Origin of the sequence: Natranaerobius trueperi, assembly GCF_002216005.1 — a bacterium.
Lineage (GTDB): Bacteria > Bacillota > Natranaerobiia > Natranaerobiales > Natranaerobiaceae > Natranaerobius_A > Natranaerobius_A trueperi.
Genome location: NZ_NIQC01000012.1, coordinates 1 through 57,671, shown reverse-complemented (window position 1 = coordinate 57,671; position 57,671 = coordinate 1). Strand labels below are relative to the sequence as shown.

Sequence of the window (57,671 nt, the reverse complement as noted above, 5' to 3'; positions counted from 1 at the left end):
TAGAACTAATCAGAACTAAAGCAAATATGATTATAAATACGAGTACAATGACTCCAAAACAGTTAAAAGAAAAGATTAGTAGACGATATACACCAAAGGATAAATACCAAGAAAACCTATCTATAAGTATCATGAGTTTCGGTTTTAAACATGGGTTACCACTTGACCCTGATTTAGTTTTCGATGTTAGATTTTTACCTAATCCTTACTATTTAGATGATTTGCGTCCACTGTCTGGAAATGATAAACGAATAGATGAGTATGTCAGAGGTTTTCAGGTCACACAAGATTTTATGGATAAGTTATTAGATATGTTAAAGTTTTTATTACCCAACTATTTAAAAGAAGGTAGGACTCAACTTATTATAGCAATTGGATGTACAGGCGGAAAACATAGGTCGGTAGTTTTAGCAAATTGGTTAAAAGAACAACTTATCCAAGTGGGATATCTAATTAATATTCAACATAGAGATATAGATAAAACGTAGGAGGGCCTCATAAGTGAATTTTTTTAAGTGGTTATCCCCTGGCTTAAAAGTTAAAAGATGGGTATTACTTGTGATATTAGGTATTTTGAGTACATTGTTTGGTACAATTATAATCCTAGGTCCATATCGACTTGCTGTAATTGGAACTCAAAGTTTTGAAGCATTAGGTGAGGTTTTAGGTTCTTATTCAAGATATAATGGAATATTTTTTCTAGTATTGGGTGTTTTGACTTTTTGGTATGGGTCTAAAAAAATCATAAAATCTGTAGTCTCTGCCATTTTACCTGATGAAGAAGATAGATTAGTTCAAATACTAGATAAACGTCGTCAACAAAAAGTGGGTCCTAAAATTGTTGCATTAGGTGGTGGAACTGGATTACCAAACTTACTACGAGGGTTGAAACCTTATACACAAAATATCACAGCTGTGGTTACAGTTTCAGATGATGGTGGAAGCTCTGGTAAATTAAGAGGAGAGCTTGGAATGCTACCACCAGGAGATGTGAGAAATTGTCTATTAGCTCTCGCAGATACAGAACCTTTAATGGAAGAAATTTTTAATTATAGATTTGAAAAAAGCGGTGACTTGAAGGGGCACAATGTAGGTAACTTAATAATAGCAGCCCTGAATGATAAAAAAGGGTTTAAAGAAGCACTATCATCAATTAGCAGAGTGTTAGCAGTAAAAGGTCAGGTACTGCCTGTAGTAGATAAATCATTAACATTGAAAGCGATATGTACAGATGGTTCTGAACTAGTTGGTGAAACTAATATTTCAAGTAGTAAAAAAGAAATTGATAGGATATTTATAGCAGAGAAAAATGTTACTCCTCTTCCCGAAGTTTTACAAGCTATAAAGGAAGCTGATGCTATTGTTTTTGGACCAGGGAGTCTTTATACTAGTATTTTACCTACATTAATTGTACCAAGTATACCAGAGGCCATATATAACTCATCAGCTGTAAAAATGTATGTTTCTAATATAATGACCCAGCCTGGAGAAACTGATGATTATACTGCTTCTGAACATGTAGAAGCTATATTTCATCATACAGGTAATAATATTATAGATACTGTTCTAGTAAATGATAATAAAATTATTGAAAAACATTATGAGTTATTAGATAAATACAGACAGGAAGATCAAGTTCCAGTAATACCGGATTATAAAAGTTTACGAAAACTTTCCGTAAAAACTATCCAAGAAGATTTTAGCAGCCGTGATTCTGTAATTAGGCATGACTCATCAATATTAGGTAAGGTGATTATTAAAGAAGTGATTAAAGAAAAATTGGCTAAGGATAATAAAATAACTTCTTGGCCAGCTATTAAAATCAATAATTTTAAAAGGAAGAATAACCATGAGTGATTTTATTAGATGATAGTTATTAGTCAATTTCCTTTAAGGGTGATATGGATATCGAAAAGTAAAATGATTTTTTACAAAATACAATGATAATGTTTCATTTGTAAAATTAACCATTACATGTAATAAATCAATAATAGAGATAACTAGAGAAATCATTTCGTATGCAGATGGTTGTATTATGACGAAATAGAGGTACAAACTGCCCTGAAGATGTTGGAAAAATTGAAGGTGAAGGAACTTATAAACATGGTGAAAAAGTTAACTTACAAGCAGAGCCTAATGAAGGCTTTGAGTTTATTTCTTGGAAAAAATATGGAGAAGAAGTAAAAGAGAAATCTTTTGAATTTGAAGAAGATAAGACTACATCGCTAAATTCAATCAGATTTTGGTACCTGATAAAAACTTAAAAGAGGCAATAATTGGTGAATTGGAATTGATTATATTACTAAAGAGGATCTAAGAGTAAGACGTTTATCTGTTGGTAATGAAAATATTTCTGATTTAGAAGGACTACAGTACGCCGACAATTCGGAAAGACTTGATTTACGAGGAAACAATATCTCGAGTTATTCACTTCTAAAGGATAACAAAAATTTAAATTTAAGTATCGTTACTGAACAACTTTGAGAAGATTTATCAATTTTTCAAGACATTAATAAACTGACAGTTTATACTGAAGATCGTGATTATACTAAGGATACGGAAAATCTTAACTCACTTAAAGAATTAGAAAATACAGAATTACAAATAAATATTTCTGATTCAGCTCAAGATCTGCGTTCGCTAGCTAAGTCAATTGGTAATTTCAGCTTTATTATACGTATTAAGAGAAAATCATATAATATGTCTGTAGGAGGACTGACAAGATGAATAACAAATGATTTATTTCTTTGTTAACTTTTATTTCAAGAAGGTAGAGATTGAAGTGATTCCGAACTGAAAGAAAAAGTAGGTTTGGAGACTAATATGCTGTCATCTTCTGATTTATGTGCCTTAAAGATAATGGCAGCGCTCTAATTTTTGATAAAGAGAACTGCTATTTTTTTAATGTGAAAAAATTGTGATTTGTTTGATGTGAATTTGCTTGTGATTCTTAAATTTCAATTCGAAAATCAAACGCCTTGGGTAATTTCCCGGACTTTTTTTAATTTATTCAATCTATGGTATAATAGTATTCGAATAGTAAAATGTTGTTGTTAGTGGGGGATGGATGGATGTCTTTTGCAAAGTCATGCAAAAATGAATTAGCTAGGTTAGAGATTAAAAAGCATTGTTGTGAACGTTCAGAATTAGCCGCATTTGTTCATATGAATGGATCACTCACTCTTACTGATGACGTAACTTTACAATTAAGTACTGAAAATCCTGCTATTGCCCGTCGTATTTATAGTCTTTTTAAAGATAAATTTCATAAGGATATGCAAATATTAATGAGAAAAGGAATTAGACTGCAGAAAACTAACAGTTATGCTTTAAAATTAACAGGTAAAGATAAAGTTATTCATATACTATCTAGTTTAGGTATAACTGAAGGCGGATTTCAAATAACTAAAGGAATAAATAAGGATATGATCAAAACCCGTTGTTGTAAGAGAGCTTATTTAAGAGGTGCTTTTCTAGCTAAAGGTTCAGTAGTAAACCCAGATTCAAGTTATCATCTAGAAATTACAGCAGACTATGAAGAATATTTGGATGACCTAGTAAATGTAATGGAAAAATTTGAGATTCAGCCTGGTAAAATTACAAGAAAGAAAGAATATGTTGTATATTTGAAAGATAGTGAGCAAATTTGTGAATTCATAAATGTTATTGGTGCTCATAAGACACTTTTAGATTACGAAAATGTAAGGGTAATGAAAGGTATGAGAAATAAAATTAACAGGCTTGTAAATTGTGAAACAGCTAATTTACAAAAAACAGTTGTAGCATCTTTACGACATATTAATAATATTAAGACTATAGATGAAAAACTAGGGCTATCTAATTTACCAAGCAACTTACAAGAGATAGCTTTTAAACGTGTTGAATACCCTGAAGCTAATTTGAAAGAGTTAGGTGAATTATTAGAGCCCCCCGTTGGTAAATCAGGTGTAAATCATAGGTTACGAAAAATAGAAAAGCTTGCGGAAAGGTTAGACCAAAAACAGCCTCATTAAATATATATTTAAGAAAAGTGGAGACTAGGGGGAGTGTGTAACTATGAAGTTGGGGTTTGATCTTAACCTAGAACAAAAGCAACAGCTTATTATTACTCCAGAGCTGAAAAAAGCTATAGAATTATTACAATTGTCGGGAATGGAATTAAATAACCATATTGAGCAAGAACTAGCTGAAAACCCCATGTTAGAAGTTGCTACTAGTGAAGAAGAACCAAAAGAAAATGAAACAAGTGAAACGTTTGATATTGATTGGCAGAAGTATTTTGAAGACTCAAGCGATATAGGAAAACATGTAGGCACCGGGATGAGTGAAAATAAAGAAAGTTTCGAAAATTACACACCTTCATCAACAAACTTATTTGAGCATTTATTTTTTCAATTATCTCTTATAACTACAGAAGAGTATCGTGAAATAGCTGAATATTTGATTGGAAATTTAGATCCGAATGGGTATTTAAGAGGTTCATTAGAAGAAATGTCACAATTAATTGATGTTAAATATTCTGAGTTAGAAAAAGCTTTGAAATTAGTTCAGAGCTTAGACCCTCCAGGTATAGGAGCTAGAAGTTTAAAGGAATGTCTTTTGTTACAACTTGAAAGAAAAGACGACTACCCTAAGTTATCTTATAAATTAATTGAAAATTACTTAATTGAAATAGGGGAAAATCGTTTGAGTAAAATAGCTGAGAAAACAGGTGAATCAGTAGTAGAAGTTCAAAAAGCTGTAGATTATATTAAAACATTAACACCAAAACCAGCAAGTACTTTTTCAATAGATAGTTCTTCTGAATATATTTCACCAGATATAGTAATAAAACGGGTAGAAGATGATTATGTAGTAATTATTAATGACTCAATGAACCCTAAACTAAAAATTAATTCTATGTATAAGAGTATTCTATCTAAAGCAAATAAGAATGAAGCAGCAGATTCAGCGACGAAATTCTTGAACTCAAAGTTAGACTCAGCTTTGTGGTTAATAAAGAGCATAGAGCAACGTCGACTTACGTTACACAATATTGTTAATAAACTAATAGAATTTCAGAAACCTTTTTTAGATAATGGAGTATCCTATTTAAGACCTTTGACACTAAAACAGATTGCGGAACAGATTGGTGTTCATGAATCCACTGTTAGTAGAGCAACTGCAAATAAATATGTGCAAACACCACAAGGGGTTTTCCCATTAAGATACTTTTTTTCAAGTAAAGTAGAGAATACAAAAACAGATTCTAGCTCTTCTACTAGTATTAAGCATAAAATTAAAAACTTAATTGAAAACGAAGACAAAAAGCAACCTTTAAGTGATCAAAAAATTTCAGAGATATTAAAAGAATCCGCAATAAATATTTCGCGTCGTACAGTTGCAAAATATAGAAAAGAGCTCAATATTCCATCATCTTCTAAAAGAAAGAGGTACCATTAAGTAATGTTTGGTACCTCTTTCTTCCTAGGTAAGGGAAAAAACTATTGAAGTTTTTTAAATGTTATTATATGATGATAGGTGAGACTTATCAGATATATTTTTTTACATTAAGATGGACAAAATCACCCCTCCGGGACAAAAAGTAGCCATTTTTATGGCAATTTACTTACACACTATATTTTACACCTAGAATTTAAAATTGTAAATGTACGGACTTCACCATAAAAGGAGCTGTTAAAATGATAAAAGAATGGGATCTCCTACAAAAATTAACACCAGAGTTATCAGAGCTAGCAGAAAAGAGATACAAAATATTGGCTAGTATTTCATTCTATCAACCAATTGGGCGCAGATCCTTATCTGAAGTTTTACAGATTAAAGAGCGAGAACTACGAAATGAAATAAGAGTGCTAAAAGAAAAGCAATTAATACGAGTTGAAAGTTATGGTATGATGCTAACTGATTCAGGTTCTTTAGTATTACATGAAGGACGTGAATTAGTTAAAAATATTTCTGGATTAGTTGATTTAGAAAGAGAGCTTAAAGGATTATTAAAATTAGAACGTGTTATTGTTGTTCCAGGTGATTCGTGTGAAGATGAAACAGTAAAACAAGAAATGGGGGCTGTAGCTGCTAAGACTTTATCATCTTTGGTAAACCCAGGTGATATAATTTCTGTTGCTGGTGGTTCTACCTTAGCTCGTATGGCTAATATGGCTCCTAAGAAAACAAAAGACCAAAACAACATGATAGTACCTGCTAGAGGTGGTCTTGGTGAAAGGGTAGAGATTCAAGCCAATACAGTAGCTGCAGAACTAGCTAATAATTTTAATTGTAGTTATAGAATGTTGCACGTTCCTGATGAAGTAAGTAAAGAATCTTTAAATACTCTATTACTTGAACCAAAAGTAAATGAGATCCTTGATTTGATTAAAAATGCAAATATTTTAATCCATGGAATTGGTAGAGCTGAAGAAATGGCGAAAAGACGAGGGTTGTCACAAGAAAGGGTTTCAAGCTTACTAGACAAAGGTTCAGTAGGGGAAGCTTTTGGTTTTTACTTAGATAAAAAAGGAGGGGTTGTCGAGCGTGTTAATACAGTAGGCTTAACTTTAGAAGACTTAAATGATATTAATAAGGTTATAGCGGTATCTGGAGGAAGTGATAAATCTGAAGCCATTTTAGCGATGCTAGAAACCGGTCATGATGATTTTCTTATAACCGATGAGGGTGCTGCAAGAAAAATTTATAATTTATTAACAGATAAATAATATGATGGGAGGCAGATAATATGGTTACTAAAATTGGAATTAATGGTTTTGGGAGGATTGCAAGAGCTGTTTTACGTATTGCTTACTATAGGGAGGATATAGAGGTAGTTGCAATAAATAGTGTTAGAGATCCTGAATTACTAGCTCACTTATTAAAATATGACTCTTTATATGGGCCTTTTGAAGAAGAGATAACAGCTGAGTCTAATCATTTAATTGTTGGGAATAATAAAATAGGTATTATAGGAGATAGAGATCCAGAAAAATTAGACTGGAGTAGTTACAACGTAGAGGTTGTTGTAGAGGCGACTGGAAAGTTTAGAACAAGAGACGAAGCAGCTAAGCATTTAGGTGGTAGTGTAGAAAATGTAATTATAACAGCTCCAGGTAAGAATGTTGATAATACAATAGTTATGGGAGTAAATCACGATAGTTTTGATCCAAAAAATGACTTTGTCATTTCAAATGCTTCTTGTACTACAAATTGTCTTGCACCAGTTGTAAAAGTATTAGACGAAGAATTTGGTATTGAAAACGCATTGATGACTACAGTACATTCTTATACAATGGATCAAATGATTTTAGATGGAACACATAAAGACCCACGTCGAGCTAGAGCTGCTAATATGTCAATTATTCCTACTTCTACAGGTGCAGCTAGAGCTGTAGCTGAAGTATTACCACATCTGAAAGGTAAAATAGATGGAATGAGTTTTAGAGTTCCGACACCTACAGTGTCTACCGTTGATTTAGTAGCAACACTAAAAAAAGACATTTCAATAGAAGAGGTGAATAGTGCTTTCTCAAACGCTAAAGATAAAAGCTTAAAAGGTATACTTGATTATAATGAAATCCCTCTCGTATCCGCAGACTACAAGGGTAGTACCTATTCAGCTGTCGTGGATGGCAAGAGTACTATGAAAGTAGGAGAAAGTATGGTTAAAGTTATTGCTTGGTATGACAATGAATGGGCTTATTCAGTACGTGTGGTAGATCTGTGTAGTCATATTAGAAACGGAAATACTGGATCATAGGTAGAATTAGGGGGGATTAGAATGAAAAAAACAGTCAAAGATGTAGATGTTAAGGGAAAAAGAGTTTTTGTAAGAGTAGATTATAATGTTCCTTTAAATGACGGAGAAATCACAGACGATACAAGAATTCAAAAATCTTTAGAAACTGTTGAATACCTTATAAATCAAGGTGCACGAATAATACTTGGTTCTCATTTAGGTAGACCAAAGGGAGAAATAAAAGAAGAATTTAGCATGGTACCTGTTAGAGATAGATTACAAGAACTGTTAGAAACACCAGTTAAAATGGCAGAAAATAATGATCCTCGTAAAGTAGATAACCAGGCTATGTCTCTTGAAGATGGTGAAATACTTTTACTTGAAAATTTACGATTTTATTCCGAAGAAGAAGCAAATGATAGTGAATTTGCTTTAGCTCTAGCTAATCTAGCTGAAGTCTATGTAAATGATGCTTTCGGGGCAGCTCACAGAGCTCATGCTTCTACTCATGGAATAACGAAACATATTAAAGGTGATTGTGTAGCTGGTCTATTGATGGATAAAGAACTGAAATTTTTAGGAGATACTGTAAGAACCCCCGAACGACCTTTTGTAGCGGTAATAGGCGGTGCTAAGATAAGTGATAAAATCGGCGTTATAGATCGCTTAATGGAAACTTCTGACAAGGTACTTATTGGTGGTGGAATGGCAAACACATTTTTACTTGCTAAAGGTTATAGAATGGGTAAATCTTTAGTAGAAGAAGAGGCCTTAGAACAAGCGAAAGAGTTACTAGAAAAGGCAAAAAATCGAGGAGTAGAACTGTTACTTCCAAATGATGTTATAGTAGCTGAAAAATTAGAAGAAAAAGCACCTAATCGAACTGTTTACATTGATAATATTTCTGATCAAGAAATGGTTCTAGACATAGGAAATGATACTATTGAAAAATATTCTAACCATATACATGATGCGAAAACAGTTGTTATGAACGGACCCATGGGAGTGTTTGAAACAAAACCTTTTGATAAAGGTACTGTTTCTGTAGCCAAGGCTCTAGCAGAGAGTTTTGGGAAAACAATAGTCGGTGGAGGAGATTCTGTTTCTGCTATAAATAGAGCTGGTGTAGAAGATGATATAAGTCATATTTCGACAGGTGGAGGAGCATCCCTAAAGTTTTTAGAAGGCAAAACTCTTCCAGGGGTTGAAGCATTACATGAAAAATAATGACTAAGGGGTGATTTTTTGGCACGAACGATAATTGCCGGAAATTGGAAGATGAATCATGGCCCGAAAGAAACACAACAGTTTTTATCTAACTTAAGTGATAAATATTTTGATAAACCAAATGTTGAAGCAGTAGTTTGTCCGCCATTTATTTCTTTACCTATATTTCAAGAAAAAGTACCTAAATGGTTATCTTCAGGTGCGCAAAATATGTACTTTGAAGAAAGTGGAGCCTTTACAGGAGAAATATCACCTAAAATGTTAGCTGATCTAGGTGTTAAATATGTTATAATTGGTCACTCTGAACGTCGAGGTTTATTTAACGAAAAAGATGATGATGTAAACAAAAAAGTACGCATTGCCCTAAAGTACGGGTTGATACCAATTATTTGTGTAGGTGAGACTGAAAACGAAAGAGATAACAACAAAACTTTTGAAGTAGTAGAAAGACAAGTAAAAAAAGCTATCTGTGATACTGTAAAAGAAACGCTAAAATGCCTGGTGTTTGCTTATGAACCTGTATGGGCTATTGGTACCGGAAAAGCTTCCTCAGGAAAAGATGCTGAAGAAGTATGTGAAAAAATTAGAGGAGTATTATCATCTATGGGTGACTTAAATCAAGCAAATGAAATTCCCATTTTATATGGTGGTAGTGTTAAACCAGAAAATTTAGAAGAATATTTAAGTCAACCAAACATTAATGGAGCCTTAGTAGGTGGAAAAAGTTTAGATGCAAATAGTTTCAGTGAACTCCTTGATTTAGCAGGAGGGTATCTGAATGACTAAAGCAAAAAGACCAGTTGCATTAATAGTATTAGATGGACTAGGGTTAAGTGGAGAAAAAGATGGAAATGCGTTCTATCAAGCCGAAACACCTTATTTAGATAGTTTGTTTTATGAATATGGTGGAACCACCTTACGAGCTGATGGTCTACATGTAGGTTTACCAGAAGGACAGATGGGTAACAGTGAAGTAGGACATCTTAACCTAGGTGCTGGTAGGGTGGTCTATCAAGAACTTACAAGGATAAATAAAGGTGTAAAAGAAGACATGTTAGAGAAAAATAAGGTTTTATTAGACCTATATCATGATGTGAAATTAAAAGGTTCCTCCCTTCACCTTTGGGGACTTTTATCAGATGGTGGTGTTCATAGTCATATTAATCATGTTAAAGCTTTATTACGATTAGCCAAAAAAGTTGGTCTTACAAAAGTTTACTTGCATGCAGTCACTGATGGTAGAGATGTACCTCCAAAGGTAGCAAAACGATATATAGATGAAATAGAAGATGAAATGAAAAGGATTGGATTGGGTAAAATAGCAACTGTAATGGGTCGTTATTATGCCATGGATCGTGACAAACGCTATGATAGAACAGAAAAGGCATATAACTGTATGGTTAAAGGAATGGGTTATGAAGCAGAAACTGCAAGGGAAGCTGTTCAAAAAGCTTATGAAAGAGAAGAAACAGATGAATTTATAACTCCAACTAGAATTTTATCGGAAAATCATGAATCAAAGGTTTCCTGTGATGATGGAATGTTTTGTTTTAACTTTAGACCTGATAGAGCTCGACAATTAACTTGGTCTTTTGTTAACTCTGATTTTGATGAATTTGATAGAGAATCGGTTAGGGTTAACTACGTTTGTATGACACAATACGATGCAGAACTAGATCTACCAATTGCATATCCACCTGAAAAACTAGAAAATACATTAGGTGAATATCTAGCTTCTAGTGGTAAAAAACAATTACGTATTGCTGAAACGGAAAAGTATGCACATGTTACTTTCTTTTTTAATGGTGGTGTAGAGGAAAAAAATAAAGATGAAATAAGAAAATTAATACCTTCACCTAAAGTTAGCACTTATGATGAAAAACCAGAAATGAGTGCTAAAGAGGTTACAGATAGTGTATTAGAAGAACTACATAATACTCAGTATGATTTCGTTTTACTCAACTATGCAAACCCTGATATGGTGGGACATACAGGGGATTTAGATGCAACAATTAAAGCAATCAGCACTATTGATGAGTGTTTAAATAGATTGATACCTGAAATTATAGAGAATAATGGTATTGTAATTCTAACATCTGATCATGGTAATGCTGAAAAAATGCTAGATTCGAAAGAAAACTCACCTCATACAGCTCATACAAGTCATGTTGTACCTTTTTTAATTGTTGAGAAAGGTGTACGGTATCCGTTAAAGTCAGGTGGAAAGTTAGCAGATGTTGCTCCAACAGTTCTTGATTTAATGGGGGTTAATGTTCCTCAAGAAATGACAGGCAAAAGTTTAATTGGATAAACACAAAAAGGAGTGATTTTAGTGAGCATAATTGAAGATATTTTCGCAAGAGAGGTTCTAGATTCTAGAGGAAATCCAACAGTTGAAGTTGAGATTTTCACAGAATCTGGTGCCTTTGGGTATGCAAGGGTTCCTTCAGGTGCATCCACAGGAGTTTATGAGGCCTTAGAACTAAGAGATAAAAAAGAAAGATTTAATGGTAAAGGTGTTATGACTGCTTGTCGTAAAGTGAATGAAGAAATTGCACCTCATCTACTAGGTATGGATTGTACAAATCAATTGGCTATTGATAGAGTATTATTAGAGATTGATGGAACTGATAATAAAGAAAACCTTGGTGCTAATGCTATATTAGGTGTTTCAATGGCAACAGCTAGAGCATCTGCTGATCTATTAGGTCTTCCATTATATCAGGTTCTTGGTGGTGTAGGAGGAAAAACATTACCAGTTCCTCAAATGAATATTTTAAACGGCGGAGAACATGCTGACAATAATGTTGATATACAAGAATTTATGATTATGCCTGTTGGAGCTAAAAATTACCAACAGGGATTAAGGATGGGAGTAGAAATTTTTCATTCTTTAAAGAAGGTATTGAATGAAAATGAACTATCTACTTCAGTTGGCGATGAAGGTGGTTTTGCTCCAGATTTGGGTTCAAATAAAGAGGCACTTGAATATATCATTAAAGCAATAGAAAAAGCTGGCTACAAACCAGTGGATGAAGTTGCTTTAGCACTTGATGTTGCTGCTTCTGAAATTTTTGAAGATGGCAAATATCATCTTAAGGGTGAAAATAGAACTTTAACTGTAGAAGAAATGATTGATTTTTATCAAGATCTAGTAGAGAATTATCCTATTGTTTCGATTGAAGATGGTCTTTCTGAAGATGACTGGGAAGGATGGAAAGAGCTCACTGATAAGTTAGGAGATAAAATTCAATTAGTAGGAGACGATCTGTTTGTTACTAATACTGATAGGCTAAAAAGGGGTACTGAAGAAGGTATCGGTAATAGTATTCTAATTAAGTTAAATCAGATTGGAACTGTTTCTGAAACTTTAGATGCTATAGAACTAGCTAAACAAAACGGCTTTACTAGTGTTATATCACATCGATCTGGTGAAACGGATGATACATTTATTGCAGATTTAGCTGTTGCTACAAATGCGGGACAAATAAAAACAGGTGCCCCTTCTAGAATGGATCGAGTAGCTAAATATAATCAATTAATAAGAATTGACGAAGAACTATATGGTATTTCTAGGTACCTAGGAAAAGACAGCTTTTTTAATTTAAAGTAAATAATTATAAGTTATTCTCTAGTATGATTAGCCAGGAGAATAACTTGTCTTCTTTTTGATGTTGCTTTTTATATTCCCGTTGTGATAAAATAACACGGGATAAGGGGGTGGAAGAGAGATGGATGCGGTATTAACTGGAGTTCATGTAATAATTACATTAGTACTAATTGCAACTGTATTATTACAGTCAGGTAAAAGTGCTGGACTTTCCGGAGCTATTTCTGGTGGAGCAGAAACGGTCTTTGGAAAAAAGAAAGGTATTGATGCTCTCTTAAGTAAGGTGACCACAATGGCCGCCGTTTTGTTTATACTTAACTCTATTCTTTTGGCAGCACTTTAATTAAGCATAATATTTAAAACCAGGGAGTTTTTCTGGTAAAATCTCTTTATGCCTCAACCTTCTGGTTGAGGTAGTTTCATGGACAAAATTATAATAGAGAAGGGGGATAATTAATGAGCGTAATAGTAGCACCAATTGCAGGAATTATTGGCTTACTGTTTGCATTTTACTTAATTGGCCAAGTGACCAAGCGTGATGAAGGTACAGACAGAATGAAAGAGCTTGCAGGTGCAATTCAAGAAGGTGCAAGTGCATTTTTACGTAGGGAATATCGTAGTTTAGCTGTTTTTGTTATCGTATTATTCTTTGTCATTGGTTTTTTAATTGATTTTCCTACAGCGATTTCGTTTTTAGTTGGAGCACTTTTTTCTGGAACAGCTGGATTTATCGGTATGAGTGTAGCCACTAAAGCTAATGTAAGAACAGCGAATGACGCAAGAATAGGAATTAGTCAAGCATTACGTACTGCATTTTCCGGTGGAGCAGTTATGGGAATGTCAGTTGTAGGTTTAGGTATTTTGGGAATTGGGGTTTTATACATAATTTATGAAGACCCTGAAATTGTTAATGGATTCGCATTAGGAGCTAGTTCTATTGCTCTATTTGCTCGTGTTGGTGGCGGTATTTACACCAAAGCTGCAGATGTTGGAGCTGACTTGGTTGGTAAAGTAGAAGCTGGAATTCCTGAAGACGACCCTAGAAACCCAGCAGCAATAGCAGACAATGTTGGTGACAATGTTGGTGACGTTGCAGGAATGGGAGCAGACTTATTTGAATCTTTTGTTGGATCAATCATTGCGGCAATGACTATAGGGTTAACACAATACGGAACTGAAGGTGTTGTATTACCAATAGCTATTGGTTCAGTAGGAGTTATAGCATCAATTATTGGTTTCTTCTTTGTAAGAGTTGGTGAAGATGGAGATAAGTTAGCTTCCGCTTTAGAAAAAGGGACAATAGTTAGTGCTTTAGTAGTAGTTATTGCATCTTATATATTAACGAATTCATTACTTGGTGAGCTTGGACCATTTTTTGCTGTATTAGCAGGATTGGTAGCTGGAATTTTAATTGGTAGAATTACTGAATATTATACTTCTGAGCATCATAATCCAGTTAAGAGTATTGCTAATGCATCTGAAACAGGAGCGGCAACAAATATCATCAGTGGTATCGGTGTAGGAATGAGAAGTACTTTCTTACCGATTATTGTTATCACTGTTGCCATTTTCATTGCTCATGAAGTTGCAGGACTTTATGGAATTGCAATCGCTGCAGTTGGTATGCTAGCTACTGCTGGTATGACTATTGCAGTTGATGCTTACGGACCTGTAGCAGATAATGCAGGTGGTATTGCTGAAATGGCTGATTTAGAATCAGAAGTACGTGATATAACAGATGAATTAGATGCAGTTGGAAACACTACAGCTGCTATTGGAAAAGGGTTTGCAATTGGATCAGCAGCCCTTACAGCATTAGCTTTATTTAGTGCTTATACAGAAGCTGCAGACATTCAGGACGGAATTGACTTATCAACAGCGCCTGTTATAATTGGTGTATTAATCGGTGGAATGTTACCTTTCTTATTCTCAGCATTAACAATGGATGCTGTTGGTCAAGCAGCAAACCAAATGATTGAAGAAGTAAGACGTCAAATTAAAGAAAAACCAGGTATAATGGACGAGAGTGAAAAACCTGATTACGCGAGATGTGTTGATATTAGTACCGGAGCTGCGCTTAAACAAATGATTATTCCAGGGTTACTAGCAGTTGTAGCACCTCTTGCGATCGGTTTATTTTTAGGAAAAGATGCTTTAGGTGGGCTATTAGCAGGTGCCTTAGCTTCAGGTGTTATGATGGCTATCTTTATGTCTAATGCCGGAGGTGCTTGGGATAACGCTAAGAAATATATTGAAGCTGGTAATCATGGTGGCAAAGGTACAGAAACCCATGCTGCTTCAGTAGTTGGAGACACTGTAGGAGATCCTTTTAAGGATACCTCTGGTCCAAGTATTAACATTTTAATTAAGCTTATGACTGTTGTGTCCTTAGTTTTTGCTCCATTATTCCTTTAAACACATATAATCAGTGTACCGGGTCAACCCTATAACTGGGTGGCCCGGTTTTTTAATACTACTTTTATTAGGAAAATATTACTACTTGACCTAATTTATGATAAAATTAAAGGAAAAGTTTGGGGGTGTCTCCGATTAAAATTAATAAACGAACTGAAGAGGCCTTCTACCTGCCTGGAGGAGATAACATAGGTTGTTTATTAGTACATGGGTTTACTGGTACACCAGGGGAGCTAGAACCTTTGGGTAAATTTTTAAATAACAATGGTTATTCTGTTTATGCTCCGCTTTTAAGTGGTCATGGAACAACACCTGAAGACTTAGCAGTTACTACTAAAGACCAGATATTAAATTCTGCAAGAAAAGGTCTGAAACAATTAAGACATTGTAATAAGGTTATTGTTATGGGACTTTCAATGGGTGGCCTTATTTCAGGAATAATAGCTAAAGAAAATAAAAGTAGAGTAAAAGGACTTGTATTAATGGGTACACCAATTTATTTAAGTAACCGAATGGCTTACTTTGCTAAATTTTTAAAGTATGTGAAACCATATGTAGAGAAGGTGGATTCAAAATCTTATTCAATAACTCCAACTGGCTATGATAAGACTCCAGTTTCAGGTGTTGTTGAGTTACTAAAATTACGTCATGAATTTTTAGTTTCTATTAATAAGATTGAAGTACCTACTCTTGTGGTACAAGGAATGAAAGATGGTACAGTTAAAAAAGAGAGTGGACAATATATATTCGAAAATTTAAAAGTGGAAGATAAAAAACTACTTGAACTAGAAAAATCTAAACATATTGTAACACTTGATGTAGAGCGTGATTTGATGTTTGAGAAAATCAGTACTTTTTTGAAAGGGTCAAATTTAGATTAAAAAGTTAACAATTTGGGAAAATTAAAAAAATACCCTTTTTAAGCTAATATAACAAAATTATGAGGTGGTTGAATGAATTTTCGTGAAAAAATAATTTCATATATGGAGAAAGATGCTTATAAACCGATGAACTTTGAAGAATTAAAGGATGTTTTTAAGGTTAAAAAACCACAACAGGTTAAGCGATTTAAAAAAATAATTAAAAAGATGACTAAAGATGGTCAAATAGTAAAAACTAGATATGGATACTATGGTCTACCTGAGCGAATGAATTTACAGATAGGTACTATACAAGGACATCCAAAAGGATTTGCCTTTTTCTTACCTGATAAACCGGGTAATCCAGATGTTTTCTTGAGTCCTAAAAATTTAAATGGTGCATTACATGGTGATCAAGTTATGATCCGGGTTCATAAAGAAGAAAAACTTAACCAAAAGCCTGAAGGGGAAGTAGTAAGAATAATTTCCCGGGGAATATCAGAAATGGTGGGTTCTTATGATAAAAATAAAAACTTTGGCTTTGTCATCCCAGATGAAGATAAGTTTTTTTCTGATATTTTTATCAATGATAATGAAGATAAAGGAGCTAGAAATGGTGATAAGGTAGTTGTTGAAATTACTCGTTGGCCTAATACACCGGGGAAAAGTCCAGAAGGTAAGATTTCAAAAGTTTTAGGTAATCCTGATGATCCTGGTGTTGATATAGAATCTATCATTAATAAATATCACTTAAATGAAGGGTATCCACAAGAAGTGATAGATCAAGTAAATGAAATGTCTGAAGAAATAACTTCAAAAGATTATGAAGGACGAGAACTACTTCAAAGTATTTTGACAGTGACCATAGATGGTGGTGACGCTAAAGACTTAGATGATGCTGTTTCACTCGAAAAGCTAGATAATGGAAATGTAGAAGTTGGAGTACACATAGCAGATGTTAGTCATTATGTCAGAGAGGGAACTCCTGTAGATAAAGAGGCTAGAGAACGGGGCACAAGTGTTTACTTAGTTGATAGGGTGATACCTATGTTACCTACTAGACTTTCTAACAACTTGTGTAGTCTTAATTCTCATGTAGAACGACTTACTATGAGTGCTATTATAGAAATTACAGGAGATGGAGAAGTAGTTGATTATAGATTTACTCCTAGTGTTATTCAAAGTGATCATAGCTTGACATACCAAGAAGTAAATCAGATTTACGTGGGTGACACAGAGCTCAAAGAAAAATATGCAGATGTAGCTTGGATGTTATTTGAGATGAAAGAGTTATCTGAAAAACTAAGAGAAAGAAGGTTTACTGCAGGAGCGATAGATTTTGATTTTGATGAACCACAGGTTGAGTTAGATGATGAAGGAAAACCTGTCGACATTAAAAAACGTGGTAGAGGATCAGCTGAAAAGTTGATTGAAGAATTTATGTTGTTGGCTAATAGAGTTGTAGCTAAGCATTTCTGTAATGAAAACACTCCATTTATATACCGTGTTCATGAACAACCTGATGATGAAAAAGTAAGTACTTTCCGTGAATTTGCATCAAAATTTGGATATACTTTACCAGAAATCAAGGAAGAAGAAGAAATACATCCTAAGAAATTTCAAAACCTATTAGAAGAAGCTAAAGGCAATAAAGAAGAACGTGCAATCAGTACAATGATGTTAAGGTCTATGAAACAAGCTAGATATGCAGCTGAAAGTTTAGGACATTTTGGGTTAGCTTTTCAATATTATACGCATTTCACTTCACCTATTAGACGATATCCAGATCTTATAGTTCATCGTATGATGCGAGAAAAACTTACGAAAAAAGAGTTAAAGGAATCACGAGAGAAAAAATTAAGTAAAAAAATGGATGAAATAGCTTATCATACTTCATTAAAAGAACAAAACGCAACAGAGGCTGAACGGGAATCAGTAGATTACAAGATGGCTGAGTATATGGAACGTTACATAGGTGAAGAATTCAATGGAATAATTAGTTCCGTAATGTCATTTGGATTATTTGTAGAACTAGATAATCTTGTAGAAGGATTAATTCATGTAAGTTCATTAGTAGATGATTATTACCTTTTTGATGAAGAAAAATTTGCTTTAATAGGAGAACGTACACGTAAGACTTTTCGAATAGGTGATGAGGTGAAAGTAAAAGTAATTAAAGCATCAAAAAGAGAGCAAGAAATTGACTTTGAATTAGTTGAATAATCACAATTATTACGAAGTGAGGGTAATCAATTGGAACTAGGAGATCTTTGGCAGTTATTAGTCCGAAGTATAACAACTGTTTTCTTCCTGTGGGTATTTATGGTTCTGATTGGTAGAAGATTAATGGGAGAATTATCTGTTTTTGATTTTGTTATTGCTATTACCATAGGAAACATAGCTGGTGCTGACTTACCGGATCTTTCTATACCACATATCCCTACATTAATTTCTATAATTTTGTTAGGGGGGATATTAAGGTTAACTAATATTGGAATAATGCATTCCCCCTGGCTTAACAGAATGGTCACTTTCTCTCCGACTGTAGTAATACAAGAAGGGGTTATACTGAAAGATAACTTAAAAAAGTTAATGTTAAGAGTTGATGATGTTTTACCAATGCTTAGAAAACAAGGTATATTTAATTTAAATGAAATTGATTCTGCAGTTTTAGAACCAACTGGGAACTTAAGTGTTAAAAAAAAGTGTCAATTTGATACTACTACTAAAAAGGATCTTAATATTTCTACGGTATCTACAAAAATTAATAGTGGATTTCCTTTAGTTATAGTACTAGATGGAACTGTAGAAGACAAAAGTTTGAAGCTAATAGGAAAAAGCGAAAACTGGTTAAAAACAGAATTAGAAGTATATGGTGTAACTGATATCTCAAAAGTGTTTTTAGCAGTACTAAATAGTGATGGTTCTTGGTATATTACTCAAAATACATCTACCGATGAGTTACCAAACATTAATGTGAAAATTTAATTTTAGTGTGTTTACTAACTAAAAGTAAAATGTTATATTGTATAGGTATTTTGAAACATGCTGCGAGAAGGGAGGGGAGAACAATGAAAAAGATACTACTTATCACTGTACTAGGAGCTATGCTAGTTATGGTAGGATGTGGTGCAGAAGCCGATGGTGAAAAGGTTGGAGAATTTGCTGATGGATCCTATGATGCTACTGCTAGTGGACATGAGGGCGACATTACATTAGAAGTGCTAATCGAAGATGGTGAGATTGCTGATATCGAAATATTAGAAGAACAAGAAACTGAAGGAATCGCAGATCCTGCATTTGAAAGTATTCTTGAAGAAGTTATTGAAAATCAGGGGACTGAAGATGTAGATACCATTTCCGGTGCGACAGCTACAAGTGAAGCCCTCCTTGAGGCTATTGAAACTGCTTTAGATGAAGCATAGTTATTATAAGACATCGAAAAATTATTTTTCGATGTCTTTTTTAATAACAATAAAAAAATTAGGGAATACTAACTGATGTCATATTATGAGGGGGCGATTTAATGTCATCAGTAATGTGTCTATTACTAGTTTTAATAATGTGTTTAAGTAGTTGTGGCTATGATGCGCTAGATGAGGGATATAAAGATGGTACATACGAAACATCAGCAGAAGGATATGGAGGAAATATTTATGTGGAAGTAACCATTATAGACGGTGAAATAACTGATATAGAAATTATCGATCACGAAGAAAGTGAGGGGATATCTGATCCAGCTTTTGAACGTATTCCAAAAGAAGTAATTGAAGAACAAGGGGTAGAAGGTGTAGATGTTGTAGGTGGGGCAACTAAAACTAGTGAAGCTTTGATTGAAGCAATAGAAGAAGCACTTAATGAAGCCAGTTAAATTAAATATTATCCTTGATAATATTATAAATCTATGGTATATTATTTATTGTAATTACGAGGGGCATTAGCTCAGTTGGGAGAGCGCTTGACTGGCAGTCAAGAGGTCATCGGTTCAAGTCCGATATGCTCCACCATTAAAATATTGATTTGGCGGGGTCTTAGACCCCGCCATTTTTATGGAACCACACTAAAAACCAAAGTTCTTCCTAAGTTCTTCTAAAAGCTTTAGTTGCTCCATTAGACGAAAAAACTTGTCTTAGATCACTTATTTCTTTGATATCATGAATGAACTAGATATATGTCTATAAAGTCAGTTTTAAGTCTTTCTAAACTATCTTCAAAAGAACGCATAGTACCGTCATATGTTCTTTCTTTAGATTTTGTAGCTAATGTAACCTCAGTTCTTCTTTCTTTCATTACTTCACCAATATTTTCTTCACTTCCACCATTTCCATATGAAGGAGCTGTATCAATATAGTTAACTCCTAAATTAATTGCATTATTGATAATATATTGCATGTTTTGGGTTGTTTACATTTTGTACATTTCCTTCTCCGCCAAGACTAAAAAGACTAATATCTAATCCAGTCTTAACTAATGTTCTTTTAGGCATATTAGTCATAAAGTTCACACCTCCAGTTTAACTCTAATACGATTGAAATTATAGAAAAACCTGCCATGTAGGCAGGTTTAATAGTTAATTTGATACGACATTATTATAGTTTGTAGCCTCTGCTACTAATTCGTTAATAACGTCTTTGACTGTTGTTATTTTCTCAGCTCTGTAAGCATTAGTACCACAGAAAATAAGGCCATTATCTACATCTCCAATACAAGAGTTGACTAGAGCATCTGAAATACAGTAAGAACTACTAGAAGGATCACACGGCCGAAGACAATTGTAACATTTATTTATGGGTATGTCCTCTTCTTTTAGTTTATTAATAAACTGATTATTAATTGCTCGTCCGGGCATTCCGACAGGACTTTTTACTAGTTGTATATCTTCTTTAGCTGAATTAACATATGTTTTTTTAAACTCTTCAGATGCATCACATTCTTTAGTAGTTACAAACCTAGTAGCCATCTGTACACCTGAAGCACCAAGTTCTAAATATTTTTTAATATCTTTACCATTATAAATCCCTCCTGCAGCAACAACTGGTATTTTTTTATTATACTTTTCTTCAAAGGGTGCTAAATTTTCAATAGTCTCTGGTACAAGATTTTCTAAGCTTGGAGGATTTTTAAGGTCTTCGACTGTAAATCCTAAATGTCCTCCGGCTTCAGGTCCTTCTATTATTACCATATCTGGCACTCTATTATAGCGTCTGTCCCAAATTTTTGAAATAAGTTGAGCTCCTTTACCAGAGGAAACTATAGGAGCAATCTTGGTGTCTGAACCTTTTACAAGATCTGGTAAGTTTTTCGGAAAGCCAGCTCCTGAAACAATTAGGTCTACTTTTTCTTCTACTGAAGCTCTTACCATGTCTGCATAGTTATTTATTGCAGTAAGTAAATTGACTCCAATTACCCCCTCAGGGCTAAGGGACTTAGCCTTCCTTATATGCTTTTTTAAAGCTCTAATATTGGCTTCTTTTGGGTTTTCTTCAAAGTCAGGCTCGGAATAACCAATTTGTACTCCTGCAATCATACCAACAGCACCTGCATTTGCAACTGTTGAGGCTAAATTAGAAAGTGAAATACCTACTCCCATTGCTCCTTGTACTATAGGGAGTTTTGCTTCTAAATCTGCGATTTTTAATTTTGATAATGACATACATAACACCTATCCTTTATAATACTGATTTAGTCTATATTATATATGATTTTGAAAAAGAAGTACATATATTCGTAATTATAATAAGAGTTAAAGTTTATAAATTACACATTAACAAATCAAGGAAAATAGTTTACTATCTAGAAATTATAATATACAAAGTATGTACAATTATACATTAACCCTATTATTAATCAAATTTTCTAGAATATTAATAATTTGGTCGTATTACAAGCGAAGTTCAATCAGAGAGAGGTCATTATCTCTCTCTTTATTATTAAAATATGTTTTGAAATAGTGGAGAAAATAAATAAAAACAAAAGCAGGAATATAACTAAGTAAAATCGAAAAATATTTCATCAGAAGGATTGACCCGTGGGATAAATCAACCCCCTCGTCTTTGATGACATAATATTTGAGGAGGACGTTTGTATGTATATAACTTTTGATTTAGGGGGTACTACTTTAAAGGGTGGGATTTCAAATTATAAGGGAGAGATTGTAGAGAGGACAGTTGTTTCCACTGTAGATATACATAATGAATCAGATTTAATAGATACTATAAACATTGCTACAGAAAATCTTTTGAGAAAGATCAACATATCCATAAATTTTATAAAAGGAATTGGACTTGGAATTCCAGGTTATGTTCCTGAAGATGGTGAAAGGATCCCTAAAATAGTAAACTTAGGATTAGAGAATGTTTTTTTAAAAAAACACTTAAAAGAAGTCTTTAAAATACCAGTTAAAATCGAAAATGATGCAAACGCTGCTGCCTTAGGTGAATTTCATTTTGGAGCAGCAAAAGAAACAAAAGATGCTTTAATTATAACTTTAGGAACAGGAGTAGGTGGAGGTGTGATAATTAATGAAAGAGTCCACCGGGGAGTATCAGGTTTATCTGGTGAAATAGGACATATTACTGTAAAACTTAAGTCAGGAAGACAGTGTAACTGCGGGAAAACTGGTTGCTTGGAGACAGAAAGTTCAGGAACTGCTATTGAATACTATGGTAAACAAAAACTGAATTCAAATGTTACTGCTAAAGATGTTATTGAAAGAGCTAAGAAAGGCGAAGAAGAAGCTGAAAAAGTAATAGACAATTCGGCTTATTATCTTGGATATGCTCTATCAACTATGTTTCATGTATTAGAATTTGAAAAAGTAGTTTTAGGTGGTGGTGTAGCACGAGGCGGTTACACATTATTACCTCCTGTAAGAAAATGGTTAAATTTATTTATGCAAAATTCTACTGATTTTTCAGAGGAGCGGGTTGTACTATCTGAATTTGGGAATGATGCTGCATTATATGGATTATATTATCAGATAATAAACGACAGTTAAGTAAGGAGGTGGATTATGATAAAAATAGCTGTGTTAACAAGTGGCGGAGATTCTCCTGGAATGAATGCTGCTATTAGAGGAGTAGTACGAAGAAGTATTTATAACGACATTGATGTATACGGTATATATCATGGTTATCATGGCCTAATTAATAATGATATTGAAAAATTAGAAATGGGTAGTGTAGGAGATACAATACATCGTGGAGGTACTATTTTACACACTAGTCGCTCAGAAGAATTTAGAACAGAAAAAGGACAAGAACAAGGAGCGCAAAACCTAAAAAGTTTAGGGATTGATGGGGTAGTAGTTATAGGTGGGGATGGTAGTTTTAAGGGAGCAGAAAAATTATCTCAACATGGTATATCTGTTATGGGTGTTCCAGGGACTATAGATAATGATATTCCGTGTACAGAAATGACTGTGGGATTTGATACTGCTACAAACACTGTGATAGAAGCCATTGACAGAATTAGAGATACTGCAACTTCACATGAGCGGATTTTTGTTATTGAGGTAATGGGAAGAGACTGTGGAAATATTGCATTATGGGCAGGGCTTGCTGGTGGAGCTGAATCAATTTTAATACCTGAATTTGAATATGATATGGATGAGGTTCTTGATAGGCTTAAACAAGGTTATAATCGTGGTAAAAAGCACAGTATAATCGTAGTTGCTGAAGGTGTTAGTACAGGTTCAGAGTTAAGTGAACAAATAAAAGAAAAATCTGGATTAGATACTAAAGTTACTGTATTAGGTCATGTCCAACGAGGAGGTACACCTACAGCATACGATCGTATGTTAGGTAGTAGATTAGGTGCTAAAGCTGTTGATCTATTATTAGAAGGGGAATCTAATAAGATGGTTGGACTAAACAATAATAAAATAACTTCAGTAGACTTAACAGAAGTATTTTTAGAAAAAGAAAAGGTTGATTATGATTTATATGAACTTGGAAAGAGTCTGTCTATCTAGGGGGGATATGATGAAATTACGAGAGGAGAACCAAGATAGAATTAGTTTAAATACTGATTATTGTAATGACTTTATAAAAGAACATGAGCTTGAATTTTATCACGAACAAATTAATACAGTTCATGAACTTTTGCATGAACAAAGAGGACCAGGCAATAGAGCTTTAGGGTGGTTAGAACTTCCGATTAGATCTAATGAACAAGAACTAAATAAAATAAAAAAATTAGCAGAAAAAGTGAGAACAAAAGCTGATGTTTTTATAGTAATTGGAGTAGGAGGTTCTTATCTAGGGGCTAGGGCTGTTATAGATTTTCTGAGACAGGATAATAACTCACCAGAAATTTTATACTTAGGTCATCATATATCACCAAGGTATATAAAGGAAATTATGGCTTCATTGGAAGGGAAGGAAGTTTTTGTTAATGTGATTTCAAAATCTGGAGGGACATTAGAACCCTCTTTAGCTTTCAGAACTGTTAGGTCTTACATGGAAAAGCACTATGGTGAAGATGGTGCTAAAGAAAGAATCATAGCGACAACAGATGCAAGTAAAGGAAAATTAAAAACACTAGCTAATAAAAAAGGTTATGAGACATTAGTTATACCAGATGATGTAGGTGGTCGATATTCGATTTTAACACCTGTAGGACTGTTACCAATTGCTGTATCTGGCATTTGTATTGATACTATGCTTGAAGGTGCTAAGGATGCATACGCTTTATATAGTGAGCCAGACTTACATAAAAACCCGTGTTATAAATATGCAGTAATAAGAAACCTTCTATACAATAAAGGGAAAATTATAGAACAATTAGTTACCTATGATGCCTTTGCGGGTAATCTTACAGAATGGTGGAAACAATTATTTGGAGAGAGTGAAGGAAAAGAAGGAAAGGGAATTTTTCCAACACGTGCTGATTTTACAACCGATCTTCATTCATTAGGACAATATATCCAAGAAGGAAGAAGGCATCTATTTTCTACGACAATTTGGTGGGAAACTAAAGATGACTTAACCTTACCTGAACTTGAAGGAAATGAAGATGATGATGGACTGAAATATTTGGAGGGTAAGAGTTTTCATGAAATTAATCGGCAAGCTTTTTTAGGAACTATAAGTGCTCATACAGAAGGGTTAGTGCCGAATATGGTTATAGAAATTCCAGATACATCACCTTACTATTTAGGGATGTTAATTTATTTTTTTGAAAAGGCATGTGCTATTAGTGGTTATATACTAGGAGTTAATCCTTTTGATCAACCTGGTGTAGAAGCTTATAAAAAGAATGTGCAAAAACGCTTAAAACAAATTAACTTTTATTAGAAAGAGAAAACTAAAATCTAGTTTTCTCTTTTTTTATTACTTGACGGTTTTTATAGAGCATGTTATGCTTTTGGCAATAAATTTTATCACTTTAACACATTAATGTGGTAAAAGGAGGTACTGAATTTGTTTGAAAATAATAATGAACTACTTCAAAAACCTACCGGTGTAGATGATTTACTTCCTGATAATGTAAAAAAATATAAGGTTTTAAAGAAACAAATTATAGAGACTTTTAAATTATGGGGATATGAGGAAGTATCTGTTCCAACCCTTGAATATCCTGAATTATTTAGAGAAAGTAAAGGGAAGTCTGTTGAGCGCGAGATGTTTCAATTTAGTGATAATACAGGTAGACCGATTGTCTTAAGACCTGACTTTACACCATCAATAGCAAGGCTAATTGCAACATATTTTAATAAAAAACCTAGACCCATTAGATTGTGTTATTCTGGAAAAGTTTACAAACTCGGACATAGTATGTCACAAGAAAAAGAACTAAACCAGATTGGAGTTGAGCTTGTTGGGGACGGTGCAGCTTTAGGTGACGCAGAAATAGTTGCTATGGCTGTAGAAACACTTAAAAATTTAGGAATTGAAGATTTTGTTATCTGTATTGGTAATATGAATTTTATTGATAGTTTTCTTTCTGAAATTGGTTTATCTAATAAAGAAAGCAAGCTAGTAAAAGAAACGTTAAATGAAAATGATTTAGTTAAATATTACAGCCTTACTAAACAATTTGATATTTCTGAGAAGGCACGTGATTTATTACATCACTTACCAAAGTTTCGAGGAAAGAAAGAGGCTTTGGTTGAAGTCAAGCAAAAGTTACAATCTTTTAAAGCAGTTTCTTTATTAGAGGAATTAGAAGTGATCTTTGTTATTTTAGAAGGTTATAATCTTCAAGATAAAGTAACCTTCGATTTGTCTCTAGTAAGAAAATTTGATTATTACACAGGGTTTATAATAGAGGGATATTCTAAAAGTATTGGATTTCCACTATGTGGTGGAGGTAGGTATGATAACTTGATGAGTTCATATGGGAAGGATTTATCTGCTACTGGTTTTGCTTTTTCTTTTGATACCTTAATGAAATTAATGCCAGAAAAATTCATAGAAAAATCACCTACTAAAGTGTTTCTAAGCTCTGATAAAAAAAGTCTTACTAAAGCGTTGGCTAATGTAAGAGATTTAAGAGAAGAGGGGTATCAGGTAATTGTTGATTTAGAAGGGATTTCAAAAGAAGATGCGCTAGAACGTGCTAAGGAACACAGTACTGATGAACTCTACTATTACTATGATAATAATTTTTATCTAGAAAAAATCTAAATTAACCTAAATTTGGAGGGTTAGAAATGAACGAGTGTACTGAATTTCTTAGGATAGCTTTATCGAAAGGTAGAATACTTGAAGAAACTGTTGAGTTACTCGAGGGCTCTGGAATTAAGTGCCAACAAGTAAAGGGGAATGGTAGAAAGTTAATATATACTGATGAAAAACAAGGTGTTTCCTTCATTCTAGGAAAGCCTATGGATATCCCTACTTATGTAGAATATGGAGCTGCAGATTTAGGTGTAGTTGGAAAAGATGTGTTAATGGAAACAGAAGGTGAATATTATGAACTTTTAGATTTGAATATAGGTTATTGTAAGTTGGTAGTTGCAGGTGAAAAAGATAAAACGGAAAGAGACTATAGAACAATTGCTAGTAAGTATCCAAAACTTACAGAAAAATATTTTGAAAGTATGGGACGTCAAACCAATATTGTTAAATTAAATGGATCAGTAGAACTTGCGCCATTAACAAACTTAGCAGATTCAATTGTCGATTTAGTATCTAGTGGGCAGACTCTGAGAGAAAATAATTTAGTTGAGTTAGAAAAAATAACAGATATTACAACTAGATTGATTGCTAATAAAGGAAGCTATCAATTAAAACAGGCTCGTATCGTTAGTTTAGTAGAAAATATGCAAGGTTCAATTTAGTTAGATGTGGGGTGAGTGTTATGACAAACGAAATAAATAGAATTGGTAGAGCTTGTCGTATGACTTCTGAAACCAATGTAGAGGTAAAAGTTAATCTAGATGGAGAAAAACAAAACTCTAATATAGATACTTCATCAGGTTTTTTTAATCATATGTTGAAGTTGTTCGCTTATCATGCTGGTTTTAATTTAGAAGTTTTAGGTTCAGGGGACACAGAAATTGATGACCATCATTTAGTGGAAGATGTTGGTCTAGTTATGGGTCAAGCATTTAAAAAAGCTTTAGGTGACAAATCCGGTATCAATAGATATGCAGATATTCATCTACCTATGGATGAAGCTTTAGTATTAGTTGTTACTGATATTTCTGGTCGTCCTCACTTAACCTATGATGTCTATTTTCAAACAGAACGAGTAGGAAGTTTTGAGTTACCTTTAATTGAAGAGTTTTTAAAGTCATTTGTAAATGAAGCTAAAATAACTTTACATGTTAGAAAAATTTTAGGAAAAGATTCTCATCATATTGCAGAGGCTATCTTTAAAGGATTAGGTAGATGTTTAAATGATGCTACCACTTTCAATGGTGAGAAATATGTTATTCCATCTACTAAAGGAACTTTATAAAGTGAGGGAAATATATGATTGGCATTATAAACTATGGAGTAGGAAATTTATATAGTGTAAAGAACGCCTTTAATTATCTTGGATATGAATCAAAGATAATTAATACCAAAAAGATTTCGATAGATGTAGTGCACTAATTATACCAGGGGTTTGTTCCTTCAAAGAAGGTTTACGTTTGTTAGAATCAAAAAGTTTCCGGGAACCTATAGAAAATAAGGTTAAAGAAGGTATGTGTTTATTTGGTATTTGTTTAGGGATGCAGCTTTTATTTGAAAGTGGAACAGAAGGTGGTAAAACTCCTACCCCTGGTTTGTCACTTATCGAGGGAAATATCGAAAAATTTTCTCAAGATATAACCATACCTCATGTAGGATGGAGTCAGGTTAAGTTAAAAAACAACCATGAAATAACTAGAAATTTAGAAGATGATTATTTTTACTTTGTTCATTCTTATAAAGGTAATAATGTTAAGGCAGATAATATTATTGGAGAAACAATGTATGGGGAGTTATTTCCTAGTTTTGTAGCACATGAAAATATAATGGGGACACAATTTCATCCAGAAAAGCAGCAAAAGCGGGTTGAATATCCTAAAGGAATTTGGGAGGCTGATAGAATGCAGTTAGAACTGATACCAGCAATAGATTTGATAGATGGAAAGTGTGTACGGTTAACTGAAGGAGAACTAAATCAAAAGAAAACTTATAGTAACAAACCTTATGAAATAGCGAAATATTTTGAAGAACAAGGTGCTAGTAGACTACATTTAGTAGATCTTGATGGAGCTTTTAAGGGACAAATGACAAATATTAAAACAATTGAAAGAATTGTTCAGGCTATAGATACTCCAGTACAAGTGGGTGGAGGTATTAGAAACTTTGAGAAAATAACGTCTTTGTTAGATCTAGGTGTGGACCGAATTATATTAGGTACAAAGGCATATAAAGATCCGGAATTTTTACAAACAGTACTTGAAAAATATCAAAATCAAGTTGTAGTTGGAGTAGATGTTAAAGCTGATAAAGTAGCAACTGAAGGATGGGTTCAAGTATCAGAAACTAGCACTTATGATTATATAAGGACTTTAGTTGATAAGGGTGTGAAAAGAATTATTTTGACTGACGTTTCAAGAGATGGAAAACTAGAAGGTCTAAATTTACAACTATTAAAAGAACTTTTGTCATTTAATATTAATATTATTATGTCAGGTGGAGTTGGTAGTTTAGATGATCTTATTGATTTGATGGATTTACAAAGTGAAAATCTAGAAGGTGTTATCCTCGGTAAAGCCTTGTATGAAAACAGATTTGAATTAAAAACTGCCTTACAAGAGGTGAAATGATATGGTAGCTAAAAGAATTATACCGTGCCTTGATGTAAAAAACGATGAAGTTGTTAAAGGATTTAAATTTAATGAACTTAGATTTGCTGGTGATCCAGTGGAATTAGCAAAAAAATATGATGAGTCTGGTGCAGATGAGTTAGTTTTTTTAGATATTACAGCTTCTTTAGAAAATAGAGATACCATATTGCAGGTAGTAGAAAAAACTGCACAAAATGTATTGATTCCTTTTACTGTAGGTGGAGGTATTAGATCTTTAAAAGATATGAGAACTATATTAAATGCTGGAGCAGATAAGGTATCTATAAATAGTGCAGCAGTAAAAAATCCGGATTTAATTAATAAGGGAAGTAACTTGTTTGGCAGTCAGTGTATAGTTGTTGCTATAGATACAAAAAAGACAGAAAAAGGTTATAGAGTGTTTATAAATGGTGGTAATAAAAATACTGAAATAGACTTATTTGACTGGGTTAAAGAAGTCAAGGAACGTGGAGCAGGTGAAATTTTACTGACAAGTATTGATCATGATGGTAGTAAAGATGGGTTTGATGATGAAATAACTAGAAAAGTTTTTGAAGAAACTAACTTACCTATAATTGCATCTGGTGGAGCTGGAGCTATTGAAGACTTTTATAATGTACTATCAAATGGAAAAGCTAGTGGAGCTTTAGCAGCTTCTATCTTCCACTATGAAGAAGTTAATATTAAGGAAGTTAAGGAATATTTAGATGTTAAAGGAATTGAGGTGAGGTTATGATAAATGAAAAATTATTAGAAGAGATATCATTTTCAGAAGATGGTCTGTTACCTTGTATAGTACAAGATAACAATACTAATGAAGTTTTGATGATGGCATATATGAATAAAGAAGCCTTAAAAAAAACATACGAAACTGGCTATACATGGTTTTGGAGTAGAAAGAGACAAAAATTATGGCAAAAAGGTGAAAGCTCTGGTAATGAACAAAAGGTAGTTTCATTACAACTTGATTGTGATAAAGATACATTGTTAGCAAAGGTATTACAAACTGGCCCAGCTTGTCACACAGGAGAACCAACCTGTTTTTATAATACATTAAAAGAAAGTGACTTAGATAAATCTTATATTTCGATTATACCCAAGCTTTCTAAAATAGTTGAAGAGCGTTTAACTAGTAAACAAAGCGGTTCTTATACAGTAAAACTTGTAGAAAAGGGAGAAAATCAAGTATTAAAAAAATTGGGTGAAGAAGCAACTGAATTAGTAATGGCTTGTAAGGAAAGTGACAAACAAGAAATCAAGTATGAAGCTGCTGATTTAATGTTTCATATGATTCTTTCTTTAAAGTATTTTGAAGTAGATATAAATGAAGTTTTACAGGAACTTACTAACAGAAATCAATCACGATAATTTAAAAAGGTAATAAAAGATAAACTCACGAATTAGTACAAGAAACTGACTAAAGGAGGATTTTTCGTGATTGATCTTCATACTCATACTACACGGTGTGGACATGCTGAAGGAAAATTAGAACAATATATTTTAGCTGCAATTGATTGTAATCTAAAAGAATATGGTATTAGTGATCATTTTCCAATGGACTATTTAGGTTTTAGAGAAGAAGATATGTCTTCAATGTATTTTAATGAATTAAGCCAATATATTAAAGAAGTTGAAAATTTAAAAGAAAAATCTAGAGATAAGATTTTTATTAAATTAGGTTTAGAAATCGACTATGTTCAAGGTCTTGAGATAAAAACCAGTGAATTAATAAAAGAAAAGGACTTAGACTATGTTATAGGTTCAATTCACTTTCTTTTCGGTAAAGATGTTTCACATCCTAAGAATAAAGATTATTTTAAAACACGTCCTCTTATAGATATCTACCACGACTATTTTAAAAAGGTAGAAAACATGGTTAACTCTGATAACTTCGATATAATTGGTCATATTGATGTTATTAAAAAACATGGTCATGTTCCGAGTGAATCACTTCAAGAATTTTATATAGAACTTTCAAAGCTATTATCTAGAAAAAATCAAGTAGTTGAAATAAATACGGGTGGACTACGTGCACCAGTTGAAGAGATGTATCCGAGTTTTAATTTTTTACAAGAATTAGTTAGCCATAATGTGCCTTTAACTTTAGGTTCTGATGCACATAAGCCTAGTGAAGTAGCTTACGGTTTTCCTAAAGTTTATAGTATATTAAAGCAACTTGGAGTATCAAAATTAGTTACTTTTAACCAAAGAGTCCCTTATGAAATTTTTTTTTAAATTAAAGAATCTGGAAGGATGGTTTTAATGGAAAGTTTAGCCAGAAGATCAATATTAAATTTAAATAAGTATGTGCAAGGCACTACTTTTGAACAAGTAAAAAAACAATATAATTTAGATAACATCACAAAACTATCAAGTAATGAAAACCCTCACGGACCGTCAGAGAGAGCTTTCAAAGCTATTGAAGAACATTCTAAAAATGTAAGTGTATATCCTGACGGTTCTTATCAAGATTTAAAAGAAAGGCTGTCAAAGCTAAATAATTTAGATGTTAATAATATAGTTTTAGGTAATGGTTCTGATGAATTAATAAAACTTTTATTAGCAGCCTTTTTAAATCCAGGTGAAAAAGTTATTACTGCTGATATAACTTTTTCAGTGTATAAACATGCTTGTACAATGATGGATGGTGAAATAGTCAAAGTACCTTTGAAAAACTTTACACATGATTTAAATGGAATACTAGATGCGATTACACCTAACACCAAAATGATTTTTATTTGTAATCCTAATAATCCTACTGGAACAATTGTAACACACGAACAAGTACAAAGCTTTTTAGATAAATTACCTTCTGAAGTGATAGTAGTATTTGATGAAGCATATTGTGAATATGTTAGCTCACCAAACTTTCCTAATACTTTAGAATTTATAAGACAAGGATACCCTGTAGTTTCTTTAAGAACTTTTTCTAAATTATATGGTTTAGCAGGACTTCGGGTTGGTTATGGTTTTGCACCAAAAGAAGTTGTAGATATAATAGAAAAAGTTAGAGTACCTTTTAATGTTAATTTAATAGGCTATAAGGCTGCTTTAGCTTCTTTAGATGATACTTTTCATACTAAGTTTAGTATCAAAGAAAATAATAATGGAAAAGTATACCTAAAAAATGAACTAGAAAAACTCGGCTTAGAGGTTGAACCAACTGAAGCTAATTTTCTTTTAATTAATGTAAAAGGTGATGATCTTAAAGTAACGGAAGAACTAATAAAACGTGGTGTTATAGTCCGAAGTGGTAGTCACTTAGGGATTAAAGGATATATCAGAGTAACTATTGGTAGAAGAGAAGATAACGAAAGGTTAGTAGAAGCGTTATCAAAAATTAATTTCCAATTTTGACTTTATTGTAAACTGATAATATAATTGAATTCGGGCATTGATTATGTATGTTTAGGCTATGTGCCTTATAGGAGGTAGATATTATGGCTAATGATGTAATTGTTTTAACTAAAAATAGAAGAGCTGGACACGATTATTTTATAGAAGAAAAATATGAAGCGGGTATTGAGCTTAAAGGCACAGAAGTTAAATCTTGTAAAAATCGCAGTGTTAACTTAAAGGATGGTTTTGCCCGGATTGAAAAAGGTGAGGTTTTCCTGTATAATGTTCATATTAGCCCTTACGATGAAGGAAATCAATTTAACCATGAACCTACACGTACTAGAAAATTACTACTTCATAAAAGGGAAATAAAACAGTTAATAGGTAAAACAACTCAAAAAGGATATACTCTAGTTCCATTATCAGTTTATGTCAAAAGAGGAAAGATTAAAGTTGAGCTAGGATTAGTTAAAGGTAAGCAAAAGTATGACAAACGTGAATCTATTAAACGAAAAACAATGGAACGAGAAATGGAAAAAGCTATGAAAGATAAGATGAAGTACTAGCAATATAGCTTGTTTATTGGTTGACATAAATAGTAATCTTTGTTATATATAATTAATGCAAACCAGGGGGCGATCTGGTTTCGACGGGGATGTAGAGAGTAAGAGGAGCGAGCCCAGGATCCATGTGCCTGGCAAAAAACATGGGCTTAAAGTTAAGTGACGAAGATTACGCTTTAGCTGCTGCGTAACATTTAATGCGTAGCCATCCTCTCGTTTCTTTCCTGCGGAAACGAGTTGGGTGCCAAACTTAGCAGGATACCGATGTAAGTTGCCTCGATTACATTGGGAAATCTAATTGGGGCTAGCCATAGAAGTATCCAGCCTTTAGGAGACTTATATGGCGAAACACCAAAATAAAGGCTACGCTCGTAGAGCCTCTTACTTATGCATCTCCGGACGGGGGTTCGATTCCCCCCGCCTCCACCATACATAAATAGAATTAGATTATAATAGATATTTAAAGCTAGAGCTGTAATTAGCTCTAGCTTTTTTATATTCTATTAAAATAACGGTGATAGTGGAGAACGGTCATTTTTTTCTATAAATAAACACATTCTTTATAATCCAATTTAATTAAAGGAAAATCAATTAGTTAATAGAATCATTACGTAACGAGTATCTTTAAAAATTTTGATTGGAGGGTTATTGAGTATGAAATTAGATTATTTGAAGACATTTAAAAATTGTCTAGATGAACATGCTGAACTTCGGTTACAACAAAACTCTACAGTTTCATTGGCTCTAGTAAATGGTAGTTTAGTTAGAAATGAAAAAAATACGTCTAGTGGTATTTCTTCAAGAGTATATAAAAATGGTTTTTTTGGGTTTGCATCAAGTCCTAAAACAGATGAAAAAACAGTTAAAGATATAATAAACAAATCAAAAGAAAACGCTATTATGTTAGCTAACCTAGAAAAAAGAAATAAAAGTCAACTATCTGGTGAGAACTTTGAAGTAATTAAAGATTTTTCTACTAAAAAACCTAGAGTTTCTAGAAAAGCAAAACTAGACTTTCTAAAGAAATTACATGAATACACTGCTAAAACATACAAGGATCTAAAGTCTGATACGTTTGTTATAAATAATTTGGATATGGAGAAAAACCTATTAACTTCTTTTGGAGCTTCAGGTTTTACTATGATTCCAAGAACATTATTAGTAATCAGCCTTTCTATTGAAAAGGATGGTAATACTTATAATTCTTATGATGTTTTTGGTGGTCTAGGTCAATATGAAGATTATTTTGATAATCCTGAAGAGTTTTATGAAAAGATCGATAAAGTATATACAAAAGTTAAAGAAAAATCAGAAGGGGTTTATCCAGAGGCAGGTTACAAAGATGTGATTATGGACTCTAAATTAGCTGGAATTTTAGCTCATGAAGCTATCGGACATACTACTGAAGCTGACATGGTTAAAAGTGGTTCAGTTGCTAAAGATTATTTTGGTGAGAAAGTAGCAAGTGATTTAATCAACCTTGTAGACTTTGCTTATGAATATAATAATCAAGTTTGTCCTATGCCGGTTTATATTGATGATGAAGGTACAAGACCAGAGGATGCAGTGATTATTGAAAATGGTATCTTAAAAAGGTATATGAATAATAAAGACTTGTCTCGAGATTTAAATGATAAACCTACAGGAAACGCAAGGGCTTATGATTTTTCAGATGAACCGTTAGTGAGAATGAGAAATACAGCAATTTTACCGGGTGATGATAAGTTAGAAGATATGATAGCGTCAATTGAAGATGGCTATTACTTGACTAAGCCTAGTAATGGGCAAGCAGATTCTACTAGTGAATTTATGTTTGGGGTTCCAAATGGTTATGAAATAAAAAATGGGAAATTAGGTAGAGCCATTAAAGATACAACTATTTCAGGTGTTGCTTTTGATGTGCTTAAAACTGTTTCAATGGTATCTGATGAAATGACTTGGTCAAATGCAGGGATGTGTGGAAAAAAACAAGTTATACCTGTAGGAATGGGTGGACCTGCTATAAAATGTAAAATTAATATAGGAGGTAGGTAATATGGAATTATTAGATAAATGTATAAATTTACTAAAAGAAAAAGGTGCTGATAAGTCGGAAGTTTATCTTACAAAAGAAATAAAACAAGAAATGAATATTCATTCTGGAGAACTCAAATTGTTACGTACTTTAGAAGAATATAATTTAGAAATGACAGCAATTATTGATAATAAAAAAGATACGATTAAATTAAGTGATATCGATGAAAAATCTATTGAGGAAGCTGTTAGTGAAGTTATACATAATGCAAAAAATTCACAACCAGATGAAGCAAATGATATTTCAGATGTCATTCTTGAAAAAGATTTTCAAGATAAAGAAGTTGATATGGATATTAATATGATGCATAAAAGGTTGCATAACTTCATTTCAAAGGTTGAAACTGACTACCGTGACTTAGTAATTGAAGAAGCGATATTAGTTTATAATGATAAATATGATTATTATGCTAATTCAAATGGAGTTAAATTATCTTCTAATTCTGATAACTACTCATTTTTTATTATGTTTTTCGCTAAAAAAGAAAATAAAACATCCTCCTTTAATTATACATTTACTTGTACTAAAGATTTAGAAAAAGAATTACTTGAATTAGGAGCATTATCTGATTTATTAGAACAATCTATTGAACATCTAGAACCTAAAAATCTAGAGACTAAAAAAATAACAGGTGAAGTTATTATTACTCCAGATTGTATGAATGAAATGTTATCTTTCTTATTAACTCACTTACAAAGTCATTACCTAATTTCTAATATTTCAAAATTCCAAGGTAAACTTAATGAACAAGTTTTAGATGATAAACTTACTTTAAAGACTGAACCTGACTCGGAAGTTTTAGCGAATAAGAGTTATTTCGCAAGAGATGGTATAGTCAATAAAAATGACTATATCATTAAGGAAGGTGTATTAAAAAATTACCTCTTAGACTTATATGGATCTAAAAAAACTGGCTATGAAAGAGGTCCGTCTACTGGTGTTAACCTAGTAATGGAAAATGGAGATAAGACTTATGATGAAATGATTAACTCTATTGAAAAGGGAATTATTTTGTCTAGATTTTCTGGTGGAGAGCCTGCACCAAATGGTGATTTTTCAGGTGTAGCTAAAAATAGTTATTATGTTGAAGATGGCAAGATAAAGTATCCTATTAAAGAAACTATGGTTTCAGGGAATTTGTTTGAGATGCTAGAAAATATAGTAGCAATTTCTAAAGAAAGAGTAAATAATGGAGTTACATTATTACCATACGTTAAGTTTAAAGATGTTACGATATCTTCTAAATAGATATATTTAATGTAAAAGTGCTGTTTTCTTTTTAAAAGAACAGCACTTTTTAATAAACAACAATTAATAATAATTACTATTTGCATCAAACTGGTAAGTTTGATAGTATATATATAGAAATTCAATAAAGGAGGTCAATATAATATGGCAATGATGAAGGGAGTTTTAATAGCTTTAGCACCAGCAACACTGTATGCTTTATATGCTTATGGGATGTCTGCTTTCATACTTATTGTAGCTTCAGTTTTAGGCGCAGTAACAACAGAGGCAGCATATCAAAAAGTAGTTGGACAACCTATTAAGATTAAAAATCTGAGTGCAGTGGTAACAGGATTATTATTTTCATTTACACTATCACCATCAACACCAGTTTATGCAGCTGTGATTTCAATTGCTTTCGGTGTAATTGTAGGTAAACAAATTTTTGGTGGTTTAGGAAAGAACCTATTTAATCCAGCACTGATAGGTAGGTTATTTTTAATCTATGCTTTTCCAAATGCTTTAGATCCTTGGAAGTCAAGGGTAGATACTGTGAGTACAGCAACACCTCTAGGAGCGTTTTTTGAACAAGGTGATATGGTATCGGTAACCGAAGCTTTCTTTGGAGGGGTTTCAGGATCATTAGGAGAACTTTCAGGTCTTTTACTGATAGTTGGAGGTATCTACTTAGGTTATAAAAAATATATTCGATGGAGAATACCAGTTAGTGTACTTGCAACTGTAGCTATATTTGCCATCTTTATGGGACAAAACCCACTGTTTCACCTATTTACTGGTAGTGTCATAATAGGTGCCCTTTTCTATGCTACTGATCCAATGACATCACCTCGGTTTGAATGGGGTCAAATAATTTTTGGAATTGGTATTGGTGTGATAATAATGGGAATGAGATTTTGGGGCTGGCTCCCTGAAGGTGTAGCTTTCGGTGTATTAGTTATGAATATGTTTGTACCGCTATTAGATAAAGCTTTTAAACCAGTACGTGCTTAATGTTAGTATTTAAAATATTTGGAGGTGTTTCTAATGGTTGCAGATCCAACTTTTAGAGTAATAACCTTAGCCCTTGGTATGTTAATACTAGGTATAGGTTGGTATCTTTTAAAAATAAATCGTAAAGAGAATAGTGATGAAACAAAGATAAAAAAACAAATTAAAAAAGAAGCCATTCATGTTTCTACTATTTTTGGTGTACTTCATATGGTGATTATGCTAGGTTTGACAGCATATATTTAAGTTAGAGCAAAATGAGCTTATTCAAAACAATTTTTGGGTAAGCTCATTTTTACTAGATATTTAAGGCTAGAACTTAAAAGTGTTCTAGCTTTTTTTAATTTGACTATTGGTAAACTTTGAGTTAAAATACCCCCTGATGGTATAAGTGTGACAATACAAAGGAGGTCTTATAAATGTCTACTATAAACAAGACATAGCAATAATAGGTTGTGGCCCTGCGGGGCTTTCTGCTGCTTTAAATGTTGCTTCTAGAAATGGCACTAGTATTCTATTTGGAGGAAACAATTGTAGTCCTAAACTACAAAAAGCACCACATATTCCAAATCACCTTGGAATTTCAGATGTGAGTGGACAATTTATGAATACAGCGTTACAACAAGTAAAAGCCCGAGGAATAAACATTTTAGATTAGAAAGTAGAAAGTATTGTTAAAAGTGGGGATATATTTAATATCTTACCAAAAAATACAGTATATAACTCAAAAGCTATTATTTTAGCTAATGGAACTAATCAAAAAAGAACACTTCCTGGTGAAGAAAAGTTTCTAGGAAGAGGAGTCAGTTATTGTGGAACTTGTGATGCTGGATTATTCAAAAATAAAACAACAGTTGTGATAGCAGAACAAAAAGAAGAGGGCGAAAATGATGTTAAACTTTTATCTGAACTATGTGAAAAAGTTTATTATATCCCTTTATACAAAGAAGAAATTAATGTACCGAATAATGTAGAAGTTTTATATGAAAAACCAAACGCTATTATAGGGGAAAATAAAGTTCAACAGTTACAATTAGAAAATACTGTGATAAATTGTGATGGGATATTTATTTTAAGAGAAGCTATTCCAACAAGCCAATTAGTTCAAAGTATTGAGTATGAAGGAAATGCAATTAAAGTTAGTAGAGATATGAGTACCAATATTCCAGGAATTTTTGCAGCTGGTGATATTACAGGTTGGCCTTATCAAATTAGTAAAGCTGTTTGTGAAGGACAAATAGCAGCTTTATCAGCAATGAATTATATTAAAAACTTATATTCAGATGCTAGTTAAGCTCCTAAAGGAGGATATAAAATGACCGAAGAATTTAAAGTTTATACTACCTCGAGCACTGGGTGAAAAGTTTGCAAACCAGTGAAAGAGTTTCTTTCACGAAATGGGTTGGATTACAAAGAAGTTGATATCAATAAAAATCCTGAAGCAATTAATGAGCTTGTTAGTTTAACAGGAGAGATGAGAATTCCTGTAGTTAGAAAAGATGATAATTATGTAATAGGATATGACGAACACAAATTAAAGAAGTTAATTAACATGTAGGGTCTCTGAAAAATTTTAGAGACCTGTTTTATTTAGTATAACTAAATAAAAATTAAAGACTCTTAGATATTTTCAAATAAAGAAGCGTTTTTATTAATGTAAATAATAATAAGCTTGACCTTTTAAGTTTTCTAGTTTTGAAATTTTTCTCTTTGGACTATCAACCATGACAATACACCAGCTAATAATGCACCTGCTCCTATTAATTCAAAGGTTTCTTCAAAAAGGTGATCTATAATTCTCTAGCCTTCCATATGTTGATATAACACAGATATATCTTCAGTGGCTGTAGATATGATTCATTGGTATACCTTTTGTCCATATTCTTCTCACCAACCAGTTTCACCTGTTGCTGAAGTAATAGAAGCTATTGCGTAAAAAACAAAACCAGTTAAAAGATAAATAATAGTTCTATTATCTTGTGTTTCTAAATCTTTTTTCCATATCTTACAATAGCATATAAAGGTATTAAACCAAGCAATAAGTAATATGGACCGGTGATCCATATAGGGTGTACTCCATAATATTCAGAAAAGATAAACCTAAAATAATGTCTAGGGTTACCGGCATCTTCGATAACCATAAATACGGCAAGGATTCCCAAAAGAAACCAAAAGGACTTTCTTTCTTTAGAATCTTCTTGTCCAGCTACCAAACCACAATAAAGTGCTGTAAGCCCTATGAGCACCCACTGAAACATTTCAGTGAAACCACCTTCAATATATATGTGATGCCACAGAAAAGGGTTATTTAACTGTATATCATAAACCAAATAATCTCTAATACCCAATAAATTATTTACATCAACTAAGTATATAAATACCCATGTAGCTATAATGTAAAATATAACTATAGAAAAAATGAGATCAGGTTTTTTAAAATTCAAAAATTTCCCCTCCTGTGTTTTCTTTATGTAACACATAAAAATTATAACTTATCAATACTATAGATTGAATATATAAAATGTAAAGGTTTCGTAAAGATAACTTTATTAAGAATTTAACAAGGAAATTATAAAATAATATAGAAAAGATATTACTATGGTTATAATCTCGTGAATTGAAAATAATAATTAAGATGATAGGGTCATCTTAATTATTATTTAGTTTTAGTTGGAAGGATGAGTGAAGTGATAGGAAGTATTTTAATAATATTAATAAGCGGATTTGTAATGGGTAAAATCTTTGAAAAGCTACATCTTCCGGGATTATTAGGAATGCTTTTAGCAGGTGTTTTATTAGGCCCTAATTTTTTTGATTTAATTTCTTCTGACATAATAAATATAGCTGATGATATTCGGTTACTTGCTCTAATTTTGATTTTACTTAGGGCAGGGCTTGGTCTTAAGCGTGAAACTTTAAATAAAGTAGGGGTGCTTTCTCTTAAGCTAGGCTCTATCCCCTGTCTTTTAGAAGGAGCTACTGTCTTATTATTAGCTTACTTCTTTTTTGGCTTAGAGTTTATTGAAGCGGGTATTTTAGGGTTTATAATTGCTGCTGTAAGTCCAGCTGTCATTGTACCTTCTATGTTGAAATTAAAGGATAGAGGGTTAGGTACTAATCGTGGTATACCAGTAATGATTTTAGCTGGAGCATCTATTGACGATGTATTTGCAATTACATTAATTTCAATATTTTTAGGTTTAACTGCTGAAGGTGCTGACAATTCCATTTTTAGTTTATTAGCTATTCCAAGAGAGATAATAGGTGGTGTGTTGTTCGGGTTATTAGTAGGATATTTACTTGTTAAACTTTATGAAAAAATCAAATTAACAGAAACTGATAGAATTGTAGTATTAAGTATAGGGGCTCTTTTTGCTTATGTAGTAAGTGATATTTTACAAGTTGCAGGTTTACTTGCAATTATGGTAGCCGGAGCTTATCTACTAGAAAAACAAAAGCCTTTTGCAGAAGAATTTTCTGCTAAATTAAAAGAGGTATGGGCTTTTGGTGAAATATTTTTATTTGTGTTAATTGGTGCTATAGTTGATGTATCTTTAGCTATAGAAGCAGGGCCGATAGGGATTCTCATCGTAACAATTGGTGTTTTAGTGAGAATGTTTGGAGTTTATATCACAACATTAGGCTCAAACTTAAATGCTAAAGAACGTCTTTTCTGTGGGATTTCATACAGCCCTAAAGCAACAGTCCAAGCTGCTATGGGAGGTGTCCCACTGGCTATGGGGTTACCTAATGGTGAATTGATTCTTGCACTTTCGGTCTTGGCAATTATATATACAGCACCTTTAGGAGCTTTAGGTATAGATTTTTTTTCTAAGCGTTTATTATCTAAAGATGAAAAAAATAATTTATCAGGTTAGAAACTTAAAGAGCAGGCAAATGAGCCTGCTCTTTAATAATATACGCTAAAAATTACTTTTGGTCCTTAAAATCCAAAATTAATCATATATGATAATTACTATATTACATGATTTGCTACCCAGTTATGATCTACCCATATTCCTATTACTTTCACATTAAAATTCCAACTGTTTATAAGTTTTATGGATTCTATAATGTCTAATACTTGTCCATCTTTATCTTTTAGATTATTAGCGCAGTCATAGTGACCAATGATGGCAATAAGGTTTGAAGCGTGCTTATTTATTGATAAGTTAACTCTCGATTTTATTGATTCAATGGTATTATAGTCTACATTTTCAGATAAAATACGGTTAGGTCCGGGTTCAGTTATCATGTCAACATAATTAGCTTTATATTCTTCTTTTAACTTTTTTAAGACGGCTTCTTGAACTCTTCCATCAATACAATTGATTGCAGTTACAAATTTATTCATTAGATCACCCTTTTCTCTCACAGTTAACTAAAGTATATCAAATGTACAAAATTATAGCTATATATTTTGTATAATTTTAGGAAATTAACAGACATATTAATGGTATAGACATGCATAAAGTCACAGCAGGGGGTGTTAAAATGAAGAAAACGATTTATTATTACCGCGGTAAGGTGAAAGATTTGAAAGCTAATTTAAAGGGTGTGATGGAAAATAAAGTAGTTAACCTTGATTACTATAGAAGGAGAAAAATATAATATGTTTTTTAACATTAAAAAAACAGATAAAATAGCAGCAATAAAAGATGTGATTGAGGAACATTTAGAGATCGAAAAACAAAAAATAATTCTAGAGTGGCTAGATCGAAAAATAGCAAATTACGCTTGTGAGAATACGTTATGTTATCATTGTCTAACAAAGATGAAGTATGGTGGTTATATTATAGACAAAAAAAGTAAAAGAAGGTCTGATGGAAAATTAGAAAAGGTACCAAGTTATTTATTTTGTCCTAAATGTAGTTATAAAGAACATCTCTGATTAGCTCTACATGCTATGAAATTATTAATATTTATTATGTATTACTACAATATTTACTAAACTTTAGATAATTGACAATTGTTAGTTTCAGTGGCAGATTCAGAACTTAAGTAAACAAATATTTAGTTAGGTTTTATGAGGAGTGAGACCATGGTAAAAAGCTATGAAGAAATTAATATTGAGATAAATAAACAGCTTTCTAAAAGGAACAAAGGCATATGTGAGCGGTCTTTCCTTACAAAATTTTATAGCAGTTGGGCTTAAGGTTGAACTGTTGATAGAATTAGATGGTTCGGTTGGTGATTTTGTTTTTCTTTAAATAAAGGACCTTATATTAAGCTGTTAGGCGATGCCGGAAGGTTTATGGCTGATACAATGACCCATGGTGAAATTAAAGTGAATGATAATGTAGCACATGGATTAGGTTTTAGTATGTATGGAGGAAGAATATTTGTCCAAGGTGATGCGGGTGGTCGACTAGGTCAGTTAAATTAAGGTGGAACAATAATTATTAATGGAAGTGCTGGTGATGATATAGGGTTATATTCCCTTGGTGGAGATATAATTATAACTGGAGATGTTGGTAAACGAGTTGGTGACTGGATGGTAACGGAAATATTTATATTGGTGGAGAATACTGTGAGCTTGGAAATAATGCAAAAGAAAATAAATTAGAAAAAAACGATATAAAAAAATTACAGAATTATTTTAAACAGTATGATATAGATAAATCGGTTGAAAGTTTTGTAAAGATTGAACCTATATGCTCCCGACCTTTTTATAGAAATGATAAAAAGCTATATGAAAGTAATATACGAAGGGGGCTTAACATGAATATATGGAATAAGGATAACATTAAAGATACGGTCTTTTAGTGGCAACTTGTATGGATTCTGAGTATGGTGATCCTGATAGTAACCCAAAAGACTTTAAGAATTTATATCAATATTCTCCACTTCATAATATAAGAAAAAACCAAAGTTACCCTAATACTCTAGTTATGACTGCTGATACTGAGGATCGTGTGGTTCCTGCTCATGCTAAAAAGTTTGTTAAATCTTTAGAAGAAAAAGCTAACAACCCCAAAGACATTTATCTTTGGGTAGAGAAAAAGGCTGGACATGGCGTTGGGAAACCTACTAGTAAGCTTATTGATGAATCAGCAGATAAATTAACTTTTTTGTTTAGAAACTGTTAGATCTCCAATAATATATAAACCACCTATTATACCTAGATGAACTATAAAACTCATTAAAAAAGTTTCAAAAAAGTTCCAATTGTTATATACTAACATCTCGTTTAATTTAAAAAAGAAATGACTTATTACAGCTAATAAAGGAAAAGATAAGGTAACTATTATTTTAGTAAAAAAATTTGACGCTAATTTAATGAAATATACAAATAATATTACTAAAGGAGTCCAGGTTCCTGATAGGAAAACTGGTATATCCGCTATGAAAAAGAGGTCTACTTGTCTATAATCCCAAAAACCAAACCTTATATCTAAAAAATAAAATAAAATAAATGCCAATCCGATACCGAAGACAATTCCAAAAATTAATTTTTCTAATATAACTTTTTTGGGAACTAAAACTAGCAAAAGAATAGCACTGATAATAAATAATAATGGTCCTGCTAATCCAGGTAAGTACATGAATTCCCCTCCTTATGATAAATTCTACCTTATATTTTCTCCATTAAAAGAAATACTATGTGAAATTTAAACTTGACATTGATTATGCTCTCTGATAATTTTTTAGCTGTACTATAGACGGAGGAGAATTGCAAATGGCTGATAAAATCACATTAATTGACGGATATGTAGATGAACCATCTTGTTTAGGAGTTCCACCTTATATTTCGCCATATATAAGATATACTTACGGTGCTTTACTTAAGTCAGGTCTTAAGGAAGACCAAATTAATTATATTACTATTGATAACTTACGTAATGATAAAAACTTATTAGATGAAGTTATTAATAGCCACTTAGTTGTTATAATTGCGGGTACTACAGTACCAGGAAAATATTTAGGTGGAATGCCTATTTCTTTTAATGAAATTAAAAAAATTAGTAAGGAAAACAAAGGAAAGACCCTTTTAGGTGGACCTATTATTTTATGTTCATATGAGAGTTTAAATGTAGAGATGCTTGATGAAACAGGTGCGTTAAACCTATATGAATATTTAACAGGAAATCGTATATCAGAATTTGATATTCCTTCAAGTATAGAACGTTTTTCTAGAGAAGGTGCTAGATTATTAAATAAACATCCTAATTTTCCATATGTTGTTTGTGAACTTGAAACATATCGAGGCTGTATTAGAGAAAAAAATTGTAGCTTTTGTAGTGAATCACTTAAAAATGTTTTATATACTAGAAAACCTTTAGATATAGCAGAAGAAGTTTCATCTCTAGAGAAAGAAGGGGCAAAATATTTCCGGTTAGGTGCTCAAACAGATCTTTTTATGTATGGTGCTGTTAAGAAAAATGGTCAATTAGTACCAAACCCAGATACTATAGAAAAACTTTATAGATTAATTAGACAAAAAGCACCAAATTTATCAGTGTTACATATGGATAATGTTAGTCCTGGAACTATAGGTAGATTTCCAAAAGAATCACGACAAATTTTAAAGACAATAGTTAAGTATAATACACCTGGAGATACTGCTGCCTTTGGCCTAGAATCATGTGATCCAGACGTGTTATCGAAAAATGATATAGGGACAGATCCAGAAGAAACTTTCTATGCTATTGAACTAATGAATGAAATAGGTAGTATACGGGAAAATGGTTTACCAAAGTTATTACCAGGAATTAATTTACTTTATGGTTTAGCCGGACAGTCTTCAAAAACTTATGAATTAAACTATAATTTTTTGAAAGAAGTATTAGATTCTGGTTTGATGCTTAGAAGAATTAATTTACGTCAAGTAAGAGAAATTGCTGGCTATCAAGGTGAGAAAGTAAAAAAGAAACTTTTTAAAGAACATAAAGAAGTTGTAAACCAGGAAATTAATAGACCTATGTTACAACGTGTTTTCCCACAGGGAACTATAATTCGTAATGTAAGAATAGAAAAAGTTGAAGGGAATATTACTTATGGTCGTCAATTAGGAACCTATCCAATTTTAATTGGTATACCTGGAAGACATGAAGCAGATGCATTGGTAGATGTTAAAGTAGTCGACCATGGTTATAGATCCATAACTGCAATAAAGTATCCATTTAATATAAACAAAGCTCAAAAAGAAGAAATTTCTTCCTTACCACAAATAGGAAAAAAAAGAGCTGCTAAATTATTTATAAATAAACCAATTACAGACCGGGAACATTTCAGAACTTTACTAGATACGTCTGTTGATATCGAGAAATTAATAAGTTATATTGATGATTTAAATTAATGCTATTAGGGGAGGAAGAATGATGACTAGTAAGAATGTAGAAAACATAAAAGATTCTCAAAAGGAACTAAAGTTAATAAAAAGTGATAAACATTACGAGATTATTTCAAATGGTGTGTTTTTGAAGTCAACACATGGAGGGAAAAGCGAAATTGAAATGGTTAAAGATGGACTATTTTATCTCAGTGATCACAAATTAGAAAATATACGAATTCTTATTGGTGGTTTAGGTGTTGGTTATTCTCTTATTCCAGCTGTTGAAGATGAACGAGTAGAAGTTGTAGACGTGGTTGAGATACATAAAGAAGTTATAAATTGGAACTATCAGTATTTTAGTGAGTATAATAAGGATGTTATCAATAGTGATAAGGTTAGAGTTTTCAATGACGATATAGGGAAATATCTTGAGGAAAACAGTAACAAGTATGATTTAATACTACTTGATGTAGACAATGGCCCCGACTGGTTGGTACGGCCTGAAAATTATCATTTATATCAGAGTGAAGGTCTTAATCTTTTAAGTGAATCATTAGCTCTGGGGGGCTACATAGGAATCTGGACCATCTCTGAAAAGCAGGAATTAGAAGCTAATTTAATAGCAAATTTTGATTATGTTATTATGCGTTCTTATCAAAATATAGATAGTAAAAGAAGAAGTCATTATGACTATGTTTATTTTAGTAAAACCGGGAAATAATCCCGGTTTTATTAAAATAAAAGCTCCCCTAATGGGGAGCAGTGAGAGGGTTGAGGTTTTAAATACCAGGAGATGTCTTTATGGCTTAATTAATAATAGTTAGATTGATTTTGTTTTTGACCTTGACTAGCTTTTTCAGGTTGATACCAACCTTTGTTTTTCATTGTTTCTAGTAAATTTAAATGACATTCAAGAGTATGATCATGTAGGTCGTAAAAGGCTTGGCGAGTGTTTGGACTATTAGCTTCTAAAATACCTTGATGATATATAGTAGAAACATGTTTTGTACTAGTTAGAATATCATTAACAATATCCTTGTCAGATAATGATTGTTGTTGAGTTTGAGTCTGTGTTTGCATATGTATCCCTCCTTAGGATATTTTAATTTTGAGGAAAGCCAGCTTGTTGTAAAAAGTTTTGTAAAAAGTTAACTTTCTCTTCACAATCTCTTTGGACTTGTTGGATTGAATTTTTTGCTTGTGGGTCTTGGACTTGATTTAAATAAGTGTTACACTTATTTAAACAAACCTGTTCATGATGAAGCTGATCTTGAAAATATAACTTTTCTTTTTGAGTGAGTTGTTGTTGCTGTGTTTGATACACGGCGAGCACCTCCTCTTATTTTATAATCTTAGTGACCAAGCATAGTATTAAACATGTGAGGTGAAATTATGCGTTGTTTTTTTGCACTCTTCTTTGATGAAGATGTTACAAAAGCTATTAAAGATAATCAAAAAATATGTAAAAGCAACGGAATTACAGGTAAATATGTAGCACCTACAAATATTCACTTAACTCTTAAATTCTTAGGTGATGTAGAGTCTATTAATATAACAACTTTATTTGAAGTATCAGATTATATAAAAGAGATTCAAACATTAAATTTACAATTATCTGATTTAGGTGTTTTCCCTAACTTAAAAAATCCAAAAGTATTATGGCAGGGAATTTCAGGTCCAGATAAAGACCAATTAATAAAATTACATACCTTTATTGATGAGTTTTCAAAAAAGAGGCTTGGTATTGAACGAGAAAAAAGAAAGTTTTTTCCTCATATAACTTTAATGAGAAGACCATCTTTTGAAAAAAGACTAACAATAAATGATATTAAAAAATTTCATATTAATAAGCCTGAGGTTAAGATAAATTTTTGTTCTTTAATACAAAGTGAACTGACGAAAAAAGGTCCTATATACTCTGAACTTAAACGTTTTTATTTTCTATGATGTTATAGGGAGGGAGAAGCTTTGTTTGAACTTTTAGAGGATATTGAACCAAAATTTCAAAAGCGTTTTAAAAAAGAAGTTAGTATGGCAGAAATAACAAGATATGCTTTAAAGATAAATAAATCCGTTTGGATAATAGTAACTAATCGTAAAATTTATATTTTAGCTAAAAAACTTTGGTTTATTAGACCATTAATATTTTCCTTTTCAGAGATAAAAGATTTTAAATGTAATGATGAGACACTAGAAATTATTTTACGTAATAATAATTCAAATAAATTTAAGGTTGAATTCAATAAAAAAGAACAATTAAAAAAATTAACTAAAGAATTAAATAGTTTGATTAATTAATTAATCTCTCGGTAATCCGGGAGTTTTTTATTTTGAGATCATTTGGACTGTCACGTATTTGAGGTCTAAGAAATACAATATTGGTGTATCTGATTAATTGTCGTTTAAGTGAAAGGAGGGAAATAAATGGGTGAAGCTTTTGCACATTTTTCTGGAATAGTTGATCCTGTTTATTTTGCTATAGTGGCACTAGGAGTATTTGGTGGGATTTTAGTAGGCTCCCTTCCGGGGCTTACACCAACTATGGGGGTAGCTTTATTAGTGCCCTTTACTTTTCATTTATCTGCAGAATTAGGATTATTAATGCTAGGTTCAGTGTATGTTGGAAGTGTATATGGTGGAGCGATTACAGCTATTTTGATTAACATTCCAGGAGCACCCGCTTCTATTGCAACAATGTTAGATGGTCACCCTATGGCAAATAAAGGAGAGGGCGAAAAAGCAATTCACTTAGCAACTATCGCATCTTTTGTTGGCGGAATATTTGGAGTATTACTCCTTATGTTTTTTGCACCATTTTTAGCTCAAGTATCTTTAAATTTTGGGCCAGCAGAACATTTTTGGATTGCTGTATTTGGTATCACTGTTATTGCAGGGCTGTCACAAGGATCAATTTGGAAAGGGCTTATTGGTGGTGCTATTGGATTATGGGTTAGTACAATTGGAATTAGCGAAATAACAGGTACATCACGGTTTACATTTGGTTTTTCACAACTGACTGGTGGAATTGGATTAGTCTCTGCTTTAATTGGTCTCTTTGCATTCCCTCAAGCCATGACTTTTCTTGAACGTACTTTATTAAATAAGGAGAAACGTAATAATAAAGACAATGTTTTTAAAAAATCTCGCTCTTTCTTAAGCGCTATCAACGAAACTTTAGGTAGTATCAAAATATTGGGTTTAGGTACATTTATAGGTTCACTAGTTGGTTTGATACCAGGAGCAGGTGGTCAGGTAGCAGGACTTGTAGCCTATAATGAAGCTAGACGTCAATCATCTGAAAAAGAAAAATTCGGAACAGGTCATAAAGACGGTATTATTGTAACAGAGAGTGCTAACAATGCTATGGTTGGTTGTTCATTAGTGCCGCTACTAACCTTAGGTATCCCAGGAAGTCCAACAGCAGCTGTTTTACTAGGTGGATTACTAATGAACGGGTTGTGGCCTGGGCCTGAGTTATTTCAAGAAAATGCTTCAGTAACTTATACCTTCATATTTGGTATGATGTTAGCTCAAGTATGTATGTTATTCATTGGAGGTTTTGGTGCTAGATTTTTTAAAAAAGCAATGTATGTACCACCAAATATAATGGCGCCACTAATTTTAGTACTGTGTGTAATAGGTTCATTTGCTGCAAGAAACAATTTTGGTGATGTTTGGAGTATGTTAATAATTGGAATTGCGATGTTTTTTGGATTAAAGCTTGGTTTTAGTCCTGCTCCAGTTGCTTTAGGATTTATACTAGGAGAATATGCTGAAAGAGGGTTTTTATTAGCTAGTAGAGCAAGTGTTAGTGAAGGATCAGTTATACTACACTTTCTTGATCGTCCAATAGTTATTGCCTTAATAATCTTAACAGCTATTTCAATTATAACTACAACTATATTTGAAGTTAAACATAAGCAAAACGGGGAAGGGGTGAATAAGTAATGAAGTTAAATAAACTCCCCCTTTATAAATTAGAATTAATTGTAGTTGTGTTTTTAATAGTAGCCTTCATATCTATTATATACACAAGTTTTTCATATACACAGGAAGCTTATATTTTTCCTGTTGTAGCTCTTTCGATCGGGATAGTAGTATCAATCTTACAAGGGGTTGTAAGTATTAAAAGAAGTAAAAAACAATACAAAGAAAAAGATCCAATCCCTTTTAAAAATACCCCTTTAATAAAAATGATCCCTATATTGTTAAGCTTTATCCTATATCTTTATGTAGTGTCTGAACTTGGTTTTTTTGTTACTACCTGGATATTTTTATCAGCGCTATTGATTTTTTTAGATAAGACAAAAATTACTCAACGGTTACTAGTTGGAACTGGGTTAACAATTGTTATGTACTTGTTATTTAGTTGGGTTCTTAATGTTCCATTACCTAGAGGAATTTTAATATAGGTTAGGAGGTAATTAATATGTGTATAAAAAAACATTTATTATTGTTAACACTTGTGTTAACTGTAGCATTTACTGGTGTTGCATGTTCACATGATGATGACTACTCTAATTATCCTGAAAGACCAATACAATTAATTGTAGCATTTACTCCAGGTGCTGCGACTGATACTCAAGTACGGATTTTAGCAAAATACGCTGAAGAAGAGCTAGGTCAACCAGTAGTAATACAAAATATAGAGGGTGCAGGCGGTCAGGTTGGCTGGAATGAATTCTCTGAAGCAGAACCTGATGGGTATACGTTAGCAGCTTATAACCTACCTCATATTTTAGCACAACCGTTAGTTGAAGATACAGAATATTCTAGAGAAGACTTTGAACCTATAATGAACTGGGGTTATGACCCGACTGTTTTTGCAGTACGTGAAGATAGTCCTTATGAAACATTAGAAGATTTATTAGAAGATGCTAAAGAAAATCCAGGAGAGATCTCAATTGGTAAGGCAGGATTATATATAGGGCACCATTTTTTAATAATGCAGATCCAAGATGAAACAGGTGTGGAGTTTAATCAGATGCCATTTCCTGGCGGTGCTGAAGCTTTGTCTAATCTGTTAGGTGGTCATATTGATGTTGTATCTGGAAACTTAAGTGATATGTATAGGCAAGGTGATGAGGTGAGAATTTTAGCTGTAGCCGCAGAAAAAAGACATGAAGAATATGCTCCGAAAGTACCTACTTTTAAAGAGTTAGGGTATGAGAGTGCTATTATGAGTACTGATCGTGGAGTCGCAGCTCCTAAAGGTACACCAGATGAAGTTATAGAAAGGCTAGAAGAAGCGTTTTACAAAGCTGCTCAAAATGAAGAATATTTAAAAGAAATGGATGAAGCGGGTGCTGATACTCTGTTTTTAGAAAGAGATGAAGTAAAAGAAGAATATGAAGAAAGAGAAGTAATTTTAGAAGATCTTTTAGAGACTTTTGGACATTTAGAATAATAATTAAATGTTGTAACATTAAACCTCCACCTCTTCCATAATCTAATATGGAGGGGGGAGGTTTAATGGGTCAAGAGACTATTGTTCTTTTAACAATCCTACTTCTTGCTTTAATAGGAAAAAATGAATTAGTAGCGACAGCAGGGGCGCTACTATTTGTTATGAAGTTTTCAACATTATGTAATGTATTTCCTTTTCTAAATGAAAGGGGAATAGAACTTGGGATACTCTTACTCACTATTAGTGTTTTAACTCCGTTTGCAGCCGGAGATATATCACCAGGAGAATTGATTTCAACCCTTAAATCACCCGCAGGTATGGTAGCTGTTTTTTCTGGAATAATTGCTTCTTATCTTACAGGTCATGGGGTACATTTACTGCAAACTCGTCCTGAAGTTATGGTGGGTTTAATAATAGGGTCAATATTAGGAGCATCATTACTTAAAGGGGTACCCGCAGGCCCTTTAGTTGCTGCAGGGTTAGCTGCAGTTATTATTAAATCATTAAACTTATAAATTAACTTGACAGCTGTAATTGTTAAATGTACACTTACTTTAAGTAATAGTATGAACTTATCATAGGAGGAAGGTTTCATGGATAAGGACTTTGATGAATTTATAAAAGAAACTGAACTAACTATAAGAAAAGTAAATACCATAATCAAGCGGCGTGGTCGTGAAATATTGCAAGACTTTAATATAACCCCCCCTCAATTTGTTGCTCTACAATCATTGACAAAAGAGGGTAAGCTTACAATAGGTGAATTAGGAGATAGATTGTGTTTAGCTTGCAGTACAGTTACGGATTTAGTGGATAGGATGGAAAAAAACGAACTTGTCGAAAGGTTTAGAGATCAAAAAGATCGAAGAATAGTTAGAATTAAAGTACTTGAAAAAGGTCATCGCTTGATTAACGAAGTGATTACAGCAAGACAAGAATATTTGGCTAAGATACTTAAAGATTTGTCTGAAGAAGAACGAGAAGGTTTATTAAGTGCCTTGAATCAATTAAATGATCTTATGGATCATTAGGTTCAATCCCATGACTCATGGGATTTTTTTATTGAATGTAAGATTAATAAAACAAAGTAAACATAAAAATAAGGTTTGATGTAGATAAAATATGTTGTGATATGAGGAGGTAATATATATGAGTGCAATGAATAAAGATCAAGCAATAGCCCTATTAGATTCAGGAGTAGGTGGGTTGACAGTAGCAAAAGATGTTATTAATTTCTTACCTAATGAAAGAATAATTTATTTTGGTGATTTAGCTCGTATGCCTTATGGACCGAGACCTCATGAACAAGTTCGTCATTATGTTAGAGAAATTACTGACTTTCTTATGGAACAAGATACTAAACTTCTAATTGTAGCATGTAACTCTGCATCTGCCTCAGGGTTATCTGAGATAAGATCTGACTACGATATTCCAATAATTGATGTAATTAATCCTGGGGCTAGAGCGGCTATTTCTGCAACTAAGACTAAAAAAATAGGTGTTATTGGTACAGAAGGTACTATAAAGTCTAAAGCTTATGAAAAGGCTATTAAAAGAATTGACCCAGAAGTAGAAGTGTTAAGTCAACCTTGTCCTTTATTTGTATTGATTGTAGAAAATGATTTGATAGATTATCCAGAAACTAAGACTGTAGCGAGAGAATATTTACTACCTCTAAAAGAACAGGGCGTTGATACTCTAATCATGGGTTGTACACATTATCCTTTTATGGAAAATATAATTCAAGATGTAATGGGCAATGACGTGAAATTAATTAGTTCTGCTGGTGAAACAGCGAGACAAACTAAAGAACTATTAAAAGAGAGAAACTTGTTACGACAAGGTGATAATTCAAAGCACAGATTTTTTGTTAGTGCAGAATCGAAAAAGTTTATGCAAATTGGTCAAAAGCTTTTAGGTTTTAAACCAAATGCGTATCAGGTGGTGTTTTAATGGATGGCTTTTGGTCAAAAAAAATAGTTGGGTATTTTTCAAACATTGAAATTCAACTCTTCTGAAGAATCAAAATGAAACTTACAAAATATTAACACAGAAATATTGTATTCCTAGTAGAAGAGAGAAGCGAGCCAGCTTTACAAATTGTGATTGATGATATATATTCTGCTAGTAAAGGACAAATGTTATGGAATGTGTAACACTTTATTCAAAAATTTTGAATGAAGTGTTTTTTTTATCATTTTTTTAGTAGTAATTGTATAAATAATTTAGTAAGGGATATTTAAAATGAAAGGGGGAGGAGTTTTGTTGTCAAAATCTAAAATAGTTTTATTATTTACCTTAATACTTACATTTTCTCTCTTCACTACTGGGTGCTTTTTTTTAGACTTTATTTTTGGACCAGACCCTGATGAAGAGAAAGAGGTAGAAGAGGATGAGGGACAGGTTGAGGAGGAGCCATATGATGATGAGGATATGCGAGAGACGATGTTTTATATGTTAGATGATAATGACAATATCGTACCAATAGTTAGGCCGATAGAATGGACAGAGGGTATTGCAACTAAGACTTTAAGTAAAATGTCAAAGAGCCCACAGAATATTGATTTTTGGGAAGGTACAAACCTTTCACCACCATTACCTTCTGAAACTCAAGTAAAAGGGATGACTATTGATGATGGCTTAGCTAGAGTTAATTTTACAGAGGAACTATTAGATGTTCAAGGAGAAAAAGAAGATAAAGTATTAAGCTCAGTGATTTACACCTTAACAGAGTTTGATAGCGTAGATGAAGTTGAACTAATGGTGGGTGGAGAATTTATAGATACATTACCAGCTGGAGCTGATGTATCATCTTATTTAGTGCGGGATGGTTTAAATATAGAAGTGACTTCACAGGCTAGAGCAGCTGATTCTCAGGATGCTGTAACATTATACTTTATATCTAATGATAAAAAATATTTAGTTCCGGTTACAAGATATATCCCTGCTACTGATGAAATTGAAGGTAATGCTATATATGAGCTTATGGAAGGACCTTCATCTGAGAGTGGACTTGTATCCTATATTTCACCTGAATTGACTGTAAATAATGTGAGTATTGAAGGAAGTAAGATAATTATTGATGTATCGAACTTATCTGATGATCCAGAAAGTCAAGAAGAGGCTTTAAAACAACTATACTATACTCTTATAGAGCTAGATAAAGTAAATGAAGTAGAAATAACTGTTGATGGAGAAGAACCATCTATTGATGTTAATCTAAGTAGAATTAATTTTGCTACTTAATTTTTAAACTAATGTTGCAAGTGAAAATGAATTCTATTATAATTTAGCTGCTTAATTGTTTGTCCCCGGATAAAAGTCCGGGGTTTTTTAATTAAGTTCATCCAATTCATTGTAAAGGATTGTTGACACTCCCACACGCATGAATGCGTGTGGGATTTTCGGGTAGCTATGTGTCCTCAATTCATTTCTGCTTTAGACAGCTCCCAAGCAAAGGGTATGCCAGTACCATTCCCATACCAGTGCATATAGCAGTATAGGCTGATAGACTTTTGCTTACGCTACTCCATCTATCACAGGTGTATGGATGATGTTCATTCCTGCTACCCGATCTCGGTGGGTTTTAATACCTGTTAGTTTTGCTTTGTACTCAATAAATAATGCTAACCGGTAAAATGACCATGTATGTATTTTTACGGCTTGTTCTTGCCGTGTTTCGGATATTTGACAGTTCTTCTAAGCGAATGACCGAAACTTTGTTTTCTATTGCAAAATCAACCACTTCTAGTACTATTGGTTATGTGGTATACTCATTAATATTTGGAGCACAACAGTTATTTACAGTACCTGAATTTACTATGGAGATAAACTATATTCCATATTTAATATTAATAGCAGTATTTGCTGGACTAATCAAATCATGTTTAAAAGAGTATTTTAATGGTTGTCTTGAGTTTTTTGAGAATTCACGAGTTCCACCAGACAGGCCTTACTGCATTAATAGCAGGGCCTCAAGTTATTGGTACAGGGACAAACTATATTCAGAGCTTCATCTCGGATCAAATACCAATAAATAAATGTTATAATAATATTAAGTTACTCATGATACGTCATTTAAGCGTGTATGTGAACAATTCAATTCTTTAGATAGAGCCGATTAATGGTATCATAAAAGGAAGGTGTTTATAAGGACTTCTTTGCTTTGATAGGGACGTGAGCTACTATTAAAATTAGGAAACCACATATCTAGACATTATTTAAAAGTGGAAGATAAATTAATTGGACTTATAGGTAGTCTAGGGACCGGAAAGTCACTTTTGACTGAAGGTATGTTTAATGATATAACATTAAACAATGATGACTTGAAAGTAATATCAGCCCACTACCGATTTTAGAAGCTTACTATAATGGTTATTTTAAGCATAATATTTTTTAGAGTTTTATATTTTTTCTGAATTAGACTTGCCTGAATCAGAAAAAAATATAAACGCAAGTCTTTTGTCAGAGCTCTAGATCTAGAGGAAAACAAAATATTGATTGGTGATAAGTTTAATTTATACTGTACATGCTCACGTGTATATGTTAATAATACAAATGAAATCAAAAATTTTTAGTTGCATTCTGAAGTAAAACAAGATTCAATAACTAAAAGATATTTAATTATTGGGATTGTGGGGTATAATAGCGTTTGGGATGAACTACTAACTTTAAGGAGGAATTTTTTTATGAGAGAAAATCGTCGCTTTGATGAAATAAGGTTTATTAATATTGAAACTGATTTTGTAAAACATCCTGAGGGATCTGTTTTAATTTCTTTAGGAGATACAAAAGTTTTATGTAATGCAACAATTGAAAATAAGGTTCCGCCATTTTTAAAAGGTGAAGGTTCAGGTTGGGTAACAGCCGAATACTCTATGTTACCTCGTGCTACTGAATCAAGAAATATTAGAGAAGCTGCTAAAGGAAAACTTGGTGGAAGGACTCAAGAAATTCAAAGATTGATAGGACGTTCACTTAGATCAGTAGTTGATTTAGAAAAATTAGGAGAGCGTAGTATTTGGATTGACTGTGATGTAATTCAAGCTGATGGGGGTACTAGAACAGCTGCCATTACAGGTGGATTTGTTGCAATGATAATTGCTTTACATAAATTAGTAGAGAATAATGAATTAAAAGAGATTCCAGTTAGACACTATCTAGCAGCAATAAGTGTTGGGGTTGTTGATGGAAAAGTGGTTTTAGATCTAGAATCTAAAGAAGATTTTAATGCCGATACTGATATGAATATAGCTGGAACTAATCATGGTGAGTTTGTAGAAATACAGGGAACTGGTGAAAAGCACCCTTTTTCAAAAAAAGAATTCTATGAAATGCTTGACCTAGCGGCAAAAGGGTTGGCTGATTTAACTAAAGCGCAAAGTGAAGTACTATCAGATATTTTCCCAAGTACGAAAGGGATGAGTGATAATGAATAATATAGAATTAATTTTGGGTTCAAGAAATAAAGGGAAAGTTAGTGAGTTTAAATCCTTATTAGCTAACTTTCCAATTGAAGTTTATTCATTAGAGGATTATCCAGGAATAGGAGATATTGAAGAAACTGGTGTCACTTTTAAAGAAAATGCATTAATTAAAGCTCGAACAATTGCTAATAAAACTAATAAACTCACCATAGCTGATGATTCTGGTTTAGAAGTGGATGCTCTAAACTATGAACCAGGGGTATATTCAGCTAGATATTCAGGTGAAAATGCTAGTGATAAAGATAATATCAATAAACTTTTAGACAAGCTTAAAAACATACCTTATGAAAAACGAACAGCTAGATTTAAATGTGTTATGGCACTTTCTCATCCTCAAATTTCTAATCGTGTTGTAGAAGGGGCATGTGAAGGTTATATTTTAGATTATGAAAGAGGAAATAAAGGGTTTGGTTATGATCCAGTTTTTTATTATCCGAGATATGATAAAACTTTTTCAGAATTAAGTAAAGAAGAAAAAAGTAATATCAGTCATAGAGGTAAAGCTTTAGAGAAATTATTACCTAAGCTAAGAGATATTATCTGTAAATTGGAGGGTTAACAATGAACGATAATATCAAGATTTGTGTTATTAGTGATACACATGGAAATGTCTCTAATGCTATAAACTTTATTAATAATCATGGTCCCTTTGATATACTATTGCATGCTGGGGATCATTTGTCTGATTTATACAAGATTAAAAAAGAAATTAAGCACGATATTGATGGATATTATGGAGTAGTAGGAAATTGTGATGATTTTTTTTCACCAGATGTGTTGACAATAACTGAATTAGATATTAAAATAATATTGTTGCATGGCGATGACGTAGGAGTTAAAAAAAACTTACTACAATTAAATTATTTAGCCGAAGAAAAAGGTGCAGATTTAGTTGTTTTTGGTCATACTCATATTGCAACAAACGTTACGAATGAAGGTGTGTTATTCTTTAATCCGGGAAGTGCCAGCCTCCCAAGGGATGGGGGAGAACCTAGTTTCGGTGTTATAAAACTTAGAAAGGGTGAAGCACCGATAGCTAAAATCATTCGTGGATGTTACGGGGCGTAGCGCAGTTTGGCAGCGCACTTGGTTTGGGACCAAGGAGTCGCAGGTTCAAATCCTGCCGCCCCGACCATAATATGCGGGTGTAGCTCAGTGGTAGAGCCCTGGCCTTCCAAGCCAGT

64 protein-coding genes, 2 tRNA genes, 1 other RNA gene and 2 pseudogenes (1 of these 69 running past the window's edge) are annotated in these 57,671 nt (G+C 32.7%); 60 read left to right on the top strand and 9 right to left on the bottom strand.

Going from position 1 to position 57,671, the window contains the following annotated elements:
• From rapZ to CDO51_RS06720, 19 genes and pseudogenes are all read left to right on the top strand, one after another.
• Positions 1–488: the 3' portion of an RNase adapter RapZ gene (rapZ, locus tag CDO51_RS06805; protein WP_089023550.1), read on the top strand. Its footprint begins 403 nt before the window's first position; the window shows 488 of its 891 coding nt (coding positions 404–891); its start codon lies off the left edge, out of view; the stop codon is at positions 486–488.
• Positions 489–501: 13 nt separating this feature from the next.
• Positions 502–1,857 carry a gluconeogenesis factor YvcK family protein gene (locus CDO51_RS06800; protein WP_089023549.1) on the top strand — a complete coding sequence of 452 codons (1,356 nt, stop codon included), beginning with the start codon at positions 502–504 and terminating at the stop codon, positions 1,855–1,857.
• Between the two features lie 218 nt (positions 1,858–2,075).
• Positions 2,076–2,264: pseudogene (locus CDO51_RS15340) on the top strand (InlB B-repeat-containing protein); the annotation flags it as partial.
• Between the two features lie 807 nt (positions 2,265–3,071).
• On the top strand, positions 3,072–4,013 hold the full coding sequence (gene whiA / locus CDO51_RS06795; RefSeq protein ID WP_089023548.1) for a DNA-binding protein WhiA: 942 nt from the start codon (positions 3,072–3,074) through the stop codon (positions 4,011–4,013).
• 43 nt (positions 4,014–4,056) lie between these two features.
• A complete protein-coding gene (rpoN, locus tag CDO51_RS06790; protein ID WP_089023547.1) occupies positions 4,057–5,442 on the top strand; it encodes an RNA polymerase factor sigma-54 in 1,386 nt (461 codons plus the stop codon).
• A gap of 239 nt (positions 5,443–5,681) precedes the next feature.
• The gene (locus CDO51_RS06785) at positions 5,682–6,713 is read left to right on the top strand and encodes a sugar-binding transcriptional regulator (protein ID WP_089023546.1); all 1,032 of its coding nucleotides are present in this window, start codon (positions 5,682–5,684) and stop codon (positions 6,711–6,713) included.
• 20 nt (positions 6,714–6,733) lie between these two features.
• Positions 6,734–7,747 carry a type I glyceraldehyde-3-phosphate dehydrogenase gene (gene gap / locus CDO51_RS06780; protein ID WP_089023545.1) on the top strand — a complete coding sequence of 338 codons (1,014 nt, stop codon included), beginning with the start codon at positions 6,734–6,736 and terminating at the stop codon, positions 7,745–7,747.
• Between the two features lie 21 nt (positions 7,748–7,768).
• A complete protein-coding gene (locus CDO51_RS14640) occupies positions 7,769–8,953 on the top strand; it encodes a phosphoglycerate kinase (RefSeq protein ID WP_089023544.1) in 1,185 nt (394 codons plus the stop codon).
• Between the two features lie 18 nt (positions 8,954–8,971).
• Positions 8,972–9,739: a triose-phosphate isomerase gene (tpiA, locus tag CDO51_RS14635; protein WP_089023543.1), complete on the top strand. Its 768-nt coding sequence runs from the start codon at positions 8,972–8,974 to the stop codon at positions 9,737–9,739.
• Positions 9,732–11,264: a 2,3-bisphosphoglycerate-independent phosphoglycerate mutase gene (gene gpmI / locus CDO51_RS06765; RefSeq protein ID WP_089023542.1), complete on the top strand. Its 1,533-nt coding sequence runs from the start codon at positions 9,732–9,734 to the stop codon at positions 11,262–11,264. The genes tpiA and gpmI overlap by 8 nt, the downstream gene beginning before the upstream one ends.
• Before the next feature lie 21 nt (positions 11,265–11,285).
• Positions 11,286–12,566, top strand: a complete 1,281-nt coding sequence (gene eno / locus CDO51_RS06760) for a phosphopyruvate hydratase (protein WP_089023541.1) — start codon at positions 11,286–11,288, stop codon at positions 12,564–12,566.
• Positions 12,567–12,684: 118 nt separating this feature from the next.
• Positions 12,685–12,906, top strand: coding sequence for a preprotein translocase subunit SecG (gene secG, locus CDO51_RS06755; protein WP_089023540.1), 222 nt, complete (start codon positions 12,685–12,687; stop codon positions 12,904–12,906).
• A gap of 113 nt (positions 12,907–13,019) precedes the next feature.
• The gene (locus tag CDO51_RS06750) at positions 13,020–14,978 is read left to right on the top strand and encodes a sodium-translocating pyrophosphatase (protein WP_089023539.1); all 1,959 of its coding nucleotides are present in this window, start codon (positions 13,020–13,022) and stop codon (positions 14,976–14,978) included.
• Between the two features lie 125 nt (positions 14,979–15,103).
• A complete protein-coding gene (locus CDO51_RS06745; RefSeq protein ID WP_158212359.1) occupies positions 15,104–15,859 on the top strand; it encodes an alpha/beta hydrolase in 756 nt (251 codons plus the stop codon).
• Between the two features lie 72 nt (positions 15,860–15,931).
• Positions 15,932–18,061 carry a ribonuclease R gene (gene rnr / locus CDO51_RS06740; RefSeq protein WP_089023537.1) on the top strand — a complete coding sequence of 710 codons (2,130 nt, stop codon included), beginning with the start codon at positions 15,932–15,934 and terminating at the stop codon, positions 18,059–18,061.
• A 30-nt stretch (positions 18,062–18,091) separates the two neighbouring features.
• On the top strand, positions 18,092–18,826 hold the full coding sequence (locus CDO51_RS06735; RefSeq protein ID WP_089023536.1) for a DUF421 domain-containing protein: 735 nt from the start codon (positions 18,092–18,094) through the stop codon (positions 18,824–18,826).
• An 83-nt stretch (positions 18,827–18,909) separates the two neighbouring features.
• A complete protein-coding gene (locus CDO51_RS06730) occupies positions 18,910–19,263 on the top strand; it encodes an FMN-binding protein (protein WP_158212358.1) in 354 nt (117 codons plus the stop codon).
• A gap of 101 nt (positions 19,264–19,364) precedes the next feature.
• Positions 19,365–19,709 (top strand): FMN-binding protein, encoded by a 345-nt coding sequence (locus CDO51_RS06725; RefSeq protein ID WP_089023534.1) that lies wholly within the window; start codon positions 19,365–19,367, stop codon positions 19,707–19,709.
• A gap of 60 nt (positions 19,710–19,769) precedes the next feature.
• Positions 19,770–19,845, top strand: a tRNA-Ala gene (locus CDO51_RS06720).
• A 145-nt stretch (positions 19,846–19,990) separates the two neighbouring features.
• On the opposite strand, the gene CDO51_RS06715 is transcribed toward CDO51_RS06720, so the two are convergent.
• The 3 genes from CDO51_RS06715 to CDO51_RS06710 all read right to left on the bottom strand — a co-directional run bounded on the left by CDO51_RS06715 (position 19,991) and on the right by CDO51_RS06710 (position 21,491).
• On the bottom strand, positions 19,991–20,230 hold the full coding sequence (locus CDO51_RS06715) for an aldo/keto reductase (protein WP_089023533.1): 240 nt from the start codon (positions 20,228–20,230) through the stop codon (positions 19,991–19,993).
• Entirely contained in the window at positions 20,211–20,333 is a 123-nt protein-coding gene (locus CDO51_RS14955; RefSeq protein ID WP_276207000.1) for a hypothetical protein, read from the bottom strand. The genes CDO51_RS06715 and CDO51_RS14955 overlap by 20 nt, the downstream gene beginning before the upstream one ends.
• 75 nt (positions 20,334–20,408) lie before the next feature.
• Positions 20,409–21,491 carry an NAD(P)H-dependent flavin oxidoreductase gene (locus CDO51_RS06710; RefSeq protein ID WP_089023532.1) on the bottom strand — a complete coding sequence of 361 codons (1,083 nt, stop codon included), beginning with the start codon at positions 21,489–21,491 and terminating at the stop codon, positions 20,409–20,411.
• A gap of 432 nt (positions 21,492–21,923) precedes the next feature.
• Between CDO51_RS06710 and CDO51_RS06705 the strand changes: the two genes are divergently transcribed.
• The 20 genes from CDO51_RS06705 (at position 21,924) to CDO51_RS06615 (ending at position 38,877) form a co-directional block, all read left to right on the top strand.
• Positions 21,924–22,835, top strand: a complete 912-nt coding sequence (locus tag CDO51_RS06705; RefSeq protein WP_089023531.1) for an ROK family protein — start codon at positions 21,924–21,926, stop codon at positions 22,833–22,835.
• Positions 22,836–22,850: 15 nt separating this feature from the next.
• Positions 22,851–23,810 carry a 6-phosphofructokinase gene (pfkA, locus tag CDO51_RS06700; protein ID WP_089023530.1) on the top strand — a complete coding sequence of 320 codons (960 nt, stop codon included), beginning with the start codon at positions 22,851–22,853 and terminating at the stop codon, positions 23,808–23,810.
• A 10-nt stretch (positions 23,811–23,820) separates the two neighbouring features.
• On the top strand, positions 23,821–25,134 hold the full coding sequence (locus CDO51_RS06695; RefSeq protein WP_089023529.1) for a glucose-6-phosphate isomerase: 1,314 nt from the start codon (positions 23,821–23,823) through the stop codon (positions 25,132–25,134).
• 126 nt (positions 25,135–25,260) lie between these two features.
• Positions 25,261–26,466 carry an ATP phosphoribosyltransferase regulatory subunit gene (gene hisZ / locus CDO51_RS06690; protein ID WP_158212357.1) on the top strand — a complete coding sequence of 402 codons (1,206 nt, stop codon included), beginning with the start codon at positions 25,261–25,263 and terminating at the stop codon, positions 26,464–26,466.
• 26 nt (positions 26,467–26,492) lie between these two features.
• Complete coding sequence (gene hisG / locus CDO51_RS06685; RefSeq protein WP_089023527.1) at positions 26,493–27,122, top strand: ATP phosphoribosyltransferase; 630 nt, start codon at positions 26,493–26,495, stop codon at positions 27,120–27,122.
• A gap of 20 nt (positions 27,123–27,142) precedes the next feature.
• A complete protein-coding gene (gene hisB, locus CDO51_RS06680) occupies positions 27,143–27,745 on the top strand; it encodes an imidazoleglycerol-phosphate dehydratase HisB (RefSeq protein WP_089023526.1) in 603 nt (200 codons plus the stop codon).
• 14 nt (positions 27,746–27,759) lie between these two features.
• Positions 27,760–27,882, top strand: a complete 123-nt coding sequence (locus CDO51_RS14950; RefSeq protein ID WP_276206999.1) for a hypothetical protein — start codon at positions 27,760–27,762, stop codon at positions 27,880–27,882.
• Complete coding sequence (gene hisA, locus CDO51_RS06675; protein WP_338044566.1) at positions 27,882–29,087, top strand: 1-(5-phosphoribosyl)-5-[(5-phosphoribosylamino)methylideneamino]imidazole-4-carboxamide isomerase; 1,206 nt, start codon at positions 27,882–27,884, stop codon at positions 29,085–29,087. The genes CDO51_RS14950 and hisA overlap by 1 nt, the downstream gene beginning before the upstream one ends.
• Position 29,088: 1 nt before the next feature.
• The gene (gene hisF / locus CDO51_RS06670; protein WP_089023524.1) at positions 29,089–29,844 is read left to right on the top strand and encodes an imidazole glycerol phosphate synthase subunit HisF; all 756 of its coding nucleotides are present in this window, start codon (positions 29,089–29,091) and stop codon (positions 29,842–29,844) included.
• Positions 29,841–30,476, top strand: coding sequence for a bifunctional phosphoribosyl-AMP cyclohydrolase/phosphoribosyl-ATP diphosphatase HisIE (gene hisIE / locus CDO51_RS06665; RefSeq protein ID WP_089023523.1), 636 nt, complete (start codon positions 29,841–29,843; stop codon positions 30,474–30,476). Before hisF ends, hisIE begins: the two co-directional genes overlap by 4 nt.
• Positions 30,477–30,542: 66 nt before the next feature.
• Positions 30,543–31,343, top strand: coding sequence for a histidinol-phosphatase (locus CDO51_RS06660; RefSeq protein WP_158212356.1), 801 nt, complete (start codon positions 30,543–30,545; stop codon positions 31,341–31,343).
• A gap of 27 nt (positions 31,344–31,370) precedes the next feature.
• Positions 31,371–32,465, top strand: a complete 1,095-nt coding sequence (gene hisC / locus CDO51_RS06655) for a histidinol-phosphate transaminase (RefSeq protein WP_158212355.1) — start codon at positions 31,371–31,373, stop codon at positions 32,463–32,465.
• A gap of 83 nt (positions 32,466–32,548) precedes the next feature.
• Entirely contained in the window at positions 32,549–33,013 is a 465-nt protein-coding gene (gene smpB / locus CDO51_RS06650; protein WP_089023520.1) for an SsrA-binding protein SmpB, read from the top strand.
• Between the two features lie 65 nt (positions 33,014–33,078).
• Positions 33,079–33,439, top strand: a transfer-messenger RNA (tmRNA) gene (ssrA, locus tag CDO51_RS06645).
• A gap of 225 nt (positions 33,440–33,664) precedes the next feature.
• The gene (locus tag CDO51_RS06640; RefSeq protein ID WP_089023519.1) at positions 33,665–35,044 is read left to right on the top strand and encodes a TldD/PmbA family protein; all 1,380 of its coding nucleotides are present in this window, start codon (positions 33,665–33,667) and stop codon (positions 35,042–35,044) included.
• A 1-nt stretch (position 35,045) separates the two neighbouring features.
• Positions 35,046–36,332: a TldD/PmbA family protein gene (locus CDO51_RS06635; RefSeq protein WP_089023518.1), complete on the top strand. Its 1,287-nt coding sequence runs from the start codon at positions 35,046–35,048 to the stop codon at positions 36,330–36,332.
• Positions 36,333–36,476: 144 nt separating this feature from the next.
• Entirely contained in the window at positions 36,477–37,322 is an 846-nt protein-coding gene (locus CDO51_RS06630) for an RnfABCDGE type electron transport complex subunit D (RefSeq protein ID WP_089023517.1), read from the top strand.
• A gap of 33 nt (positions 37,323–37,355) precedes the next feature.
• Positions 37,356–37,565 carry a hypothetical protein gene (locus tag CDO51_RS06625; RefSeq protein WP_089023516.1) on the top strand — a complete coding sequence of 70 codons (210 nt, stop codon included), beginning with the start codon at positions 37,356–37,358 and terminating at the stop codon, positions 37,563–37,565.
• Between the two features lie 610 nt (positions 37,566–38,175).
• Positions 38,176–38,613 carry an NAD(P)/FAD-dependent oxidoreductase gene (locus CDO51_RS06620; RefSeq protein ID WP_158212354.1) on the top strand — a complete coding sequence of 146 codons (438 nt, stop codon included), beginning with the start codon at positions 38,176–38,178 and terminating at the stop codon, positions 38,611–38,613.
• An 81-nt stretch (positions 38,614–38,694) separates the two neighbouring features.
• Entirely contained in the window at positions 38,695–38,877 is a 183-nt protein-coding gene (locus tag CDO51_RS06615) for a glutaredoxin family protein (RefSeq protein ID WP_089023514.1), read from the top strand.
• A 427-nt stretch (positions 38,878–39,304) separates the two neighbouring features.
• On the opposite strand, the gene CDO51_RS06610 is transcribed toward CDO51_RS06615, so the two are convergent.
• Positions 39,305–39,763, bottom strand: a complete 459-nt coding sequence (locus CDO51_RS06610) for a hypothetical protein (protein ID WP_089023513.1) — start codon at positions 39,761–39,763, stop codon at positions 39,305–39,307.
• A gap of 234 nt (positions 39,764–39,997) precedes the next feature.
• Here CDO51_RS06610 and CDO51_RS06605 point away from each other — a divergent pair, with 234 nt between their 5' ends.
• Positions 39,998–41,197 (top strand): cation:proton antiporter, encoded by a 1,200-nt coding sequence (locus CDO51_RS06605; RefSeq protein WP_240503512.1) that lies wholly within the window; start codon positions 39,998–40,000, stop codon positions 41,195–41,197.
• Between the two features lie 98 nt (positions 41,198–41,295).
• Here CDO51_RS06605 and CDO51_RS06600 read toward each other — a convergent pair whose 3' ends face one another.
• On the bottom strand, positions 41,296–41,673 hold the full coding sequence (locus CDO51_RS06600; protein WP_089023511.1) for a carbonic anhydrase: 378 nt from the start codon (positions 41,671–41,673) through the stop codon (positions 41,296–41,298).
• A gap of 258 nt (positions 41,674–41,931) precedes the next feature.
• On the opposite strand from CDO51_RS06600, the gene CDO51_RS06595 reads away from it, so the two are divergent.
• The 3 genes from CDO51_RS06595 (at position 41,932) to CDO51_RS06590 (ending at position 43,408) form a co-directional block, all read left to right on the top strand.
• The gene (locus CDO51_RS06595) at positions 41,932–42,210 is read left to right on the top strand and encodes a hypothetical protein (protein ID WP_089023510.1); all 279 of its coding nucleotides are present in this window, start codon (positions 41,932–41,934) and stop codon (positions 42,208–42,210) included.
• A 363-nt stretch (positions 42,211–42,573) separates the two neighbouring features.
• On the top strand, positions 42,574–42,705 hold the full coding sequence (locus tag CDO51_RS14945) for a hypothetical protein (RefSeq protein WP_276206998.1): 132 nt from the start codon (positions 42,574–42,576) through the stop codon (positions 42,703–42,705).
• A gap of 391 nt (positions 42,706–43,096) precedes the next feature.
• Complete coding sequence (locus CDO51_RS06590; RefSeq protein ID WP_089023509.1) at positions 43,097–43,408, top strand: prolyl oligopeptidase family serine peptidase; 312 nt, start codon at positions 43,097–43,099, stop codon at positions 43,406–43,408.
• Here CDO51_RS06590 and CDO51_RS06585 read toward each other — a convergent pair.
• The gene (locus CDO51_RS06585; RefSeq protein WP_089023508.1) at positions 43,382–43,864 is read right to left on the bottom strand and encodes a hypothetical protein; all 483 of its coding nucleotides are present in this window, start codon (positions 43,862–43,864) and stop codon (positions 43,382–43,384) included. The genes CDO51_RS06590 and CDO51_RS06585 overlap by 27 nt on opposite strands.
• Before the next feature lie 134 nt (positions 43,865–43,998).
• Between CDO51_RS06585 and CDO51_RS06580 the strand changes: the two genes are divergently transcribed.
• Both CDO51_RS06580 and CDO51_RS06575 read left to right on the top strand, forming a co-directional pair.
• Entirely contained in the window at positions 43,999–45,618 is a 1,620-nt protein-coding gene (locus CDO51_RS06580; protein ID WP_089023507.1) for a radical SAM protein, read from the top strand.
• Between the two features lie 22 nt (positions 45,619–45,640).
• Entirely contained in the window at positions 45,641–46,315 is a 675-nt protein-coding gene (locus CDO51_RS06575) for a spermine/spermidine synthase domain-containing protein (RefSeq protein WP_158212352.1), read from the top strand.
• Between the two features lie 89 nt (positions 46,316–46,404).
• On the opposite strand, the gene CDO51_RS06570 is transcribed toward CDO51_RS06575, so the two are convergent.
• Both CDO51_RS06570 and CDO51_RS06565 read right to left on the bottom strand, forming a co-directional pair.
• Positions 46,405–46,674: a spore coat protein gene (locus tag CDO51_RS06570; protein ID WP_089023505.1), complete on the bottom strand. Its 270-nt coding sequence runs from the start codon at positions 46,672–46,674 to the stop codon at positions 46,405–46,407.
• 22 nt (positions 46,675–46,696) lie between these two features.
• Positions 46,697–46,918, bottom strand: a complete 222-nt coding sequence (locus tag CDO51_RS06565; RefSeq protein ID WP_089023504.1) for a hypothetical protein — start codon at positions 46,916–46,918, stop codon at positions 46,697–46,699.
• 68 nt (positions 46,919–46,986) lie between these two features.
• On the opposite strand from CDO51_RS06565, the gene thpR reads away from it, so the two are divergent.
• The 9 genes from thpR (at position 46,987) to CDO51_RS06520 (ending at position 54,247) form a co-directional block, all read left to right on the top strand.
• The gene (gene thpR / locus CDO51_RS06560) at positions 46,987–47,541 is read left to right on the top strand and encodes an RNA 2',3'-cyclic phosphodiesterase (protein ID WP_089023503.1); all 555 of its coding nucleotides are present in this window, start codon (positions 46,987–46,989) and stop codon (positions 47,539–47,541) included.
• A gap of 21 nt (positions 47,542–47,562) precedes the next feature.
• Positions 47,563–47,892, top strand: a complete 330-nt coding sequence (locus tag CDO51_RS06555; RefSeq protein WP_089023502.1) for a hypothetical protein — start codon at positions 47,563–47,565, stop codon at positions 47,890–47,892.
• A 126-nt stretch (positions 47,893–48,018) separates the two neighbouring features.
• A complete protein-coding gene (locus CDO51_RS06550; protein ID WP_089023501.1) occupies positions 48,019–49,542 on the top strand; it encodes a tripartite tricarboxylate transporter permease in 1,524 nt (507 codons plus the stop codon).
• Entirely contained in the window at positions 49,542–50,006 is a 465-nt protein-coding gene (locus CDO51_RS06545) for a tripartite tricarboxylate transporter TctB family protein (RefSeq protein ID WP_089023500.1), read from the top strand. Before CDO51_RS06550 ends, CDO51_RS06545 begins: the two co-directional genes overlap by 1 nt.
• A gap of 17 nt (positions 50,007–50,023) precedes the next feature.
• Positions 50,024–51,001, top strand: a complete 978-nt coding sequence (locus CDO51_RS06540; protein WP_089023499.1) for a tripartite tricarboxylate transporter substrate binding protein — start codon at positions 50,024–50,026, stop codon at positions 50,999–51,001.
• Between the two features lie 65 nt (positions 51,002–51,066).
• Positions 51,067–51,516, top strand: a complete 450-nt coding sequence (locus tag CDO51_RS06535; protein WP_089023498.1) for a DUF441 domain-containing protein — start codon at positions 51,067–51,069, stop codon at positions 51,514–51,516.
• Positions 51,517–51,594: 78 nt separating this feature from the next.
• Positions 51,595–52,032: a MarR family winged helix-turn-helix transcriptional regulator gene (locus CDO51_RS06530; protein ID WP_089023497.1), complete on the top strand. Its 438-nt coding sequence runs from the start codon at positions 51,595–51,597 to the stop codon at positions 52,030–52,032.
• A 118-nt stretch (positions 52,033–52,150) separates the two neighbouring features.
• Positions 52,151–52,954 carry a glutamate racemase gene (murI, locus tag CDO51_RS06525; protein ID WP_205842137.1) on the top strand — a complete coding sequence of 268 codons (804 nt, stop codon included), beginning with the start codon at positions 52,151–52,153 and terminating at the stop codon, positions 52,952–52,954.
• Positions 52,955–53,266: 312 nt separating this feature from the next.
• Positions 53,267–54,247, top strand: a complete 981-nt coding sequence (locus CDO51_RS06520) for a GerMN domain-containing protein (protein WP_158212351.1) — start codon at positions 53,267–53,269, stop codon at positions 54,245–54,247.
• 273 nt (positions 54,248–54,520) lie between these two features.
• Here CDO51_RS06520 and CDO51_RS15335 read toward each other — a convergent pair.
• Positions 54,521–54,749, bottom strand: a pseudogene (locus tag CDO51_RS15335) (RNA-guided endonuclease TnpB family protein); the annotation flags it as partial.
• On the opposite strand from CDO51_RS15335, the gene CDO51_RS13770 reads away from it, so the two are divergent.
• The 6 genes from CDO51_RS13770 to CDO51_RS06495 all read left to right on the top strand — a co-directional run bounded on the left by CDO51_RS13770 (position 54,709) and on the right by CDO51_RS06495 (position 57,622).
• Positions 54,709–55,041, top strand: a complete 333-nt coding sequence (locus CDO51_RS13770) for a chloride channel protein (RefSeq protein WP_169710430.1) — start codon at positions 54,709–54,711, stop codon at positions 55,039–55,041. The pseudogene CDO51_RS15335 and the gene CDO51_RS13770 overlap by 41 nt on opposite strands.
• A gap of 186 nt (positions 55,042–55,227) precedes the next feature.
• A complete protein-coding gene (locus CDO51_RS14940; RefSeq protein WP_276206997.1) occupies positions 55,228–55,359 on the top strand; it encodes a hypothetical protein in 132 nt (43 codons plus the stop codon).
• Between the two features lie 330 nt (positions 55,360–55,689).
• Positions 55,690–56,439, top strand: a complete 750-nt coding sequence (gene rph / locus CDO51_RS06510) for a ribonuclease PH (protein ID WP_089023495.1) — start codon at positions 55,690–55,692, stop codon at positions 56,437–56,439.
• Complete coding sequence (locus CDO51_RS06505; RefSeq protein WP_089023494.1) at positions 56,432–57,046, top strand: XTP/dITP diphosphatase; 615 nt, start codon at positions 56,432–56,434, stop codon at positions 57,044–57,046. The genes rph and CDO51_RS06505 overlap by 8 nt, the downstream gene beginning before the upstream one ends.
• A gap of 2 nt (positions 57,047–57,048) precedes the next feature.
• Positions 57,049–57,555, top strand: a complete 507-nt coding sequence (locus CDO51_RS06500) for a YfcE family phosphodiesterase (protein ID WP_089023493.1) — start codon at positions 57,049–57,051, stop codon at positions 57,553–57,555.
• Positions 57,546–57,622, top strand: a tRNA-Pro gene (locus CDO51_RS06495). The genes CDO51_RS06500 and CDO51_RS06495 overlap by 10 nt, the downstream gene beginning before the upstream one ends.
• Positions 57,623–57,671 lie beyond the last annotated feature (49 nt).

What these genes read in the sequence shown, in the direction of transcription:
- whiA (WP_089023548.1), top strand. Translation starts at nt 3,072, where the DNA reads ATGTCTTTTGCAAAGTCATGCAAAAATGAATTAGCTAGGTTAGAGATT.
- rpoN (WP_089023547.1), top strand. Translation starts at nt 4,057, where the DNA reads ATGAAGTTGGGGTTTGATCTTAACCTAGAACAAAAGCAACAGCTTATT.
- CDO51_RS06785 (WP_089023546.1), top strand. Translation starts at nt 5,682, where the DNA reads ATGATAAAAGAATGGGATCTCCTACAAAAATTAACACCAGAGTTATCA.
- gap (WP_089023545.1), top strand. Translation starts at nt 6,734, where the DNA reads ATGGTTACTAAAATTGGAATTAATGGTTTTGGGAGGATTGCAAGAGCT.
- CDO51_RS14640 (WP_089023544.1), top strand. Translation starts at nt 7,769, where the DNA reads ATGAAAAAAACAGTCAAAGATGTAGATGTTAAGGGAAAAAGAGTTTTT.
- gpmI (WP_089023542.1), top strand. Translation starts at nt 9,732, where the DNA reads ATGACTAAAGCAAAAAGACCAGTTGCATTAATAGTATTAGATGGACTA.
- secG (WP_089023540.1), top strand. Translation starts at nt 12,685, where the DNA reads ATGGATGCGGTATTAACTGGAGTTCATGTAATAATTACATTAGTACTA.
- CDO51_RS06750 (WP_089023539.1), top strand. Translation starts at nt 13,020, where the DNA reads ATGAGCGTAATAGTAGCACCAATTGCAGGAATTATTGGCTTACTGTTT.
- rnr (WP_089023537.1), top strand. Translation starts at nt 15,932, where the DNA reads ATGAATTTTCGTGAAAAAATAATTTCATATATGGAGAAAGATGCTTAT.
- CDO51_RS06730 (WP_158212358.1), top strand. Translation starts at nt 18,910, where the DNA reads ATGAAAAAGATACTACTTATCACTGTACTAGGAGCTATGCTAGTTATG.
- CDO51_RS06725 (WP_089023534.1), top strand. Translation starts at nt 19,365, where the DNA reads ATGTCATCAGTAATGTGTCTATTACTAGTTTTAATAATGTGTTTAAGT.
- CDO51_RS06715 (WP_089023533.1), bottom strand. Translation starts at nt 20,230, where the DNA reads ATGCAATATATTATCAATAATGCAATTAATTTAGGAGTTAACTATATT.
- CDO51_RS14955 (WP_276207000.1), bottom strand. Translation starts at nt 20,333, where the DNA reads ATGACTAATATGCCTAAAAGAACATTAGTTAAGACTGGATTAGATATT.
- CDO51_RS06710 (WP_089023532.1), bottom strand. Translation starts at nt 21,491, where the DNA reads ATGTCATTATCAAAATTAAAAATCGCAGATTTAGAAGCAAAACTCCCT.
- CDO51_RS06705 (WP_089023531.1), top strand. Translation starts at nt 21,924, where the DNA reads ATGTATATAACTTTTGATTTAGGGGGTACTACTTTAAAGGGTGGGATT.
- pfkA (WP_089023530.1), top strand. Translation starts at nt 22,851, where the DNA reads ATGATAAAAATAGCTGTGTTAACAAGTGGCGGAGATTCTCCTGGAATG.
- CDO51_RS06695 (WP_089023529.1), top strand. Translation starts at nt 23,821, where the DNA reads ATGAAATTACGAGAGGAGAACCAAGATAGAATTAGTTTAAATACTGAT.
- hisG (WP_089023527.1), top strand. Translation starts at nt 26,493, where the DNA reads ATGAACGAGTGTACTGAATTTCTTAGGATAGCTTTATCGAAAGGTAGA.
- hisB (WP_089023526.1), top strand. Translation starts at nt 27,143, where the DNA reads ATGACAAACGAAATAAATAGAATTGGTAGAGCTTGTCGTATGACTTCT.
- CDO51_RS14950 (WP_276206999.1), top strand. Translation starts at nt 27,760, where the DNA reads ATGATTGGCATTATAAACTATGGAGTAGGAAATTTATATAGTGTAAAG.
- hisF (WP_089023524.1), top strand. Translation starts at nt 29,089, where the DNA reads ATGGTAGCTAAAAGAATTATACCGTGCCTTGATGTAAAAAACGATGAA.
- hisIE (WP_089023523.1), top strand. Translation starts at nt 29,841, where the DNA reads ATGATAAATGAAAAATTATTAGAAGAGATATCATTTTCAGAAGATGGT.
- hisC (WP_158212355.1), top strand. Translation starts at nt 31,371, where the DNA reads ATGGAAAGTTTAGCCAGAAGATCAATATTAAATTTAAATAAGTATGTG.
- smpB (WP_089023520.1), top strand. Translation starts at nt 32,549, where the DNA reads ATGGCTAATGATGTAATTGTTTTAACTAAAAATAGAAGAGCTGGACAC.
- CDO51_RS06640 (WP_089023519.1), top strand. Translation starts at nt 33,665, where the DNA reads ATGAAATTAGATTATTTGAAGACATTTAAAAATTGTCTAGATGAACAT.
- CDO51_RS06635 (WP_089023518.1), top strand. Translation starts at nt 35,046, where the DNA reads ATGGAATTATTAGATAAATGTATAAATTTACTAAAAGAAAAAGGTGCT.
- CDO51_RS06630 (WP_089023517.1), top strand. Translation starts at nt 36,477, where the DNA reads ATGGCAATGATGAAGGGAGTTTTAATAGCTTTAGCACCAGCAACACTG.
- CDO51_RS06625 (WP_089023516.1), top strand. Translation starts at nt 37,356, where the DNA reads ATGGTTGCAGATCCAACTTTTAGAGTAATAACCTTAGCCCTTGGTATG.
- CDO51_RS06605 (WP_240503512.1), top strand. Translation starts at nt 39,998, where the DNA reads ATGAGTGAAGTGATAGGAAGTATTTTAATAATATTAATAAGCGGATTT.
- CDO51_RS06600 (WP_089023511.1), bottom strand. Translation starts at nt 41,673, where the DNA reads ATGAATAAATTTGTAACTGCAATCAATTGTATTGATGGAAGAGTTCAA.
- CDO51_RS06595 (WP_089023510.1), top strand. Translation starts at nt 41,932, where the DNA reads ATGTTTTTTAACATTAAAAAAACAGATAAAATAGCAGCAATAAAAGAT.
- CDO51_RS14945 (WP_276206998.1), top strand. Translation starts at nt 42,574, where the DNA reads ATGGCTGATACAATGACCCATGGTGAAATTAAAGTGAATGATAATGTA.
- CDO51_RS06590 (WP_089023509.1), top strand. Translation starts at nt 43,097, where the DNA reads ATGGATTCTGAGTATGGTGATCCTGATAGTAACCCAAAAGACTTTAAG.
- CDO51_RS06585 (WP_089023508.1), bottom strand. Translation starts at nt 43,864, where the DNA reads ATGTACTTACCTGGATTAGCAGGACCATTATTATTTATTATCAGTGCT.
- CDO51_RS06580 (WP_089023507.1), top strand. Translation starts at nt 43,999, where the DNA reads ATGGCTGATAAAATCACATTAATTGACGGATATGTAGATGAACCATCT.
- CDO51_RS06575 (WP_158212352.1), top strand. Translation starts at nt 45,641, where the DNA reads ATGACTAGTAAGAATGTAGAAAACATAAAAGATTCTCAAAAGGAACTA.
- CDO51_RS06570 (WP_089023505.1), bottom strand. Translation starts at nt 46,674, where the DNA reads ATGCAAACACAGACTCAAACTCAACAACAATCATTATCTGACAAGGAT.
- thpR (WP_089023503.1), top strand. Translation starts at nt 46,987, where the DNA reads ATGCGTTGTTTTTTTGCACTCTTCTTTGATGAAGATGTTACAAAAGCT.
- CDO51_RS06550 (WP_089023501.1), top strand. Translation starts at nt 48,019, where the DNA reads ATGGGTGAAGCTTTTGCACATTTTTCTGGAATAGTTGATCCTGTTTAT.
- CDO51_RS06545 (WP_089023500.1), top strand. Translation starts at nt 49,542, where the DNA reads ATGAAGTTAAATAAACTCCCCCTTTATAAATTAGAATTAATTGTAGTT.
- CDO51_RS06540 (WP_089023499.1), top strand. Translation starts at nt 50,024, where the DNA reads ATGTGTATAAAAAAACATTTATTATTGTTAACACTTGTGTTAACTGTA.
- CDO51_RS06535 (WP_089023498.1), top strand. Translation starts at nt 51,067, where the DNA reads ATGGGTCAAGAGACTATTGTTCTTTTAACAATCCTACTTCTTGCTTTA.
- CDO51_RS06530 (WP_089023497.1), top strand. Translation starts at nt 51,595, where the DNA reads ATGGATAAGGACTTTGATGAATTTATAAAAGAAACTGAACTAACTATA.
- murI (WP_205842137.1), top strand. Translation starts at nt 52,151, where the DNA reads ATGAGTGCAATGAATAAAGATCAAGCAATAGCCCTATTAGATTCAGGA.
- CDO51_RS13770 (WP_169710430.1), top strand. Translation starts at nt 54,709, where the DNA reads ATGACCGAAACTTTGTTTTCTATTGCAAAATCAACCACTTCTAGTACT.
- rph (WP_089023495.1), top strand. Translation starts at nt 55,690, where the DNA reads ATGAGAGAAAATCGTCGCTTTGATGAAATAAGGTTTATTAATATTGAA.
- CDO51_RS06505 (WP_089023494.1), top strand. Translation starts at nt 56,432, where the DNA reads ATGAATAATATAGAATTAATTTTGGGTTCAAGAAATAAAGGGAAAGTT.
- CDO51_RS06500 (WP_089023493.1), top strand. Translation starts at nt 57,049, where the DNA reads ATGAACGATAATATCAAGATTTGTGTTATTAGTGATACACATGGAAAT.